Origin of the sequence: Alteromonas sp. 07-89-2 (assembly GCF_013113925.1) — a bacterium.
GTDB lineage: Bacteria > Pseudomonadota > Gammaproteobacteria > Enterobacterales > Alteromonadaceae > Alteromonas > Alteromonas macleodii.
Genome location: NZ_VTYM01000025.1, coordinates 1 through 57,671, shown reverse-complemented (window position 1 = coordinate 57,671; position 57,671 = coordinate 1). Strand labels below are relative to the sequence as shown.

The following is a 57,671-nucleotide window of genomic DNA, read 5'->3' as shown; positions in this document are numbered from 1 at the left end:
TTTCCCCTAGCACGCCGGCAAAAAGCGTGTGGGCAGGGAAGGCCATGGATAAGTCTCAGGCGCATTAAGCCCGTTATACCAGGCCTGCACGTCCTCTTCGTTTATTACTTTACCGGTATCGAAAGGTGCAGTAACCGATAATTCACCAGAAGACAAAGGAAGGCGCAAATGCCATGCATGAAGATATAGTCTGTCTGATGCCTCACCCCCATAAAGTGTATCACCTAGAATAGGTGCGCCAATGCTTTTAAGCGCAACACGAATTTGATGGGTTTTCCCCGTGTGAGGCTTTACGATAAAGCCCCGTGTGCCGGGCTTAGCCGCGTTACTGAAAAACTGAGTAATAGCCGGGTTTTCTGAGGTTTTTAGCAAAATCCGCTGGCCGCCTCGACGATTTTTCATATCGCCCATTATCATGCCTTGTTTCTTTTTAGGCTTGTGATCGCTTAGCGCCAAGTAGTATTTGCTCACACGTCGTGATGAGAAAAGCTCGCCAATTTCTCCGGCTACAGCTGCATTTTTAGCAAGACATAAACAGCCCGACGTGCCCGTATCTAAGCGGTGGCAAAGATGCAGTTCTGTTACGGCTAACTGCTTTTTTAATCGGGTGACAATGCCGTCTATTTTTTCTGGTTCGCCGTTTTCGGCAATATCTTCTCTAACATCTGCCTCATTAGTGGCATCGTGCATAGCAATGCCAATAGGCTTGTTAACAATAATGAGGTCTGTATTTTCAAAGAGAACGGGGATCGGCTGCACTAGCTATTTTCTAACTCTGAAATGGCTTCTTCATAGTCAAGTTCGTCTACCGCATCGATAATAGCCGAGCGCTTTTCTTGTGGTAGGGCAAGGGCATCTAGCCATTCATCCAGTTTGTCCTGGGCGATAAACTCGCTCGCTTTTAGCGCTGTCATTAACTGTTTTCGCGCTTGCTCAGCTGCTGCTCCATTCGCCGGTGCCGGGGCAGAAGCTGTGACTTCTGGCTCTTTGATCAACGCATCAACCGCAGCAATGGTTTCATCGAGTACTGCGATAAAAGCAGGGTATTGTTCTGCAACGCGTTTGTCGTTTCTAAAGCCGCTTTCTACAGGCTTGCTCGCATTGTGCAAAGCAAAAAGCCCTAAGTTTCCTGTCACGCCTTTTAGTGTGTGAACAAGAGAGTAAGCCTCATTAAAATCACCCTTAGCAACATGCGCCTGCAAGTCAGCATCAAGAGAACGGTATTCGTCCGTAAACTTACCAAGTAGGGTGAACAACAGTTTTTTGTTACCACTTAGCTGTGACATTCCAAAATCAATATCGACTACTGTTGTTGACTGATCCATGCAACTATCCTTTTTATTTCGCAACTTCTATTGGGCTATTTCTATTCCAAATGGAAACCGTTTGTCAGTTCATTCGTACCACTTAGCGAATTCAACTGGCTAAAGCCTATTTTACAAAAGACTATGAAGTGTAAGTGTATTTCAGAAATACACAAATTAATACAATCATAGCAAAGTCGAAGCAAGTAAAGCGCTAAAAAGTCTGGTAGTCTTCGAAAATTCGCTTGCGCTATAGAGATAGCAACCTCTGTTTTCACCCAATAAGCCAAGTACCACTCAGTGAATATAGAGTGAAAAGGCAGAGTGAAGAATGTGTAGTAATTTAAAAGGAATCATCATGTCAGGAAAACTGACCCTACGTACCTTCGTTATGACCATAGGCGTCATTGCAGTAACAGCGTGTCAGCACGTACAGGAAGAGAAGACAAATAACCAACTAAACACAGTAGCTGATTCGTCCAACACCGTGTCTATTCCTTACGAAAAGTACACATTAGAAAACGGACTTACCGTCATTCTCCACGAAGACCATTCTGACCCACTGGTTCATGTTGACGTTACCTATCACGTTGGCTCTGCGCGAGAAGAGGTAGGTAAATCGGGTTTTGCTCACTTTTTTGAGCACATGATGTTTCAAGGCTCAAAACACGTTGCCGATGAGCAGCATTTTAAGGTTATTACAGAATCGGGCGGTAACTTAAACGGCACAACCAATACCGATCGCACTAACTATTTTGAAACAGTGCCTGCCAACCAATTAGAAAAAGTCCTTTGGTTAGAGTCTGACAGAATGGGCTATCTGTTAGAAGCCGTAGACCAAACTAAGTTTGAAAACCAAAGAGAAACGGTTAAAAACGAGCGTGCACAACGTGTGGACAATCAGCCCTACGGATTGCGTTTCGAGCTTAATGGTGAAGCGTTATATCCTGAAGGGCATCCATACTCGTGGATGACTATCGGCTATGTAGAAGATTTAGACCGCGTTGACGTCAATGACCTAAAAGCCTTTTTTAAGCGCTGGTATGGCCCGAACAATGCGGTCCTAACTATTGGTGGCGATATCGACGTAGCCAAAACCAAAGCGTGGGTGAATAAGTACTTTGGGGAAATCCCAACAGGACCGAAAGTAGAAGAGCCTGAGCCTCAGCCAGTAACGCTAGACGAAACCCGTTATGTAACGTTAGAAGATAAAGTTCATCTTCCGCTTCTGCAAATAACTTATCCTACAGTGTATGGTCGCCATGAAGACGAAGCGCCACTGGACGTGTTGGCCGATATTTTAGGCGGTGGAAAAACCTCACTGTTTTACAAAAACCTAGTGAAAGAAGGCATGGCGGTGCAAGCCGTGGTGTCTCACCCTTGCCGCGAACTTGCCTGTGAATTCCAGCTACTCGCTTTGGCTAACCCTGCAAAAATTACCTCACTTTCTACTCTCCAGAACGTACTGAATGAAACCCTAAAAGAGTTTGAGACACGTGGTGTAACGGCAGATGATTTAGCGCGTACAAAAGGACAAATTGAAGCGCGTACGGTATTTGGCTTACAAAGTGTATCGGGCAAAGTGTCAGCCCTCGCCGCTAACGAAACCTTTTACCAAACGCCAGATTTGATTGCCGAAGATATTGCGCGCTACAACGCCGTAACTGCTGAAGACGTTATGCGTGTTTACAATAAATACATTAAAGACGCCAACAGCGTTGTGTTAAGTGTGGTGCCAAAAGGGCAGGTTCAGCTCGCTGCGGCTAAGCAGACCTTTGAACGTCCGGTGAGAAATATTGAAATCGATACGGTAGATTTGTCTGATGACGAAGCTGTTACCAGTGCCCTATCTACCAATACCGCCCCTAGCTTTGATAGAAGCGTAATGCCGAAAGCCGGTGAGGCACCGGTTGTGGAAGTTCCTGATTATTGGGAATCTGAACTTGCTAACGGCATTGAAATACTTGGCGTAACCAGCACCGAAACGCCAACAGTAACGCTTACATTAGGTATGGATGGAGGCATGCTGCTAGACCCTGAGGGTAAAGCGGGTACGGCCTACTTAACCGCGTTACTTATGAATGAAACTACAAAGCATTACAGCAACGAAGAATTAGCCAGCGAACTTGCAAAACTGGGTAGCGCTATCCGATTTAGTACTGCAGGTAGATACTCACAGGTTTACGTGTCTACTTTAACCAAGCATTTAGATGAAACCCTAGCGCTGTTAAAAGAAAAGCTGTTCAACCCTGCGTTCACTCAAGAAGATTTCGATCGCATGAAAGAGCGCGTTGTACAAGGCTTGCAGCAACAAGCGAAAACGCCGTCTAGCTTAGCCCGCCGCGCGCGTGACCTCGTTTTGTTTGGTGAAGAGAACCGTGTGAGCCTGCCGGATGAAGGGACGCTGCAAACTGTGCAGAATATCACGTTGGAAGATGTTAAAACGTTTTATGCCAATTACTATTCGCCAGATAAAGCGAGTATCGTCGTTGTTGGTAACTTACCGAAAAAAGACATGGTGAATACACTAGACTTTATTGGTCAGTGGAAGGGGAATACCTATGAATTTGCTGATTACAGCGACTTTCCCAAGTACGAAGAAAACCAAATCTTCCTAGTGGATAGCCCAGAAGCGGTTCAGTCGGTAGTATTTATTGTTGATAGAAGCTTACCTTTTGATGCGACAGGCGATCACTTTAAGTCTCGCCTTATGAACTTCCCATTAGGGGGAGCATTTAATAGCCGCATAAATCTGAACCTTCGAGAAGATAAAGGCTTCACCTATGGAGCAAATAGTGGTTTCGTTGGTGGCAAAACCCTTGGCTGGTTTGAAGCAAGTACCGACCTCACTGCTGCTAACACAGGTGAAGGTATCGCTGAAATTTTAAAAGAGATTAATCGCTACCGCACTGAAGGTGTATCTGAGGAAGAAATTGCGTTCATGCGCAATGCCTTTACGTTAAGCGACGCACTTGAATTTGAAACACCTACCAGTAAAGCGCGCTTTTTAAGGCAATTGCTTAGCTATGGTCTTGATAACGGCTATCGTGAAGAGCAGCTTGCTATTATCAACAATATTGATAAGAAAACGATGGATACCTTGGCAAAGCAATATTTGAATCTTGATAAGATGCAAATTATTGTAGTAGGCGATAAAGCTAAAATTTGGCCTCAGTTAAACGCGCTATCGATGCCAATTATCGAGTTATCAGTAGAGAGTAACACCCGAGAAACGTTAAACTGATAGATTGATTTTTGTTGAATTTACATTATTGCCCCCCATAACAGGGGGCTATATTGACATAACGGACCACCATTTTGACTGTAGACTCATCCCGTTTTGAAGCGCGCATTGCTGCGCTTAAGTCACCCGAATTTCTCGCTGCGCTAAAAGATATTAAGCGCGGCGTTGAGCGCGAAGCCCTTCGTATAAACCCGAACGGTACGTTGGCACAAACACCCCATCCTAAACCGCTGGGATCTGCGCTAACCCATGATTCAATCACCACAGACTTTTCTGAATCGTTGCTTGAATTCATTACGCCGCCAGAAAACAGTGCTGCCAAAACGATTTCTCAGTTAAAAGATATCCATAAATTCGTTATTGATAATATTGGTGAAGAGCAAATATGGCCGCTAAGTATGCCATGCTTTATAGATGATGAAGCGCACATTCCCATCGCCTATTTTGGTGAGTCAAATGTGGGCAAGATGAAGCGTGTATATCGCATTGGTCTGAAAAACCGCTACGGCAGTATGATGCAGGCAATTGCCGGCGTGCATTTCAACTTTTCTCTTCCCGAAACGTTTTGGAAGCTATGGGCTGAACTGAACGGAAAAGAACATTCTCAAGAGCAGACTTCAGCCGATTATTTTGGACTTATCCGCAACTACCGCAGGTTGTGTTGGCTTATTCCTTATTTGTACGGTGCATCCCCTGCATTATGTGGATCGTTTTTAAAAGGAAAGCAGCATGCGTTACCTTTTAAAAAGGTAGGTAAGGGCACGGTATACATGCCATACGCGACATCACTTCGCATGAGTGATTTAGGCTACACAAGTGCAGAGCAATCATCGCTTAAGATTTGTTACAACAAGCTAGACAACTATGTCACCTTGCTGCGCGATGCGATGAATACGCCGTCATCCCGGTTCAGCCAGTTTGCTGCAGGCGAAGAGGGCAATTATCAACAGTTAAGTCGCAACATCATTCAAATTGAAAATGAACTGTACTCGCCTATACGCCCTAAGCAGCCCACTCAGTCAATGGAAAAGCCAACAGACGCTTTGGTTAGACGCGGTATCAGCTACATTGAAGTGCGCGCTCTAGATGTAAATCCATTTTCGGCAATTGGTATTTCACAGACGCAATTCGATTTCTTAGATGTTTTCTTAGTGGCGTGCTTACTAATGCCAAGTGCAGAACTTGACGAAGCGCAGCTTAAAGAAGCTAAAGAGAATATGAATAAAGTGGTGTTAGAAGGGCGAAACCCTGATTTGCTCCTGCAAAATGGCGGAGAAAATATTTCACTACCTAACTGGTGTGCCTCGCTGTTTAAGTCCTTCGAGCAAGCGGCCGAATTACTCGATTTGGCCAATGATACGTCGCGTTATACACAAGCGGTGAACGTCGAGGCTGAAAAAGTGGCGGATGCGGCGCTAACGCCGTCAGGTAAACTGCTTGCTACTTTGCTAGAAAGCGACAAAGATAATGGCGTGTTGGGCTTAGAACTGGCACAAGCTTATCAAGCTGAGATGAAGTCTTTTGAATACACGGATACGGATGCTGCTGGTTTTGCTGCCCAAGCTGATGTGTCGTTTGCTGCTCAAAAAGAAATAGAAGCTGCTGATGTGAAAGACTTTGATACATTTATTCGTGATTATTTCGCTGAAGCCCCAGCAAAAAAAAATGCCTGACATAGGTCAGGCATCGAAGGGTTCCAGGGAAACACACATTTTACTAGAACATTAGTTAAGACAAGCTATGAACCAAAAGTTCAAAAAATTGGTTGTTTTTTTATCAACTCTCATCGTTCTTTTTCCGCTGTTTATCGCTGGGTGTGCAACTACGCCTCCTAAAGACATCAGTAATTTGTGCGAAATATTCTACGAAAAGGACGATTGGTATGATGCAGCTGCTGATGCCCGCGATAAATGGGGTGTGCCTATACATGTTCCAATGGCCATGATGTATCAAGAAAGTTCCTTCCGCCACGATGCGCTTCCACCGCGTGATTACGTTTTCTTCGGGCTTATCCCTTGGGGGCGTGTTAGTTCGGCTTATGGCTATTCACAAGCGAAAACACCTACCTGGTCTGACTATATGAGAGAAACAGATAACAGTGGTGCGGATCGTGATGATTTCGAGGACGCTATCGACTTTATGGGATGGTTTATTTACAAGTCGCAAAAAGTGAACGGTATTTCTAAATGGGACGCCTACGCGCAATACCTTAACTATCACGAAGGATGGGGCGGGTACAAACGCAGAAGCTATGATAGAAAGCCGTGGCTTAAGAAAGTGGCGTCAAAAGTTAAAGCGCGCTCGCTGCGCTATGCTACTCAACTTAAAACCTGCGAGGAAGATCTTCAAAAAGGTTGGTTTATGAAGCTGTTTAGCTAAATTAAAGAAGCGACGTTATAGTCGCTTTTTTTATGCGTCTATGAACGTTGATTAAAATAAGTAGAAAAATATATTGAAGAAAAAAATTGAGGGATAGACGGGCGTCTATCCCTCAGCGACGCTAAGCCAAGACCGTTTTTTACCCAACGTCGAACAGGCATTTACAAGATAGTGTAAATGAGAATTATTTGCAATACCTTTTTGGTAATTAATTTGTTTTCTCAATATGGCTGTTCAATTAACACCGCAAAAATTCCATCTTGTCTTATACTTTTTAAGTGGAGGAGTATATGGATAAAGACAGGTTCAGTGCGCACGGAGAAGTTCACGCACACTATCAACCCGCGCAAAAAATTCTGCATATAGACTTAGTAGGTCCGTTCAATCTTGAGTTTATGCAAGAGTATGAGCGTGTGGTTGGAGCGCAAAGGAAAACAATCGACAGTCCGTGTTGGGGCAGTTTAGTGAATGTGCATGGTCTGGCGCTTGCGCCAATGCAGGCAACTAATGCGGGACAAGAGATTGTTAGCAAAGCGGTGGCCTTGGGGCTCGTTGCCACAGCAGTGGTACTCCACGAGCCAGAAGGTGTGGAAATGCAGAAGAAGTTTTGGTCTCGCGTTTACGAGTCTTCAACACTCGCATTTGAATATTTTGATGACACGACTTTAGCAACACAATGGCTTAGTGAAAGAGTACTGGCTAGTGTGCAAGCCCGCAGCGTTGATCAGCTCAATAATGCCAGACGATAGATATAACGCGTCTAAATAAGCGAGCTTGTTCTTCTATCGATATTGATCTTTGGTGAGCACATTACGCTACCAATTCTATGAAGGCATAACAGGAGGTAGCCATGGTAGGAAGTCAGCACCAATATCGCTTTTTCAACGTAAACAATGTCCTTTTCGACATACCAAGCAATGTTTATGAAGAGAGAACCGTTGAAGAGTGGTTTGAACACATTGTTAAAGAGGGAAGAAAGCTCGACGAATGGGTTATTTTCTCGATACCTGATAAGAGTCTTACTATCACTAACACTGCAGCGGCGCAACTTTGTTCACGTTTACCATTCTTAAAATCATATGGCTGTCTTGGCTTTCTGCTCCTCGCCACTCACACCAACGCCAAAATCTTTCATCACAGCTTGCGAGCAACCAGTCCTAATTTTGAAATTAAGATAAGTGAGTCTATGGAAGAGCTATGCAGAAGCGCCGAGCTGATGTTGGGGCGAGAAGGGAATTTGAATATTTTTAACCGCTACAAGTGACGTCATAATTATCAATAATAGTGAGTGCATCGATAGCAATGGGACTGTTCAAATACATAGCAAAATTGACCTAGATCAATTCACTAAGTGGTCTGTCATAAGCCGGAAACCTAGTTTGATCTGGATCACAACTTCTACTCAACGCCTCTTCTACTATTCACTTAGTTGAAGAGGAGATTACTTATGTTGTGGACTATGATGAAAGACCCCGTGGTATGGGGCTCACTGCTTGGAATAGGCATTATTGTAGCGATGATGATGTATTACACTTATTTGTTTATGCACAACAGTGCAGATGAAGACAAATAAATCATCGTGTATGGCTGCTCATGCGCAAATTAACGCTTGTTGTTTTGAAGCGGTATGTCGATGAGTACCAGTAGCGCTGCTTGTCCACCATATTCGAGTGGCGCTTGATGAAACGCACGTACGTGTGGGTGCTGAACTAAGTAATGGGGCAGGGCGGCTTTTAGCACGCCTTGACCAAAACCATGCATTACGCACACGCAATCTATCAGTTCTTTTCTTGCCGTGTGAATAAGTGCGGCAAGCTCGGCTTTTGCCATCTCTCGGGTAAGGCCATGTAAATCTAACGTCATTTCTGGCGAGTAGTCGCCACGGCGCAGCTGCTTCAAAATATGCGTAGACTCACCTTCTTGGCAAAAGCGCATGGGCCCTTCTTGCGGCAACGCTGCCTGGTACATATCAGAAAAGTCGAAGCTTGCCGCTAATTGCTTGCTGTGTTTTAGATGTTTACCTTTTACCTGCTGTGACTTCTTAAATAACTCAACTTGCTTATCAGGCTCAACTTTATCTTGTGATAAAGGCGTCACCCCCTGCATTGCATCGGCAAATGAAAAAGTCTCTTCCTCGGTATTCGTAGACATATTTCCATTACGGGCGCCTTCCTGTCTCGCCTGACTTTTATGGCGATGAGGTTCAGAAAGTTGCTTCTTTAATGCTTTGAGTTCTTTTTTAAAGGTTTTCATCAACAATAGCTTGGGTAAATACACTCGAGTTTAACGATTCAAAACGCCTAAATTATAACGAATAGAAAGATTCGGTACGTAGTTAATTATGTGAATCGGTATGAAGTTTGGGTATGATACCAGCTTTGAAATTTTTGATGTACCCAAACGCCATGACCGATAAGTTTTACCTCGAAGAAGCCATTGAAGATCTGCATACCCTGTTAGATATGACACGATGGGCAACCAGCCGTTTTAACGATGCGGCTTTGTATTTTGGTCATGGTACTGACAATGCATGGGATGAAGCGACAAGCCTAGTTATGCAAGCCTTACATTTGCCTCATCCTATATTGGAACAAGTTGGGGACAGCGTAATGACGTCTCGCTTAACGAAAAGCGAGCGAGAGAAGATTGCAGAGCTTGTTTTAAAGCGTGTGCAAACTCGCATGCCATTGCCTTATATCACAAACGAAGCCTGGTTCTGCGGTATGCCGTTTTATGTAGACGAGCGAGTGCTCATTCCTCGCTCTCCATTTGCTGAACTTATTCAAAAAGAGTTTGCGCCATTTGTAGAATCTACGCCTAACAGTATTCTTGATATGTGCACGGGCGGTGCGTGTATTGCTATTGCGCTTGCTCATGCATACCCAGAGGCGCAGGTAGATGCCGTTGATATCAGCACAGATGCATTGGAAGTGGCCGATATCAATATTCAGGAGCATGGTCTTAGTCACCGTGTTTATCCCATTCAGTCTGACCTGTTTTCAAGTTTAGAAGGGCAGAAATACGACCTTATCGTGTCTAATCCGCCTTATGTTGACGCAGAGGACATGGCTGACTTGCCAGAAGAGTATCACCACGAGCCTGAGCTTGCCCTTGCCGCAGGTGAAGACGGTCTGGAACTGGTTGATATCATGCTTAAAGAGGCGCCAACTTACCTTAATGACGGTGGCTGGTTATTCGTTGAAGTTGGAAATAGCGAAGTGCACATGAGCGAAAGGTTCCCCGGGTTAGAAGTGATTTGGCTTGAATTCGATAACGGTGGTTCAGGTATTTTCGCCGTGCGCAAAGACACACTAGTACAGTATTTTAGTAGTAAGGATTAATAGTTAATTATGTCAGGTAACAGCTTCGGAAAACTTTTCACTGTAACCACGTTTGGTGAAAGCCACGGCATTGCAATTGGCGGTGTAGTAGACGGTTGCCCTCCAGGACTTGAGATCACTGAAGAAGATCTTCAGGTTGATTTAGACAGACGTAAGCCCGGCACCTCTCGTTATACTACGGCGCGAAGAGAAGACGATGAAGTACAAATTTTATCTGGCGTATTTGAAGGTAAAACTACTGGCACCAGTATTGGTTTATTGATTAAAAATAAAGATCAGCGAAGCCAAGATTACGGCAATATCAAGGACCGCTTTCGTCCAGGCCACGCTGACTATACCTACGATCAAAAGTACGGAAGCCGTGACTACCGCGGTGGTGGTCGTTCGTCTGCACGTGAAACGGCTATTCGCGTAGCCGCAGGTGGTATTGCGAAAAAGTACCTTAAAGAAGTGCACGGTATTGAGGTATTAGGCTATTTGTCTCAGCTTGGGCCGGTAACAGTAGATAAGGTTGATCACAGCGTAACCAACACTAACCCGTTTTTCTGTCCTGATGAGTCTAAGCTAGACGCGCTGGACGAGTACATGCGAGACCTTAAAAAGTCAGGCGACAGCATTGGCGCAAAAGTATCGGTTGTTGCGAAGAATGTGCCTGTAGGCCTAGGCGAGCCTGTTTTCGATCGACTAGATGCTGAAATCGCCCACGCCATGATGGGAATTAACGCCGTGAAAGGCGTGGAAATTGGTGATGGTTTTGATGTTATAAATCAAAAAGGCAGTGAACACCGCGATACGCTTACTCCTGAAGGATTTACATCTAATCATGCAGGTGGCGTGCTAGGCGGCATCTCTACCGGTCAGGATATTGAAGTACACATGGCGCTTAAGCCTACCTCAAGTATTTCGGTTCCCGGTAAAACTATCAATAAAGACAATGAGGAAATCGATATCGTCACAAAAGGTCGTCACGACCCGTGTGTGGGTATCCGTGCTGTACCTATTGCCGAAGCCATGCTGGCACTGGTATTGATGGATCATCTGCTGCGCCACCGCGCGCAAAATGCCGGTGTGCAGTCGACCACGAAACCAATTGCGGGTCAGGCATAGCAGTTTTTTAAATCGCAAGACCGCAATGCCAAGACTGCGACGTTAACGCGGATTAAAAATACACGCTGCATGAGCGCATGTTGCGCTAATTAATTTTATCATTCGCCACTGCCGGTTCTGCGCTAGTGGCGTTTTTGCATATGGAGATGTGAATTGTCACCAAATGGCCTAAACGATGCCAACAACACTGCGGCGAGCCCAGCAAGCAGCAAAACCGGCCTCTTTATTCTTGCTATCACCTACTGGCTTTACTTCGGTCAGCTTGGCGTGCTTGTGCCTTATTTAGGTATCTTCCTTGATGGGCGGGGATTTTCCTCTGCCGAAATCGGTGAACTTTTTGCGGTTATAACGCTAGCGCGTATTTTAGGGCCAGGCCTGTGGGCTGGCGTGGCCGATAAAACGGGTAATGCCATTGGCGTAATGCGTTTAGGCTGCTTGCTCACCGTACTGACTTTCAGTTCGGTGTTTTACTTCACCAGTTTTTGGGGGCTTACGTTGGCGTTCGGATTAATGATGATGTTCTGGACAGCGGTGTTGCCTCAGCTTGAAGTTATCACGATGAACACGGTGGCGAAAACCAATGCCACGTATGGGCAGGTAAGGCTATGGGGGAGCGTTGGCTTTATTTGTTTGACGGTAGGTGTGGGTAAAGCCCTAGATATTTTTTCTACCGATACGCCAGTGCACGCCAGTATTGGCGTACTCGCGTTATTGTTCATCAGTACCTTGTTCATACGTGCGCCCAAAGAAGCTGTACCTGAAACGTCTACGGCGGGAAGTATTTGGAAATACGCCAAACAAAAACCTTTCGCCATCTTTATATTCGCTTCAGCGTGCTTGCAAATTAGCTTTGGTGCGTATTACGGATTTTTCGCACTTTACATGCGCGACCTTGATTACAGCGGCCAACAAACTGGCATCTTTATCGCGCTTGGGGTACTTGCCGAGGTGGGGATATTTCTTATTGCCCGCCGTCTGATTAGCCAGTTTGGCGTGTGGAATTTATTGTTTGTGAGTATCGCACTGACAGGGCTTCGCTGGTATGTCATGGCGGCATTCGCTGATACCTTTATGGTGATTGTGTTGAGCCAGCTTATTCATGCGTTAAGCTTTGGTTTAACGCATGCGGTATCGGTGCATTTTATCCACCAGTTCCTGCCGAAGGCGTATCAAAGCCGAGGGCAAGCGGTATACATCAGTATAGCGTTTGGATTAGGTGGCGCATTTGGAAACTACATGGCAGGGCAGCAGTGGCAGCAAGGCACTAACGCCTATGAGACGTTCGTTACCGCAGCCGTTTTTGCAGCAATAGGCGCACTGTCATTGTTACTGTGTTCCAGAAAAGAAATGGAAAGTGCAAAGGCGGCTTAAAATCTTGTTCTGAGGGCTGACCGCAGGCTTACGCCTGCGGTGCACGTTTACACTCTGATATCACGTCAATACCATCATCACCATTGTCTTGCTCTAAACGTACATCAAATTTCCACAGCCTGTGCAGGTGGCGCATGACTTCATCTTTTGAATCGCCTAGCGGAATTCCTCGCTGAGGAATATAGCGAAGAGTAAGCGAACGATCGCCCCTCACATCAACGTTATGTACCTGAATGTTGGGTTCTAAATTACTTAAATTGTATTGAGCAGACAGCTTCTCTTTAATAATTTGATAACCCATTTCGTCATGAATAGCGCTCACCGCAATAAAGGGCTTGGTGGTGTCATCTTCAAGGGCGAATAACTTAAAGTCGCGAATAACTTTAGGCGATAAAAACTGACTGATAAAACTTTCGTCTTTAAAGTTTTCCATGGCGAAATGCACGGTCTCAAGCCATTCTTTTCCTGCGATACTTGGAAGATATTTATAGTCTTCTTCAGTGGGGGACTGACACACCCGTTTAATATCCATGAACATGGAAAAGCCTAACGCATACGGATTGATGCCAGAGTAATAAGGGCTGTTGTACTCTGGCTGCATAACGACGCTTGAATGACTGTGCAAAAACTCCATCATGAAGCGGTCGCTGACCAAACCCTCGTCATACATCTCATTTAGAATGTGGTAGTGCCAAAAACAGGCCCATCCTTCATTCATTACTTGAGTCTGCTTCTGCGGATAAAAATACTGTGAAACTTTCCGTACAATACGCACAATTTCACGTTGCCAAGGTTCAAGTAAAGGTGCGTTTTTTTCAATAAAATAAAGCAGGTTTTCTTGCGGTTCTTGTGGAAAACGAATTTTTTCTTTGTGTTTGCTATGCGGGCTATTTGGCAGGGTGCGCCAAAGCTCGTTCACTTGCGATTGCAGGTAGGCCTCGCGCTCTTCTTGTCTGTTTTTCTCTTCTTGTAACGAAATTGTCTGCGGACGTTTGTATCGGTCAACGCCGTAATTCATTAGCGCGTGGCACGAGTCGAGCATATTTTCGACTTCATCAAATCCATATTTTTGTTCGCATTTAGCAATGTAGTTCTTAGCAAATACTAGGTAGTCGATGATAGAGCTGGCATCGGTCCAGGTTTTAAATAAGTAGTTGCCTTTGAAGAATGAGTTGTGACCGTAGCACGCATGAGCCATAACGAGCGCTTGCATGGTAATGGTGTTCTCTTCCATTAAATACGCAATGCAGGGGTCAGAGTTAATGACGATTTCGTAAGCCAGCCCCATTTGTCCACGACGGTATTGTTGCTCAGTTTGAATAAACTTTTTGCCAAAGCTCCAGTGCGTGTAGTTAAGCGGCATGCCGATGCTGGCGTAAGCATCCATCATCTGCTCTGCGGTGATCACCTCAATTTGATTGGGATAGGTGTCTAACTTAAATTTTTTGGCGATGCGATCGATATGTTGCTCATACTCTTCGATAAGTGGAAACGTCCAGTCGGGCCCATCGCTTAATAAGTGGCGTTTTGATGTTTCAGGCTTGCTGTTTTCTTTTGCCATAGCGTCGGTTGTCATATTAGGCTCCTTGCTGCGCATCTTGTTCAGAGCGTTTGAATAGCTCTCTGAACACAGGATAGATGTCGGCCTGTGTTTGTATGTGCTTACATACAAAGTTGTCGTGAGTGGCGGCCACTTTCTCGTATTCTCGCCACAAACTTTGGTGCTGCCTCTCGGTTATCTCGATATAGGCATAGTAACGGGTTGCGGGTAGCAGTTTAGCGGTAAGCAAGTCACGACACTGTGGCGAGTCATCAGCCCAGTTATCGCCATCTGACGCTTGTGCTGCATAGATATTCCAGTTCCCATCGCTGTAGCGCTCGCGAACGACTTCATCCATTAGCTTCAATGCACTTGAAACAATAGTGCCGCCGGTTTCTTGAGAGTAGAAAAACTCGTGCTCGTCTACTTCTTTCGCTTGCGTGTGATGACGAATGTACACCACGTCTACGTTTTCGTAAGTTCGCGTCAAAAAGAGATACAGCAAGATGTAAAACCGTTTAGCCATGTCTTTGGTGGCTTGGTCCATAGAACCAGATACATCCATTAAACAAAACATTACGGCTTTGCTTGAGGGAAGCGGACGCTTGTCATAGTTCTTAAAGCGCAAATCGAAAGTATCAATAAAAGGCACTCGGGCTATTTTGGCTTTAAGTGCTTCAATTTCTTCTTTTAATGCATTTATGGCTAACGTATTGTCGTGCTTGTCTTCTATAAGCAGTGCAAGTTTTTCTTCAAGCTCTCTCAGTTTCTTTCTATCACTTCCGCTTAAGGCAATACGCCTTGCCACAGAGCCTTTGAGTGAGCGAACAATATCTAAATTACTTGGCACGCCATCGGTCTGATAACCTGCGCGATAGGTTTCGTATTGGGTGACTTTATCAAATTGATTTTTCTTTAAGTTGGGAAGCGCTAAATCTTCAAAAAGTAGGTCTAAATATTCGTCTTTGGATATAGAAAATACGAACTCATCTTGGCCTTCGCCTTCATTGCTAGCGTCGCCTTCTCCTGCGCCCTTGCCACCGCCTCCTGGCGGTCTATCAATTTTATCACCCGCTGTGAATTGGTCGTTGCCAGGGTGGACAATATCTCTACTGCCGCCGCGGCCGGTATGAAAAATTGGCTCAGAGATATCTCTGGCTGGAATGCTAATTTGCTCGCCAGAATCTAAATCGGTAACAGAACGTTTACCCACTGCATCAGAAACAGCGCGCTTTATCTGCTGTTTGTAACGCTTAATAAAGCGCTGGCGGTTTACCGTACTCTTACCTTTGCTGTTTAACCTTCGGTCAATAAAATGCGCCATACACACCTGCTTGTCTTGTTGTGAACTACAAATACCCGTGCTGAAGCACGCATTACACGCGCTTCAGCACCACATGCGTTTAGCGCTAAGACGCTTTACGTACGCGCAGGTACCATTCACACAGCAACCGAACTTGTTTTTGCGTATATCCCTTCTCGGTCATACGATTTACAAAGTCGTCGTGTTTTTTCTGCTCCTCTGCAGAGCCTTTGGTGTTGAAAGAAATAACCGGCAGTAAGTCTTCCGTGTTAGAGAACATTTTCTTCTCAATCACGGTACGAAGTTTCTCGTAACTGGTCCATGCTGGATTTTTGCCGCCGTTATTTGCACGGGCTCTCAAAACAAAGTTAACGATTTCGTTACGGAAGTCTTTCGGATTACTTATTCCCGCAGGCTTCTCTGTTTTTTCTAACTCAGCATTCAGTGACGCTCTGTCGAACAGCTGTCCGGTTTCTGGGTCGCGATACTCTTGGTCTTGGATCCAGAAATCAGCATAGGTTACATAGCGGTCAAACAGGTTTTGCCCATATTCAGAATACGATTCTAAGTAAGCCGTTTGAATCTCTTTACCAATGAATTCCACGTAGCGAGGAATGAGGTAGCCTTTCAAAAACTCCAAATACTTATCAGCGGTTTCTTGAGGGAACTGCTCCCGTTCAATTTGACGCTCCAGTACATAAAACAAATGGACTGGGTTTGCCGCCACTTCTTGGTGATCGAAGTTGAACACCCTGGAGAGAATCTTAAATGCAAAGCGGGTGGATAACCCCTCCATGCCTTCATCGACACCGGCGTAGTCGCGGTACTCTTGATAAGACTTGGCTTTCGGATCGGTGTCTTTCAGGCTCTCGCCATCATACACGCGCATTTTAGAAAATAGACTGGAGTTCTCTGGCTCTTTCAAGCGCGATAACACAGTAAACTGCGCTAAACACTCTAGCGTGTCTGGCGCACACGGCGCGCCGTTAAGCTCGCTGCTGTCTAGTAACTTTTTGTAGATCTTAATTTCTTCACGTACTCGCAAACAGTACGGAACTTTTACAATATAGACACGGTCTAGGAAGGCTTCGTTATTCTTATTGTTTCTAAACGATTGCCACTCAGACTCATTTGAGTGCGCAAGTATAAGCCCATCGAAGGGAAGGGCAGAGAAGCCCTCTGTTGGGTTGTAGTTACCCTCTTGTGTAGCGGTTAATAGTGGATGCAGCACCTTAATCGGTGCTTTGAACATCTCCACGAATTCCATTAAGCCCTGATTGGCCTTACATAGTGAACCTGAATAACTGTAAGCATCAGGGTCGTTTTGTGCATATTGTTCTAAGCGGCGAATATCAACCTTACCTACCAAAGATGAAATATCTTGGTTGTTTTCGTCACCGGGTTCGGTTTTAGCGATACCCACCTGGTCGAGCACTGACGGATAAACGCGAACCACCTTAAACTGGGTAATATCGCCATTGAATTCATGCAGGCGTTTGCGTGCCCACGGAGACATGATGGTTTTTAAGTAGCGCTTAGGAATGCCGTACTCTTTTTGTAAAATGTCGCCATCTTCTTTGACATCAAACAGACAGAATGGATGGTCGTTAACAGGCGAGCCTTTCAGCATGTAAATAGGTACGTGTTGCATCAGTTCTTTAAGTCTCTCTGCCAGAGACGATTTACCGCCACCCACTGGGCCGAGCAAATAGAGAATTTGTTTCTTCTCTTCAAGACCTTGTGCGGCGTGTTTAAGGTAAGAAACGATTTGTTCTATGGCCTCTTCCATGCCATAGAATTCTGAAAAAGCTGGATAACGAGAAATAACGCGGTTTGAGAAAATGCGGCTAAGTGCCGGGTCGTTGGCAGTGTCGATTAATTCAGGCTCACCAATAGCTTGCAGCAAACGTTCTGCTGCATTTGCATAAGCGGTTTGATCCTCTTTACAAATTTCAAGGAACTCCCCAATGGTGAACTCTTCCTGTTTTCGCTCTTCATAGCGACTTTGATAGTGTTCAAAAATACCCATGAATACCCCTTAAATACGGAACCCCGTAATTTCAGCTTAGTAGGTATTTGGGAAAACGATAGTAATTATTATGTATAGTTTTTAATCTTTTCGTCTAATGAAAAATGCAACTTTAATAAGAATTTAGTGTCACTTAATGAACAACAGTGCATAAAAAAAGCCCCGCTTGGAGGCGGGGCTTTTTATAACTGATACTGTACGCTGTTAAGAGCGCAAGGCGCTTAACGCCTCAGTCTTTGGCTTATGCAAAGTTACTGCTTGCGAATTCCCAGTTAACCAGCGCCCAGAAATTTTCTAGGTACTTAGGACGCGCATTGCGGTAGTCGATGTAGTAAGCGTGTTCCCAAAGGTCAACAGTAAGCACTGGCGTAAGGTCGTCGCCAGAAATAGGCGTTTGCGCGTTGCTTGTGTTAACGATATCTAGGCTGCCGTCCGCAGTTTTAACTAACCACGTCCAGCTTGAACCGAAGTTGTTAACCGCTTTATCGTTAAATGCTGCTTGGAAGTCTGCAAATGAGCCCCACTTCGCGTTGATAGCTTCTGCTAGCGCGCCTGTTGGCTCACCGCCGCCATTCGGGCTTAGACAGTGCCAGTAGAACGTGTGGTTCCATACCTGCGCTGCGTTATTGAAAACTCCGCCGTCAGAAGATTTGATGATTTCTTCTAGGCTTTTGTTTTCCATGTCAGTACCTTCAACTAGGCCGTTAAGCTTAGTTACATAAGTAGCGTGGTGCTTGCCATAGTGGTACTCAAGCGTTTCAGCAGAAATATGCGGTTCTAGTGCATTTTGTTCGTATGGTAATGCTGGTAATTCAAAAGCCATGACGGTCTCCATGTTGGTTTAGTATTGTAGTCTAAAGCCCACTTATCTTCGCCTGTTCAATAAGTGCATATCAATTCTATGCTCAATATACTGCTTTAGACGCTAAAGCATATCCCAAATGTGGGGATAAAGTCCTATAACTCAATGACAAAAATGTGAATTTTTTTTCAAAAGTTAAAATGTGACACTAATTTATATTGCAATGTATGGGTAGATAACGATTCAGAGGTTGAAAAGATCAATTCAGCTATGGGTAATTAAACATAAAATTATGATACCCTTTCCCTTGATAAATCATTCATGCATTCCCATCTAACTGGGAATACACTTTTGTGCTCAGAGGAATCAAATGGATAATACTGAAAATCAATCAACGCTAGATAGAATCAAGCAGCAAATCGAAGAAAACCCAATTTTGTTGTATATGAAGGGTTCTCCTAAACTACCTAGCTGTGGCTTTTCTTCACAAGCATCGCAAGCGTTGATGTCATGTGGCGAACCATTTGCTTATGTAGATATTCTTCAAAACCCAGATATCCGCGCAGAACTACCAAAATATGCAAACTGGCCGACATTCCCGCAACTATGGGTTGAAGGTGAGCTTGTAGGCGGTTGCGATATCATTATTGAAATGTTCCAACAAAACGAGCTTCAACCGCTTATTAAAGAAACGGCTGCAAAGTACAAAGAAGCAGAGTAAATCTTGTTTCCATGTACAAATCTTTAGGTTTGTAAAAAACGATTTAAAAGCCGGCTTATAGTCGGCTTTTTTTATTAAAACCCGCCAAAAATCCCGCACTTTTATTCCCGTAAAAGTTATATAGACAGGTCAGAAATTAAAATCCTCTACGGAGTGAAAAAATATTTTTATTTTGTCGAAAAAGGTTTGTTTTTTAATATCTTGCGTTCTATAAAAAACACCATCTGACCGCAAATGAGTCAGTGTTGAAGGTAAAAAATAACAACTACTCTGAGCATTTTTTTAATGTGTTTAAAACGCTGAAGGTGTCTTAGAGAAACTCCGGGAAACCACCATGAATACAACCTTGTCTTTATTGACCAAAAACGTGCGTGGCGTATTAGCCGCATCAGCTGCGTTTTCAGTAATGGCCGCTGCACCTGTTTATGCGCAAGAAGCTGAAGAGAGTGCTAAGGCCGAAGATTTTGAACAAATTGCGGTAGTTGGTTCACGTGCAGCGCCTCGCTCGGTCGCTGACTCAGCGGTGCCAATTGATATTATTTCTGACGAAGAGTTTAAGCAGCAGGGTGCCACTGATATGGTATCTATGATGCAGACTGTTGTTCCGTCTTTTAACGTAAACGACCAGCCGATCAACGATGCTTCAACGCTTGTTCGTCCTGCTAACCTTCGCGGTATGGCATCAGACCACACGCTTGTGCTTGTAAATGGTAAACGTCGTCACCGTTCTGCGGTTATCACTTTCCTTGGTGGTGGTCTTTCTGACGGTGCACAAGGTCCTGATATTTCTGTTATCCCAGCAGCGGCATTAAAGCAAGTGGAAGTACTTCGTGATGGTGCAGCAGCACAATACGGTTCTGATGCGATTGCGGGTGTAATTAACTTCGTACTTAACGATGCATCAGAAGGCGGTTCGTTTGAAGCCCGTTACGGCTCTTTCTACGAAGGCGACGGCGACATGATTCAGATGTCGGGTAACGTAGGTCTTCCTCTTTCTGACAAAGGCTTTATTAACCTTTCAGCTGAATACCGTACTGCAGACGACACATCTCGAAGTGTACAGCGTGCCGACGCTGCTGCATTGATAGCGGCTGGGAACACGTTTGTAGCAGATCCTGCGCAAATTTGGGGCTCACCTGAAATCAAACACGACATCAAACTTTTCGCTAATGCAGGTATAGAGCTTTCTGCTACCTCAGAAGCTTACATGTTTGGTAACTACGCCGAGCGTGAGGTTGAAGGTGGTTTCTACTTCCGTAACCCACACAATCGTGGTGGTGTGAACGATGGTGGTACAAATGACGATGGCGAGCAACTACTGCTTGTTGGTGATTTAACCGGTGATATGTCAGGTAACTGTCCAACCGACATCGTAGTTGGTGATAACGTACTAGAGAACCCGCGTTATATTAACGAAGTTCAGAACAACCCTGACTGTTGGGCGTTCAACGAAATGTTGCCGGGTGGTTTCACGCCTCGTTTCGGTGGTACGGTTACAGATATGTCACTTGTCTTTGGTACGAAAGGCGAACTTGACCACGATATTACTTATGACGTGAGCTTGAACCTAGGCCAAAACGAAGTTGACTTTGCTATTAGCAACACCATCAACCCGTCTTTAGGTCCAGAAACACCTACAGAATTTAGCCCAGGTCGCTATACGCAGTCTGAGCAAACCCTTGATATTGATTTCACTAAGCCGTTCGATGTTGGTTTATATGAACCACTATTCGTGGCAACTGGTTTCCAATATCGCAACGAAAGTTATGAGAGCTTTGCAGGTGATACTGCCTCTTATGAAATAGGTCCGCTGGCGACACAAGGCTTTGGCATTGGCTCAAATGGTTTCCCTGGCTTGGCGGCCAATAGCCAAGGTCGTGTGTCCCGCAACAACATCGCACTGTACATTGACGCAGAAGCGTATATCACTGAAAACTTCATGTTAGCCGGTGCGCTACGTTATGAAGACTTCTCTGATTTCGGTGACACAACGAAAGGTAAGATTGCTTTCCGTTGGCAAGCACTTGAGAACATCGCTTTCCGTGGTGCGTTCTCAACAGGCTTTAAAGCACCTACCCTTGGTCAAAGCAACGTGCGTAACGTAACTACCGCGTTTGGTACAGGTGGTGAACTTATTGACCGCGCAACACTGCCTCCGACAGATCCAGTGTCTCAACTTAAAGGTGGTGAGCAGTTAACGCCTGAAGAGTCAGAAAGTATCACGTTTGGTGTGGTAGCCGATTTCGATAATGGTCTATTCATTACCGCAGACTACTACAACATCGAACTGACTGACCGTATCAGTACTGCCTCTGGTATTGCGCTGACTGAAGAAGACATTGCCACGCTGCTTGAGCAAGGTATCAACGATGCGTCTAGCTTCTCTGAAATCAGCTTCTTTACTAATGACTTCGACACCACCACCGAAGGTGTAGACGTAGTAGCGAACTATTCGATGGATATGATGGGCGGTGAAACTAAGTTCTCACTTGCATATAACTGGACGTCTACAGAAGTTGACCGCGCGTCGGACAATATCTCTGATTTCCGTATTCGCATGCTAGAAGATAACCTTCCAGCGGTACGTTACAGTGCAACAGCTAACCACACTAATGGCGACTGGCGCTTCCTTGCGAGAATGAACTACTACGGTAGCATTTTCGAAGATCACCTAGACTCTGCATTGCCGATTGACAAAGTAGGTTCTGAAATTACGTTCGACTTTGAAGTGGCATATAACTTCACTGAAGATTTCACAGTAACTGTTGGTGCTAAGAACGCGTTTGATGAATACCCTGACGAAAACAATACTGATGCAGGTGGTATCACCTATGCACAGATTGCCGGTTCAGCGTATCCGACAACATCACCAATTGGTATTAACGGTGGCTTCTACTACCTAAGAGGTGTTTACACTTTTTAAGAGGTAAGCAATTACCTATAAACCGAACTTTCACTTAATGTTTCAAAGTTAAGGGGGCATTAGCCCCCTTTTATTTTATTAGGTGAAAAAGAACGAAAAAGCAGGCATTATTGATGCCAATGTAAGCAAATCGAAACACACAATATTTAATATTATGACGAGAAAGTCGACAGTAGCTGAAACCTTCTTAAAATACCGCTCAAAGCTAATGCGTGCGGTAGGTTCTATTGTTGGCGCCGACGACATTGAAGACATCGTGCAAGAAGCTTTTATTAAAAGCTACGAAGCAGAGTTAAAACAAGAAATACAGTATGAGCGTACCTATATGCTCAAGACAGCGCGTAATCTAGCGCTGAACCATGTTGCGAAAGCCGAAAACAAAAATAAGCAGCAGCTCGATGACATGGATATTTTGCCTTATGAACTTGTAGGGCACAGTTTAGAAAAAAATGTAGAAAGCAAAGAGCGTTTTATTCATTTTTGCCGAGCGACAGATACATTGTCTGCTGATGTAAAACGCGTATTTTTGCTGAAAAAAGTATATGGCATGCGACAAAAAGAGATTGCAGAGCTTGTGGGGCTAAGTGAAAGCACCGTTGAGAAGCATGTCGCCAAAGGTTTAATGATGTGCTCTAGGTACTTAGCCGAGCTGTCAAAGGACAGTGCATCCCCCCGTGCCACTGCTAACGCGACTCAGGACATAAGCCGTAGTTAACATGAATAATATTCGCCAGTTTTCAAGCAAAGAAGATATCCAAGAGCTAGCATGCTTATGGATAAGCCGTCTCGATCGCGGCTTAAACAGTGACGAAAAGACGGAGCTAGATGCTTGGTTGTCGGAAAGTAATGCGCATCGTCAAGCTTTGCTCGACGCAGCTAGCTTGTGGGACGACATGTCGGTATTAAATGAATTGAGCGGTTTATTCCCGCAGCCTACCTCACGTCAGTCGTCGAAAAAACGCAATATGCCTAAAACAGCGGTTTGGGGCATTGCGGCCACATTTTTAGTGATGGCAATTGCTGTTGGGGTAGTGGTTCAGCGCACGTGGCTAAATAGCACCCCTGAATTCGCAGCGGTAACACAAAAGGTACAAACCGGTGTTGGCGAACAGAAAAACGTGACGCTAGCCGATGGCTCTAAACTTCATCTAAATACAAACTCTGTAGTTACCGTAGACTTCTCATCAACGGCGCGCAATATCGTTTTATTGAAAGGGGAGGCACACTTTGAAGTGGCTCACGACACGTCTCGTCCGTTCTCTGTGACTGCAGGCAACAACACCGTTACCGCTGTTGGTACTGCTTTTAATATGCAATATGTGGATGATAATGCGTTTGAGTTAGTGGTTACCGACGGAAAGGTATTGGTGAAAGATCGCTTTAAGGCTTCATCCTCAAATGAATCGCTCTTCACTAAACGTCCTGTTGCTGAAGAAGGGCTTCTCATGTTCGCGGGTGAAAAAGCCACTGTACAAGGTAAAGTGGAAGCCCGTGAAAGCATGTCTCAAAATGACATTGATGACGACTTAGCGTGGCAACAAGGTATGATTGTATTTAAAGGTGAACCGCTAGAGGCCGTATTAGCTGAGATTGGGCGCTATACACCCGTTCGCTTTAACATTTCGGATGAAAGTCTGCGCAAGCGACGTGTAGCGGGCTACTTTAAGGTAGGGGATATAGACGGTTTGTTGTCAGCACTTAAGAGCAGCTTTAATATCAATTACGAGAAAGTCACAGAAACAAGTATTGAGCTTAAGCTAGCGAAAAGTTAAATATTTCTGAAAGATAGGTGCTTTCTACTATTCGTAGTTGGCATCAATTTCTTTAATGTGACAATATAATTAAAATAATAAGCACATCGATTTTATATCTTGCAATACAGCAATTTTGCGATAAGCAGGCAAACCAAAAAGGCAATAGAAAAGCTGCATGCCCTCGCGTGTTCGGCCCAATGCCTTTCGCAAAAAAGAATGTGCAAATTCTCCCGTATTTTGTCCCTCTCGGCACTACACATAGCGTCCGGCTTTTTTCTTTTCATAGCACCAGCGCCAACGCTTCATGCACAAACAGACAGCTCTTCGCAATCACTCGACCAAACCGAACCAAAATTGGGTGCTTACAGCTTTTCAATACCCGCACAAAATGCTAATGAAGCGCTAACCGAACTAGCTAAACAGGCAAATACCACATTGCTTTTTCCTTTTGATTTAGCAAAAAAAGTGAAAACAAATGCATTGGAAGGTACGTTCACACTGAATGAAGCGCTGGCACAGCTTCTTGAAGGAACAGAATTGGCGGTAGTGACTGATGAAAGCGGTGCGGTAAGTATTCGTTCTCGTTCATCGTTAGTGGCGAAGGAAACACAGCCACAAAATGCCGAAAAGAAAACAGACGAGGGAGGCAATGGACTTGAAAAAATTGCGGTCGTCGGTACTCGTAACTCGCCTCGAAGTGCTGTTGACTCACCAGTTCCTTTGGATGTGATTGGTTCTGAAACCCTCAACTCACAGGGAAATTCAGACGTGCTTTCTATGTTAAGCGTGATGGTTCCTTCGTTAAACGTAAACGATCAGCCCATCAATGATGCCAGTAGCCTGGTAAGGCCGGCGAACCTTAGAGGCATGTCCTCGGATCACACGCTTTTGCTGCTTAATGGAAAGCGACGCCATCGCTCTGCGGTAATCACGTTTTTAGGCGGCGGTTTATCTGACGGTGCACAAGGGCCTGATATATCGGTTATTCCTGCCTATGCGTTAAAGCAAGTCGAAGTATTGCGAGATGGTGCAGCAGCCCAGTATGGCTCAGACGCCATTGCAGGCGTGATTAACTTCGTACTTAAGGATGCTCGTGAAGGAGGCCATGTTGCGCTGAAAGTTGGCGGATACAGTGAAGGCGACGGCGAACTGTTTCAAGTGCAGTTGAATAAGGGCTTTGCTATTGGAGAAAACGGCTTTTTAAACGCAACGGCAGAGTATCGTCAGCAAAATGGCACGTCGCGCTCTGTACAGCGGGTTGATGCGCAGAACTTGATTGACCAAGGGAATGTGTTCATCGCGTCACCGTCCCAAGTATGGGGAGCGCTTGATGTTAACGAAGATATTAAACTTGCGCTAAACGCAGGCGCAGACATTTCGTCTAAATCACAATTTTACAGCTTTGCCACTGCAGCAAGAAGAGAAATAAACGGTGGTTTTTACTTTCGAAATCCGCAAACCCGAGAAGGGGTGTTCAGCCGAACCGACCCAAATACAGGGGAAAGTCGTCTGATTGTAGCCGATCTCGACGGGCTGGAAAGTGGAATTGCTTGCCCTTCTATAACCTTGTCTAGTAATAGCGTATTGCTGGACCCCACGTATCAACTTATTGCAGATAACACAACGGCGCTTGGTGCCAACTGTTTTGCTTTCAACGAGTGGTTCCCTGGCGGTTTCACACCAAAATTTGGGGGCACGATAACGGATGCTTCTGTTGCGATGGGCGTTAAACATGAGTTACCTAATGGCTGGGCGATGGATGCCAGTGCGACATTGGGCTACAGTGACATTGAGTACACCATCTCAAATACGGTTAATCCATCGTTAGGGCCACAAACGCCAACGTCGTTTTCGCCCGGTGGTGTGTCGCAGGTAGAGCGAACGCTTAACTTAGATTTTAACAAACTGATTCAGACTATTTTTGATGACCCGGTTAGCATTGCCGTGGGCTTGGAATGGCGCAAAGAAACCTATTTTCAAAAGTCCGGCGATGAAGCGTCATATATTGCAGGGCCTTTCGCTCTAGAGCCGCCACTTGGGTTAAACCAAGGCTTTTCCATCGGTTCCAACGGTTTTCCGGGGTATCAGCCTCAAAGTGCCGGGCACTGGAGCAGAAGTAATTGGGCCGTGTACGCTGATTTGGAGTTTTATGTTACTGAAGCATGGCAGTTTGGCGTGGCCACACGTGTAGAGCATTTCAGTGATTTCGGTTCGACATTCGATGGCAAATTAAGCACTCGCTATAAATTAAATGATATTTTTGCATTACGCGGATCTGCAAATACCGGTTTTAAGGCGCCAACAGTAGGGCAGAGTAATGTTATCAACGTAACTACCGCCTACGGTGTTAACGGTTTGGAAGACCAAGCAACGCTGCCTCCAACTGATCTTATCTCGCTGCAGCTGGGCGCAACGCCACTTACGCCTGAAGAATCGGTGAACTTTAGCCTTGGGCTTGTTATGCAGGCAAGCGAGAACTTTTTTGCAACGCTCGACTATTTCAATATTCGCCTCTCTGATCGCATTAGTACGACATCTGCAATCCCGTTAACCGACGACGACATTAGTGCGCTTATTGCCCAAGGTCGTCCAGATGCGGCGAAATATAATGCTGCAAAGTATTTTACTAATGACTTTGACACAAAAACTCAGGGTGTCGATTTAGTTGTTAACTACAATTTTGCGCTAGCTGATTGGTCAAATTCTTTACTTCTTGCCTTCAACTGGACAGACACACAAGTAGAGCGGGTTACACTTTATCCTGCGCAAGTGGGGGACGAAATACGGCTTCTACCTAATCTAACACGAGCAAGAATTCGTATGCTGGAAGATAACTTGCCTGCTCATCGAGGCAGTATCACGCTGGAGCAATCGAAAGGAAATTGGGCATTTACTTGGCGGCTTAACTATTACGGTGAGTTTTATGAAGACCATCTTGATGCGTCCGCAGGGATGGACATATACGGCAATGCGTTAACCACATTCGATGCCCAAGTCGCATGGAAAGTACTGCCTCAAACACAAGTTACTCTCGGCGCCCAAAATCTGTTTGATTCGCTGCCAAATGAAAACCCTTTTCAAGGTGAAGTTGGCGCACTCTTTGGTCTAAATGGAAGCCTTTTAATCGCGAAACAGTCCTGCAAGCCTAGCGGGCTAAGTTAAAGGACTGTGACAAAGAGTAAAAGGCTTCCATAACGACCCCTTAGGGCAGCGCCTTTGTGCCATCTATACTGCGTTGAATGTTCTCGATTTAGAACCACTAAACCGTCAAACATTCGCCTTGTCTAGATGGCACACAGGCCGCTGCAAAAATGTACAACAAAGGTCAACAGGCCCTAGGGCATGCTTCAGCAAAGCTACGTAGTTAAATGGCACGCTGCACTCAGTGAAAGTAAGAAAATGAGCCTAACTTTGAGTTTGAAAGGACAACAACCTATCGTTTTAGGTGACGATGTGAATATTACTTAGGTATTTAAACTAGTATATGACTTAGGCCACTAAAATTAGTAATCGTGATAATAAATACGGTGTTTTAAGTCTAGGAAAGGATACGTAGAGCGGTGATGTTGCGTGTTAAGAATACGCGGGTTGGCTAATTATCTAGCCAACGTCTTTAAATAACGACTCATCGACGATAGTTTGGTCAATGATTTGTTGAGCCATGTTGATGCACTTACCGCATTGTGAGCCAAGCTCTAAATGTTGACGTAACTCTCGCATATTTCCCACACCGTTTTCTTCAACCGCTGCGCGAATGCTTTTATCAGTTACCCCATAGCACATGCAAACAAACATTAAACATACTCCAAATGAATCTGTAAATGATAATAATTGTTATTCTTTGCTTTAGCAAGTGGATAATGACAAATTTAATACAAGGTAATTGAAGAAAGACTGAACAGTGTGGGTTGATGTTAAGCGGTTATTGGTATGATCAGTAAAAAAACTCGTTGTTTAATATTGTTATTTCCATATTCGTACCTATTTTCTTTGAAGGAAATTTCTTATCAAAGTGGTTACGCAACGTAATCACTTCTATTATTACAATCCAAATATAAATGGAGAGACTCATGAGTGTATTAGTTGGCCGTCCAGCACCTGACTTTACTGCAGCAGCGGTACTTGGTAGTGGTGAAATTGTTGACACTTTCACACTAAGTGAAGCAATCAAGGGCAAGAAAGCTGTTGTATTCTTTTACCCACTAGATTTTACGTTTGTATGCCCGTCAGAGCTTATCGCCTTTGACAAGCGTTTCGACGAGTTCAAAAAGCGTGGTGTTGAAGTGATCGGTGTTTCAATCGACTCTCAGTTCTCACACAATGCGTGGAGAAACACTCCGGTAAATCAAGGTGGTATTGGTCCGGTTAAGTACACCCTTGTTGCTGACGTTAAGCACGACATCTGCCAGGCATACGATGTTGAGCACCCAGAAGATGGCGTTGCGTTCCGTGGTTCATTCCTAATCGACGAAGAAGGTATGGTACGTCATCAGGTAATCAATGACCTTCCACTTGGCCGTAACGTTGATGAAATGCTACGCATGGTTGATGCACTAGCATTCCACCAAGAGCATGGTGAAGTTTGCCCAGCGGGTTGGACTGAAGGTAAAGCTGGTATGGATGCGTCGCCTGAAGGTGTTGCTAAGTACCTATCTGAAGAAGCAGACAAGCTATAAGCTAAACTGTTTAAAGGTTATAAAAAAACAGCGCCTTTTGGCGCTGTTTTTGTTTATATCAGTTTGAATAAAACTACTCTTTATTTTCTACAGGCCATCCGCCTAGCGCTTTATAGCGATTTACCATATAGCAAAATAGCTCGGTGGTCTTTTGGGCGTCATACAGCGCACTGTGCGCTTCACTTTGGTCAAATGCGATCCCCGCTGCACGGCATGCTTTTACCAAAACCGTTTGGCCTAAGGCCAATCCAGCAAGGCTGGTGGTGTCAAATGAAACAAACGGATGGAACGGCGTGCGTTTTATATTGCAGCGTTCTATCGCGGCATTGACGAAACTCTGATCGAACGTTGCATTGTGAGCAACAATAACTGAACGTTGGCAGTCTGCATTTTTTTGCGCCTTGCGGATGCCTTTACATAAGTCCTTCATGGCTTCGCTTTCTTCAATAGCCCCTCGCAATGCACAATTAGGGTCGATGCCATTAAATTCTAAGGCTGCTGGCTCTAGATTAGCGCCCTCAAAGGGGTCAATGTGATAATGAAAAGTTTGATCAGGATGAAGTATACCGTTTTCATCCATTTTCACCGTTACCGCGGCTAATTCTAACAGGGCGTCAGTGCCTGCATTAAATCCGGCTGTTTCAACGTCGATAACAACGGGAAAGTAACCTCGAAAGCGCTGGGAGAGAAGGGGCGGGTTGGCAGACATAAACACTCTTGTAAGACTCGATTGCGTTAATTGGTTGGTGACTAAAATGCGTACCAACCTGCGAAGCATATTGCGTAAAAGAATTATCGCAAGGATACTCTCGAGTTGCCAGTTGCAATTTATAAACTGTTAAATCAGGGGGCTAACAAAAGTACAAAACGCGAATGGTATTAAACGCTAAACTTTTCTACAATTTGGACGATAATCAAATTAAGCGTGAAAAAATCATTAGGCACATTTCTTCTTTTTGTGTGAGCTAATTTGATTCATTATGTTCGGTAATTTGTGCACGTAGTGTTGTCTTTTACCTGTGTTAGTCTGATTTTCGTTATGGTGTCGAAATGGTGTCGAAATTAAAATACATCGCTTTATTGGGGATGCTGGGGTCATTGTCTTCCCACGCTGCCATGCGGCAATATTCTGCAACCATAGAAAGCTCCAACTGGCGAATAGACAAAGACACGCGACTTCAGTGTACCTTGAACCACGAACTACCCGGTTATGGCGAAGCCATGTTCACGAGCTCAGCGTCGAAGCAGCTTAATATGGAATTCGAACTGGACATGTATTTGCTGCCAAGCAAATTTGATATGGCTGCTGTTTATTCTGTACCACCTAAATGGATGCCCGGCGTTGCGCCTAAAACCATTGCCGACATGTCTATTCGTAAACAGTACAATGGCGACCTTCCGCAGGATGCGGCTTGGACTATGTTGTCTGAATTAGAAAAAGGCTTTTGGCCCACAATCTATTACCAAGACTGGTATAACAAATATGACCAAGTGAGTGTGGCATTAAACGCTAGCAACTTCTCTGGTGTGTATCGTGAATTTGTGAAGTGTGTATCGAACTTATTGCCCTTCGGTTTTGATGACATTGCCTACACGGTATTGTCGTATCAAAACAACAGTACAGAGCTAACCAAATATTCGCAGAAGCGCTTAACCATGATAGGTGAATACTTAAAAGAAGACAGCGAGCTTGAGCTTGTGCTTCTTGATGGTTACACCGATAGCTATGGCGGTCGCTATAATAATGAACAGTTGTCTATTCGACGTGCTAACGAAGTAAAAAGCTATTTGACTACGCTAGGTGTACCTGAAGATCGAATTCAGTTAACAGGCCACGGTGAGAAACGCCACATTGCGCCAAACGATACGCGAGAAAGCCGCGCCCAAAACAGACGCGTGGTGGTGCGACTTTCAAAATCCTAGGCGCTAATTATCGCGCCTACACTCGCTTTAAAATGCGTTAGTTTAATTTTTCTCGCCACTTTAATACCGGTACTAAATGATCGGTGAAAACACCGTCAGCACCTACCACCTCGTCTAAAACTTCCAAGACTTGTTCTGAACTCATACCTGCTGGTAGTGAATCATGTCGGTAGGTGTAAGGGTGGATTGTCAGGTTATTTTCGTGGGCGTAGGCAATCCATGTCGCGGCTTCTATTTCTCCTTGAGCCTTCGCTTTATTATCGAGTAAATGGCCTAACCAAGGGCCTATGCCATCGGCATACAACGCAACCTGCTTCATGCCTTCCTGAGTGCGCAGCCAGTTATAATCTGTGTCACTTTCGCCCCAGTCGTTTTCGCCAATCAGCATCACAACTTTGCCTTTATAGCCCAGAGTTTCACGAATGCGCTTAACTTCGTTAAAATCGAAGCATTGCAGGTAGCTATTACCGCTCTCCCCACCAAACCCGTAAGCATTTAAGGCATCTACAACGATTTTACTGGCATCAACGCCTTCTTTAATGTGAAAGGCAGGGGACTTTACTTCAGGATAAACCCCTACAGACGTTTCAAATTGGCGATTTAGCTCGCTGATTAGCTCAAAGTGTTCATTTAACGTGGCCACTTTAAAATTAGCATGCGTTCCGCGGTACCTATCTTTAAAAACTTGCTTCCCGTCACTGTTAGCGCGCTCGTGTACCAGCAGTTGTCGCAGTTCTTCAAGAGTAAAATCACGCGCGTAATAGCGTCCGTCATCGCGGTGGCGTGCAGGAAACACATCTTCTACATTGGTGACCGTTTCTAAGTAGATGTCGTGTAGCACAACGGGTATGTCGTCTTTGGTGATAACAACATCTTGTTCAATAAAATCAGGGCCCAGAGAAAAGGCGAGGGTAGCAGCTTCAAGGGTATGCTCAGGTAAATAGCCCGACGCGCCGCGATGGGCTATCACGGTAAAGTGCGTTTCAACATTTTCTTTTGTGTCAGCGTGTGTTTGCTCACTCTCGTTATTTGCAGCCATGGCCGATAACGCACTACCAGCAGCAACTACACCGGTAAAAGCGACAAACAACGCTGGCAGAATAGTGGCTGCTTTTGCTTTTGGCTTTCTGCGCAAGCTTATATTGTGCGCCGATCGAGGCTTCCGACTTATCGCTGTTCTAGCTTGGCTTTTGTTTTTATCATTTTGCGAAAATAATAAGCGGTTACGTAGCATGTAGTATCACTCCATGTGGTTTTTATCGTTTTTTCCAGAGCCGCACGTTTTTAAGTTGATAGTTTGGCGACTTAAGCGTTCAAATCGCTTTGATTACGCTGGCTGCATCTTCAGTTCTTGTTTTTGAGCCATTTCATAGCGAAATGGATTTATTTTGTATGAGTTCTATTGCATACCCATCGGGGTCGCGAACAAAAGCAATCACTGTGGAGCCGCCTTTTACTGGCCCCGGTTTACGATATACATCAGCGCCGCTTGTTTCTAAGTTTTCACAAAACTGATAGATATCATCGACCTCAATCGCAATATGACCATACGCGTTACCTTTATCGTAGGTGTTGTCGCCCCAGTTATAGGTAAGTTCTAAGACGGTACTCTCGGTTTCATCGCCATATCCCACGAAAGCTAGCGTGTATTCATACTCTTTGTTTTCAGACTGGCGAAGAAGGCGCATGCCCATCAGTGAGGTATAAAAGTGAAGAGAGGCCTCTAAGTTTTCAACTCGAAGCATGGTGTGAAGCATTCGCATAACAAATTCCCATTCGAGCCACCGGAATAATGCGGTGGCACACTGCACTGTGATTGCGTGTTGGCCGTTACTTTTTGTACACATATACGGTGAGTACTTTATTTGAGTAAACGCAAACAACACGCTTTTATGATAATTAGGAAATGTTAACGCTTTAAGACAGTTTTACAATTCTCGTTAAACGTACTATGCGGACTGGTATTAATAGCCCCATAGGCCGATATTATCAATTTTAAGACGGCGAGGTTGGCTCAACAGGTACACCACCATGTTGCCTAAGTCTTCATTTTGAATCAGGCCATCGTCCACTTTCTCTGTTTCTGCTTTCTGCGACTGTATCAGTGCAGGGTTTAGGGAATGAACGTGAATACCGTAGGGGCGAACCTCTTCTTGCAACGCTTTTCCAAGCCCCACCATCGCAAATTTTGATGCACAGTAAACGCCTGCATTGGCATAGCCGTTCAATGCCGCCTGAGAAGCGATATTGATAATGTAGCCCTCCTTGTTGTTAATCATGTGAGGCACGACCTCTTTACACATGAGAAAGGTCCCTTTTACGTTAGTATCCATTACTTCGTCCCATGCTTTCTCTGAGGTTTCCCAAATAAGGGTCTCTTTACCAAAGCCACTGTTATTAATTAGGACGTGTAGCTCGCCAAATGTATCTATGACCTTTCTAACAAAACTGGCAACATCAGCGCTTTTCGATACATCACAAACTTGGCCAATGACATTACCTGGGAATAGGGCGTCTAACTGCTCTACAGTCTGCTTGACCGCAGTTTCAGTGCGCCCACAAATGGCCACGTTCATTTCTGCTTCTAGTAGAAAGCGAGCGAGAGTTTTACCTAGCCCTTTTCCGCCTCCAGTAACAATGGCTGTTTTACCTGCTAACGCATACGTGTCTGTCATAATCTGAACCTAAAACAAAAAAGTAAGGTTAGCGCAGCTTTTAAGCACCTTGAATAAACATACGTATTCAAAATACAAACAAAGAATGTGTGAAAAAGGTGTGGCTAAAAAATAATCTAAAAATAATTGGACATCTTCGCGAATAACCTGTACATTCCCGCTCGCTCTAGATATGTTTTATGCTTTACCTAATACTGCGCTGTACCTTTCTTTACACCTTCTAATTGAAGTGCTAGATAGATATACAACTGCTTTACTAGCTTAGTTATGTCTACGGCTATTCGGTGGTTTCCACCATTACATCAATTTTTTAAAAGGTTATTATTATGTCTAATTCTGTAAACGGTACAGTTAAGTGGTTTAACGAAGAAAAAGGTTTCGGTTTTATTACTCCAGAAGCTGGCGGTAAAGACGTATTCGTACACTTCCGTTCAATCACTTCAGACGGCTTTAAAACGCTTGCTGAAGGCCAAGCAGTTAGCTTCGAAGTTGAACAAGGCCAAAAAGGCCCTCAAGCTGCTAACGTAGTGGTTCGATAAGATCTCTAAGCTTATCAAAGGTCATTTCTCCTATCTGAAGTGACCTCGTAAAATATGGGCTCTTTCTGAAACTTAGTGTTCACGCAAGAGCCTAATTATCGTTTTTCGATTTCTTTACCCAACCTGCGAGGAATTCAAAACAAATAACTTAAAAAAAGAAGTATTTACTATGCAATTTCAAAATTCTATCTCTAGCTTTAATTGCGCCATGTCTGGTGCGTTAGTTTCAAATATCTCCATAAATAAAACAACCGTTGCCTTTAAACATGCGAATACTTATCGGCATGTAGAATTGCCATCAAGGCAAGAAGCAAAGCGATTTGTTGCCCAGCTTATTCAAGCGCAATAAAACGTAAGTATTTCGGACTAGCAGAGGCGAGGGCAAGCAGAGTACTGGTAAGCACTGGCCAGCACGAGATGCACTGACCAATGTTTGATGATTACTAGCGTGTAACTACTGTTTAGCTTTTAAGTCAACGTCCGAATCGGCTAACAAATATATACTTGCTGCGTAGGCTGCAATGTTTTGCGCAAGCTCATCGGGGTCAATTTTGTCTAAGGTATCATCTGGCGTATGGTGAAGATCAAAGTAATCTCTACCGTTTTGATTTAACCTAATCGTTGGTACGCCTTTCGCTACTAGCGGAATAATGTCAGGGCCGCCGCCAGCAATGTCTGACCCGCCACGCACTATACCTAGCGGTGATAAAATCTTCGCGATTTCATCGACTAGCACAGTCGCTTCGGGATTCACATTTGACACTACTTGCCAGATAGTTTGCGCACCAAAGTCAGACTCTGTGGCCAGAACGTGATTTTCAAGGTTCTTTTCATGCTGTTTAGCGTAAGCAAAGGCGCCTAATAGGCCCACTTCTTCAGCGCCAAACATGACCACACGAATGGTGCGTTTTGGGCGCTCTGGTAAAGAAGCAATTAACGCAGCAGCTGCCGTGGTAATAGCAATGCCCGCGCCGTCATCAACTGCACCCGTTCCTAAATCCCAGCTGTCTAGGTGGCCGCCAACAAGGATAATCTCTTCGGGCTTCTCACTGCCCACTAAATCCAGTATTACGTTGCCGCTGTTTACTTCGCCTTTCCATTTCGATTCAGAGTGAAGCGACAATGACAGCGGTTTACCTAAGTTATGTAGACGTCGTAAATGGTCTGCGTCAGGGTTTGAGATAGCGACTACGGGGATATCTGCCCAATTATCGCCGTCTGAGCTCATCATGCCTGAGTGAGGGAAACGATGAGAGTCTGAACCTACTGAGCGCACGACCAGCGCTTCAGCGCCGCCGCGTTGAGCATGTTGCCAACCAATTCGGCGACGTTGGTTCGCTTGACCATAGCCTGCACCTGTTTGGCTTTTAACCATGGCGTCGCCGTCTACAAATGCAATTTTGCCCTTAAGGGCACCATCTTTAACTGCGGTTAGCGCGTGAATGTCTCTGAAATAAACGATGTCTGCATTGATCTCGCTTTCAGAAGGCGCTGCGCCGCCAAGGGCTGTGCCGTAAAGCGGTTGGGCATAAGGCGCCGTGAGTGAAATGTGTAGGTGGCCTCTATCCCAAAATGGCATAGTAAATTCTTCTATGCTGACTTTATCAAAACCTAGACGCTCTCCTACCACCACGCCCCAATCTCTAGCTCGTTTTTCTGCTTCAGAGCCGCCCAGGCGAGGGCCAATCTCAGTGGTTAGTGATTCAACAATGCTATAGCCTAAATCACTTTTCAGGGCTTTTTGAATTAATGCTTCCGCATTTTTCTTTTGCTCGTCAGTAATGGGGGAAGTTTCTGCAAAAACACCAAAACTGCATGCACTTACTAATGCTCCAAACGCTAGCCTTCTAGCTATAGTATTCAATCGAGACATATGTTCTCCATGGATTTATTTTTATATTTCTTTTTTTATTTGCGCGAGCAAAACTCTAACCCATCCATCATAGCCAATTTGATTGTCCCTTTCGAGGCAAACCACAAGCGTAAGTCGTGTGTTAGTCGCAAAATCTCTCTACTAGCGTGTCGGGATTAATGTTACCTTTTAAAAAAGGAATTAAGACTACAAGGAAAGTAAATATGAACATATCTCCTTATTCTCATTGCAAGAGTAAAACGTCAACACTGTTAGAATTTATCAAAAACAGTTCTGGCGTCAGTGCAATCGCATGTGCGGTTCTACTTGCGGGGTGCGGTGGTAGTAGCTCAAATGATAACGACAGTATTGTAAGACCGGATTCAGTGCTAGGTATATGGTTTGGGCAAGCGACAACGGTTGAAGGCGGGCAAGAAATGGTCTTAATCGCAGTCTCACCTGAAGGTAAGGCCACAATGTTTTCTGAGGCGTCTCGCGACACGCTAATTGCTCATGGCTCTGTAAGCGAGAATGTCTTTTCGTCAGAAGATACGATGTTGTATCCAGGAGCGAATATGACAAGGCATGGATCAATGCAGGCTACTGCAACAGAAGATTCACTAGAAGGCTCTGCAACAGTATCTGGTCGTATTTTAGGTTTTTCTGCTGACAAGGTCGGCTCTAGCGAGGATGTTTCTCTTACTGATATAGCGGGCAATTATTCTACCTCTCGGGCAGAGGGTTCTTACACTCGCTCATTCGCTATTGATGCAGACGGTATAATCAGTGGTTCAGATTCTAATGGGTGTTCATACTCAGGCGCCGTCGAACCTATCAGTGGAATGAGCGCACTTTTCAATATAACGGTCAAAGCAGATGTTTGCTTTGATGACTTCGAGTATGAGGGACTTCTTGCCTATGGCGCGTTTCCTTTTGAGTTCCAAAACTCAATTAATGAGAGAAAGGGAATTGTCATAGCAGCAGAAGACTCTTCAAAAGCTTTCGCTTTTCGCCAGTTTAGCCCTCAGGATTAGCTTTATTTGATTTGAAAAAAGGAGTCCAAAGACTCCTTTTCAATAGAAGTTGCGTATATTATGTTTCTTACTGAAGCTCTATTTACGCTTCTTCTTAAGCGCCAACTTTTGCTTTTTCTCTTGTTCTTTCAGTACTTCGTTAATAAAACTCTTTCTGCCGAACTCGCGTGTGATAACACACTTGTTTAAGTCGAAACCGCGGGCAGGGCAGTATTCTCTGCCATAAAGGATGATTTGCAGATGCAAATCGTTCCACCTTTCTTTTGGGAACAAGCGTTTTGCGTCACGCTCTGTCTGCTCAACACTCTTTCCGTTCGACAAACCCCAGCGATACATTAATCGGTGGATATGAGTATCTACGGGAAAAGCAGGAATGCCAAAGCCTTGAGACATAACCACAGCGGCAGTCTTGTGACCCACTGCGGGCATGGCTTCCAGCGCTTCAAAGTTTGCAGGCACTTCACCGTTGTGCTGCTTGATGATCATATCAGACAAATGCCAAATGCCTTTGGACTTCATGGGAGATAAACCACAAGGACGGATAATGTCTTGAATTTCTTCAATACTCATCAATACCATGTCGTACGGATTATCTGCCCGAGCAAAGAGCTTCGGCGTAATTTGGTTAACGCGCTCGTCTGTACATTGTGCCGATAGGAGAACCGCAATGAGTAACGTATATGGGTCTTTATGATCTAAAAAGATAGGAATTTCTGGATAAAGGTCATCCAGTATTCGCATGATTTCTTTTACTTTTTCCTGCTTAGAAAGTGGCTTGGCCGGCTTAACTACATCATTCATTTCTAAATACTTTTTTGTTTTTGATTTTTAGCGTTTAGCTTTCAGCTGTAACGCGTACCCGTTCAGCCTTCACTGTAGGCGATGTTTGCTTAGCGGCTAACTTTGCATCAATACTGTTTTTGATAGCAATAAGAAGACCCATGCCTAAAAAGGCACCAGGCGGCAGTATCGCAAGCAAAAACGGATTTTCAGTGTTGAAAAGCGTTATGGTCCAGTTCTCAGCAATTGGGCCAAACAGTCTGTCTGCCCCTGCTAGCAATGTACCTGCACCCAATATCTCGCGCATACCACCTAAAATGACCAGCACCGCGGTAAAACCCAGTCCCATCATGAGTCCGTCGTAGGCAGAGGCGAGCGGCCCATTTTTCGACGCAAAGGCTTCTGCGCGGCCTATGATGGCGCAGTTAGTTACAATCAGCGGAATGAAAATACCTAGCGCTAAGTAAAGGTCATAGGTGTATGCATTCATTAATAGCTGAACAATGGTAACGAACGCAGCAATGATCATCACAAAAACGGGAATGCGGATTTCGTTTCTTACCACATTACGAACGAGTGAAACGGTAACGTTACTGCCAATGAGTACCAACATGGTAGCAAGGCCTAACCCGAGACCATTGATAAACGTCGCGGTAACGGCCAATAGCGGGCACAAACCTAACAGTTGTACCAGCGCAGGATTGTTCTTCCAAAGCCCTTGTAAAGACAGGTCGCGAAAATCAGTCACGTTATAGCTCCTCTACACTATGAGGTTGAGCCTCATTCACGTTAATCGCATCAATTGTTTCAACGGAATCTGTAATTGCGCAGGTGTTAGGAGCGTTGAAAAGTGCAGATTGGTTGGCCTGTGCATAAAGCAAGGCTTCGCGTACTGCCCTTACTACTGCTCTCGGCGTGATGGTAGCGCCAGTGAACTGATCGAACTCACCACCGTCCTTTTTGACCTGCCAAGGCGCCAAATTGTCGGGTGAAAAAGGCTTGTCACTGAACGTCGTTATCCAGTTGCTAACGGCAAGCTCTATTTTATCGCCAAGCCCAGGGGTTTCTTTGTGTTCGATAACGCGCACGCCAAGCACCCTCATACTTATTCTATTGGTGTTGGGCGCATAAATATCGTACGCATTCTCGTCTTGCTCTGATGGGCTCTGAGGTGTTGAGTCAAGCTCGGCCAACTCCGAGAGCGCTAACGCGGTGATATTGAGGTTTTCGCTCTCACCGTCGAGCGAGTCAGTACTCGAGCTGCTTTGTGTGTTTCTACTAACTGGTGCATCCACTTTTACACCAACAACGATATCGATATCGCCGCTGTATCCATCTGGGGCCGTAGCTTCTAACACTAATGCGCTAGGTTGGCCGTTTAATGTCGCACGATATATTTTGTGGGCTTTTTTGTTGCCAAGTTCAGGTGCATTGACCTCTGTGCAGTTGGCGTAAAGGGCATTGTCGTGGAATTCGCTAGGCACGACTTCATTAAGTACGCTTAGCAGCTTTTGCTGCTTTTGTTGCTCAATTTTATCTTGGGTACCAAAAAAAGTGAGTGCTATTAATGCTGTGGTAACAACGGCAAACGCACCTAACATAAGGCCGTTTTTGGCCAAGCTTTCTTTCATCATTAGTGTTTACCTCGACCTTTAACGTTTTTGCCGTACACGCGAGGACGGGTATAGTAATCAATCAAAGGCACCGCCATATTCATAATAATAACCGCAAACGCTACCGCATCAGGGTAACCACCAAAGGTACGGATTATTACCACCCAAAAGCCAATCGCTGCACCAAATATAATGCGGCCTCTTGGTGTTGTTGACGCTGAAACCGGGTCGGTGGCGATAAAGAAGGCGCCTACCATTACTGCACCGTTAAACAGGTGAAATAGCGGTGAAGCGTAGTAATCGGCGTTTGCTAAATGAAGCAGTGATGCACAAACAAACACGCTTAGCAGCATACCTCCCGGGATATGCCAGCTGATAACGCGGGTCTTCCAAAGGTAGAGGCCACCAAGTAGGTATGCAAGACTCACCATTCCCCATCCAGCACCAGCAGCTTCGAATATGCCGCCATCGAAGATTGGCTTCGCTAATGACTCTGAGTATGTTACGCCTTGCGTTAGGTCGGTTTTCAATGTGTCTAACGGTGTAGCCATGGTTACACCATCGGCAATGGTTTTGAGTTGAGTGACATCGTATCCGCTAGTAGTAAAACCAGTAAATATGAGTGATACCGAATCAAAGAAACTTGGCGTAATGCCAGCGTGAGTCGCAGGAGGCAGCCATAGGCTCATAGCCGCAGGGAATGAAATAAGCAGCACCACATACGCTATCATGGCAGGGTTGAAAATATTAAAGCCAAGCCCGCCGTAAACCTGTTTAGCCACCGCAATAGCGAAGAAAACACCCGTTACCGTCATCCACCAAGGTAGGGTAGGAGGAATACTAATTGCGATGAGTAAGCCGGTTAATACTGCGCTGTAATCTGTTAATGTGCGCTCGATGGGGCGATTTCTTAAAAATAAAATCACGCCTTCAATGACCAGTGCACTCACTACTGCAATAATGGCTTGAATGAGCATTCCCCAGCCAAAAAAGAAGGATTGTGCAATCATGCCAGGGAGCATGGCATAAATAACCATACGCATGACTTGGCCAGTATCGCGTTTAACCCGTTGGTGTGGTGAACTCGATAAACTTAACTTCATTATGATTCTTTCTCTTGTTCAGCTGATGCTTTTTTTGCTTTAGCCTTTGCTACTGCAGCTGCAATGCGCGCTTTCTTTTCATCTTGTGCCGTTGGTTGAGAAGGAGCTTGCGTACTTGTTGCTTGACCTACACGGCTAGACGATTCGCTCTGCTCATTTGTTTTACTATTTTCCTGTTCAGCAGTATTTGATGAGGTCGCTAAATTGCCATTACTGTCTTGAGCAAGTTTCTTTGCTTTAGCCTTTGCCACTGCGGCAGCAATGCGCGCCTTTTTCTCGTCAGCTTCATTTGTCGAGGCAGCGTCGTTAGCATCAGTTTGCTCGCTTCCTTGATGTTCTTCCTGCTTAGCCGCTTTTTTGGCTTTCGCTTTCGCCACCGCAGCAGCAATGCGCGCTTTTTTTTCATCCGCTTCGCTCAAGTTGTTAGCTGAATCTGATGCGCTATCACCCTGAGCATTATTGTTTTGTTCGCTGACGCTTTGAAAACTGGCTTCTTCTGGCGAGTTAACGTCTTGATTCTCAATACCAGCCTCGCCATCAGGGCTAGATGCTTGCGTTTTTTGCGAAGCGGCCTTTTTAGCTTTCGCTTTCGCTACCGCCGCTGCGATCCTAGCCTGCTTTTCATCTAGCTGTTCTTTGGAGTGACTGTCTGGTTGCTCATCTAATTGAGTTGGCGCACCTTGCCCTGAAACTGACTTTTCAGGCTGCCCGTCTTCGCTATTTTTAGCAGCTTTTTGCGCTTTAGCTTTAGCGATTGCCGCGGCAATACGCGCTTTTTTCTGCGCTTCAGCGTTTAGCTCTGAATTAGCTTCAGTATCGGAAAGTTCGGTATGCTTTTCGTCTTGAGAGCCCGCAGGTTTTTCTGCTGAAGATGCTTCAGACTGGCTGGCTTGCGCGGCCTTTTTTGCTTTTGCTCTAGCGATAGCGGCAGCAACTTTAGCTTTTTTCTCATCTTCTGGTGATGATAACTGGTTACTTGGCTGTTCTGTGGTTGAGGGTTCGACAGCGCTTTCATCTTGCGTTTCGTTTTGAGCTTGCGCGGCTTTTTTCGCTTTTGCTCTGGCGATTGCTGCAGCAACCTTTGCCTTTTTATCATCTTCTGGCGATGACGCTTGCTCAACTTGCTTATCCGCGCTTTCAACTTGAGCTTCGTTCTGGGCTTGTGCGGCTTTTTTCGCCTTTGCTCTGGCAATAGCTGCCGCTACTTGTGCTTTTTTATCGTCTGCCGCAGCGCTTGGTTTGTTGGTATTTGTTGTATTACTTTCATCCTTCGCGTTGGCCTGCATAGCCGCTTTCTTTGCTTTCGCACGCGCAAGCGCCGCCGCTACTTTGTCCTTGGCCTCAGTTGCGCCAGCATCAACAACGCTATTCGCATTATCGGCTACAGCATTTTCTTCTTTGGCTTTGTTGGCAGCTAATCGTGCTTCTTTTGCTTTTCTATGTTTTTCTTCGCGCTCAAGTTTTTCGCGCTCTAAACGTTCTTTACGTGCTTCAAAACGCTGTTTAGCCTTCTCTGCCTTGTTTTTTTCATCACGCTGAATGCGTATTTCGGACTTAGCCTGGCGGTAGTAATGCACCAAGGGGATTTCACTGGGGCAAACGTAAGCACATGCGCCGCACTCTATACAGTCGAAAAGGTCGTATTCTTCGGCTTTATCGTATTCTTTTGCTTTAGCGTGCCAAAACATTTGTTGGGGAAGCAATGACGCAGGGCATGCGTCGGCGCATGCGCTACAGCGAATACAGGGGCGCTCTGCATTGTCGTCTACCAGCTCTTTTTTTGCAGGAACCAGCAAACAGTTTGTGGTTTTAACCACGGGGATCGTAGCGTCTGATAAGGTAAAGCCCATCATAGGCCCGCCCATAATCACTTTAGGTGTTTTCTGTTTTTTCGGGTTGTAGTTTGCTTCATCCAATAGATGAGAGACGGGCGTACCCAACAACGCTCTAAAATTGCTTGGTGATTCAACGGCTTCACCAGTTACGGTAACAACCCGTTCAATTAGTGGCTTGCCGTGTAAAATAGCATCTGCAATGGCATAGCAGGTACCCACATTGAACATCATCACGCCTACGTCGGCAGGCAATCCATTTCTTGGGACTTCTCGCCCAGTCAGTACCTGAATCAGCTGTTTTTCGCCGCCGGCAGGGTATTTAGTCTCAACGCTAACAACGCGATAGTCTTTCTTGTCCTGACAGGCAATATTAAGTGCTTCGAAAGCCTCTGGCTTGTTGTCTTCAACCGCAACTACAATGGCCTTCGGCCCAATAAGGTGAGTTAGAATGTCTAGACCCTGGCGTATTTGCCAGGCGTGCTCACGCATCAATCGATCATCAGAAGTAATGTAAGGCTCGCACTCAATCCCATTTAAAATAAGAAACTCAACAGGTTTAGACGTTGAGGTTTTTATATGGGTAGGGAAGCCGGCACCACCCATTCCTGAAATGCCTGCTTGGCAAATAGCTTCTATAAGCTTGTTCTTATCTATGTCGCTATAGTTTGCTATTGGAGATAGGTCGCACCATGTGTCTTTACCGTCAGGACGTATCGAAATACACATTTCTGTTAGGCCGCTAGGGTGCGCTACAACATGCGGAGCAATCGCAACAACCTCGCCCGAGGTTGGCGCATGAACTGGCACAGAAAAAGGCAATGAGCTTTGCGAAAGAATTTGGCCTTTCAATACGGTATCGCCAACTTCTACGCAGCAGATACCGTCCGAGCCAATGTGCTGCCTTAAAGGAACAATCAATAATTCGGGTAGCGACGGTTTCTTTATTACTGATGTATTAGATAGAGATTTCTTATCGTCGGGATGTACGCCACCTGGAAATGAGTACATCTTTCCCGCTTCAAGGGTTTCTATAATTGAATCAAAACTTGGATACATCACAATTACGACACCATTTTGATGGGGATATCACCTTTAGGCGATGATTCAAAATCCCACTTCCATGTAGAGGTTGTTTGAGCAATTGGCACCATGTCGATACAGTCGACAGGGCAGGGATCTACACATAGGTCGCACCCTGTACATTCATCAGTAATAACCGTGTGCATGTGTTTGGCGGCACCTAAAATGGCATCGACAGGGCAGGCCTGAATACATTTGGTACAGCCGATACATTCGTCTTCGCGAATAAAGGCAACTTTTTTTACGTCTTCGTCACCATGAGCTGCATCAAGGGGTTTAGGTTCAACTCCCATCAAGTCTGCAAGTTTTTTAATCGTTGCCTCGCCACCAGGTGGGCACTTATTAATATCATCACCTTCAGCAATTGCCTCAGCATAAGGCTTGCAGCCTGGATATCCGCATTGGCCACACTGAGTTTGTGGTAGTACGGCATCTATTTGCTCAACAAGCGGGTCGCCCTCAACTTTAAAGCGAATACTCGCGTAGCCCAGAACCAAGCCAAAAATAAGCGCAAGGACGCCAATGGCAACAACGGCGAATATAATTGCGGTAGATATCGTCATTACACTTTCACCAGTCCACTAAAGCCCATAAATGCCAGGGACATGAGACCAGCAGTTATCATAGCGATTGAGGCACCTTTAAAAGATACAGGTACATCAGCAGCAGCTAAACGCTCACGCATGGCCGCAAATAACACCAGTACAAGAGAGAACCCCACAGCAGCGCCGAAACCATAAATAAGACTCTGCATGAAATTATGCTGTTCAGTAAGGTTTAATAGCGCTACACCAAGCACTGCACAGTTGGTTGTGATAAGAGGAAGGAAAATACCTAACAATCTATATAAGGTAGGGCTGGTTTTGTGCACGACCATTTCTGTGAACTGAACCACCACAGCGATAACAAGAATAAAGGCAAGCGTTCTAAGGTAACCGATGCCCAGTGGAGCAAGTAAATAGGTTTCCACTAGGTAGCTCGATGCAGAGGCAAGGGTGAGTACAAATGTGGTGGCCATAGACATGCCCATGGCAGTTTCAAGTTTGCCAGACACACCCATAAACGGGCATAAGCCGAGAAACTTAACCAACACAAAATTGTTAACCAGTACTGTACCAATCAATAGCAGTAAAAATTCAGTCATGAATAACGCAATTCCTTCGAGGAATTTTGACGGACAATGCCCGTGAATTAAAAAGAAAAACAGATTAGGTCTATTATCCCTTTTTAGAACGGGTTTAACAACTTGATTGAATTAGGGTTATTTAATGTCTAAACGCGTTGTTTTAGGAATTAAAATAGAATGAAGTGGGTGAGGCGATTAAGAGCCAACTAAGTGGCTCCCCCTCCCCGACTCGAACGGGGGACCTGCGGATTAACAGTCCGTCGCTCTAACCAACTGAGCTAAGGGGGAATCGACACCTGAGTTGTTTGCTGAAGTTGGCTCCCCCTCCCCGACTCGAACGGGGGACCTGCGGATTAACAGTCCGTCGCTCTAACCAACTGAGCTAAGGGGGACCTGTGCTTCAACGGAGGCGAATATTAAAGACGTACTTAGGAACTGTCAACAACATAAATGAAATATTTGTGCTGACTGCGCAAAAAATAGCTTTTTACGGCTTTTGTGTTCATTTTGTCGTCAATGCTGAGAAAGTGATGGTTAATAACTGCACATTATTCCCTCATTGCTTATGAACAAGAGGTTGTTTTAGTAATTGATAGTTTTACCCATCTCGTTTTCTTATATATCTCACTAAAGTTAAAGTATATAACTAAATAGAATAAAAAAGCGCTTCCATACTGGTATTATGTACAGGCTTTCATAAATCTGTAACCTGTACCTGAGGATTAAAAGGTTAGTCACCACTTACGTGCTGAGAAATTAATCGAGCACGAAATCCCGCCGAATATGGTCTGGCGTTAGTTATCCACTAAATCTGTGGATAACTATGTTGATAGCTTAGAATCGCTGTAGTTATTTACGAGATCGCGTACGTATTGATCTACTCAAGTTATGGCGTTATTGAGTGGATAAGCTTTTTAATACAGAGGGTTAGGGTGTTTTTTTTGATCTTGTTTCTCGATCGAAATAGATCGGTTGAACAAAAAGTAGCTTGTGTGTTAATTCAACGAATGCCTAAATGCTATTCAATGAAATCCATCTTAATTCTCAATGCCTTACATTTTGTTAACATTTTTGTGTGTCTTTTAAACGCTCTATTTAGATAGCTAGATGCGCCCGAGACGTTTTGCCTGCATATCAAAAGTGAAACAGGATAGAAATTAAACTGTAATGAACACATACGCACGTGTTTTGATTTATTTTTACAAAAAACTCGTAGTTTTGTGGCGTAGCCAGCGAAATGGTTCATCGCACGTACTTTTGTCAAAAACATCGCTTTTCATACAACCCTCTTATGCTTTGTTTTGTTTGTCGAATACGCATAGCTAAATAGTGTTCACTCTTTTACACTAACGCGCAATTGATGAGGGGATTTTAGTTTGCCGGAGCTCAAGTGATAAAAAGTAACGCTAAACAACGTACTTCCGACTTATTGGAAGGAAATATAGGTACTACGTTAAAGCGTATGACTATTCCCATGATACTGGGAATGGTAATGATGATGAGCTTTGGACTTATCGATACCTTTTTTGTGAGCTTGTTGGGCACCGACCCTTTAGCCGCTATTAGTTTTACCTTTCCCGTTACTTTTACCGTAATAAGCCTAAACATAGGCTTAGGTATTGGTACCTCTGCAATTATAGGCAAGTTACAGGGCAGTAAAGAAATAACCAAGTCTCAACATTATGCGACGGGTTCATTAATGCTTTCCGTTTTGCTTGTGGGTGCACTAGCTGCAATTGGCTTTTTCACCATAGAGCCTGTGTTTAAGTTGCTTAATGCAACAGACAATCTAATGCCGTACATATCTGACTATATGGGGCTATGGTACTTGTCGAGCATCTTTCTTGCCATGCCGATGGTTGGCAATAGTGTGCTGCGAGCGTGTGGCGATACCCGCACACCCAGTATTGTAATGGCGGCAGGCGGCGGATTAAACGCGTTGCTTGATCCTATTTTCATTTTCGGACTTGGGCCCATTCCGGCAATGGGAATAAAAGGTGCGGCACTCGCTACCTTTATAGCGTGGATAGTTGGTGCATTATGGATTCTTTATATTTTAGCCGTTCGTCGAAAGTTGATGTTGCCTCGACTGCTGACACTTGCCGAGCTGCGTGATAGCAGCCGTGAAATTCTCAAAATAGGACTACCTGCGGCGGGTGCAAATATGCTTACCCCTGTTGCCGGTGGCGTGATGACAGCTGTAGTTGCTGGTTACGGCGCCGAAGCGGTTGCAGCGTGGGGAGTGGGAAATAGAATGGAGTCTATTGCAAGTATTGTTGTGCTAGCACTTTCCATGACACTGCCTCCATTTATCAGTCAAAACGTTGGAGCAGGCCAAGTAGAACGGGTAAAAACGGCATATTCGCTTACATTGAAATTTGTTCTGGTTTGGCAGTTCGCCATTTTTCTTGTCATGTGGGGACTATCTAGCTGGATAGCCGTCGCCTTTGCTAATGAAGCAGAGGTAAGCGTGCTAATACAGCTGTTTCTTATGATTGTGCCGCTGGGTTATGGCATGCAAGGCATTATCATTCTGACTAACTCATCGTTGAATGCCATGCATCGCCCAATGACGGCATTAACGTTAAGTGTCATCCGCTTATTTGTTTTCTTCGTACCTATCAGCGTTGCGGGTAGTTTTCTATTTGAACTGAAAGGGTTATTTGCTGGAACGGTCATTGCCAATATTGCAATGGCGTGTGTTTCATTTGTTGTTTTCAAACGTGCGATTACTCAGTTTGAATTAGATAAAGAAACGTCTGAGCACAGCTAATACCAGAGCGGTTATTTAGGGCTGTGCGTTTTTAATGTTGAGTAGTTTGACCGCAAGCAAGATGTTAAGCAGTAAGCTAAAGAAAAGGTTAAGTAAATGAGTAGAGGGTTTGAGCTTCATTCTAAATACAAGCCAGCAGGCGACCAGCCAAAAGCAATAGAAGCTTTGGTGGATGGTCTAGAAAGTGGCTTGGCCGGCCAAACACTGCTTGGTGTTACGGGGTCGGGTAAAACCTTTACCATGGCTAATGTCATTAAAGAAGTGCAGAGACCAACGCTTATTCTTGCACACAACAAAACCTTAGCGGCTCAGCTTTACGGTGAGATGAAAGAATTCTTCCCCAATAACGCCGTAGAGTACTTCGTTTCATATTACGATTATTATCAGCCAGAAGCCTACGTTCCAAGTACAGATACCTTTATTGAGAAAGACGCGTCAATCAATGATCATATTGAACAAATGCGACTGTCCGCCACTAAAGCGTTGATGGAGCGCAGAGACGTGGTCATTGTAGCGAGTGTGTCGGCTATTTATGGTTTGGGGGACCCTGAATCTTACATGAAGATGCTATTGCATCTTCGCCAGGGCGACACCATGGACCAACGTGACATTTTACGTCGCCTTGCAGAACTGCAGTACAAGCGTAACGATTTAGCGTTTGAAAGGGGTACGTTTCGTGTGCGAGGCGATGTTATAGATATCTTCCCTGCGGACTCTGAAAAGCAAGCCGTAAGGGTCGAGCTTTTTGACGATGAGATAGATAAAATTAGTCTGTTCGACCCGCTAACCGGGGCTGTCGATAAGTCAGTTATTCGAGCAACGGTTTTTCCTAAAACGCACTATGTAACCCCTCGAGAGAAAATCCTCAATGCTATTGAGCATATCAAGGAAGAACTTGGCGATCGTAAAAAGCAACTTCAAGAGGCGAATAAGCTGATAGAAGAGCAGCGTATTTCACAGCGCACCCAGTTCGATATCGAAATGATGATGGAGCTTGGCTATTGTTCCGGAATCGAGAATTACTCTCGCTATCTTTCAGGAAGAGCTCCGGGCGAACCACCTCCAACCTTATTGGACTATTTTCCAGCAGATGGCCTAATGTTTATCGATGAGTCTCACGTAACGGTCTCTCAAGTAGGGGCAATGTATCGCGGGGATCGCTCTAGAAAAGAGACCTTGGTGGAGTTTGGTTTCAGGCTGCCGTCGGCGTTGGACAATCGTCCGCTTAAGTTTGAAGAGTTTGAACAGATTTGCCCCCAAACCATCTATGTTTCTGCGACGCCAGGCGATTATGAATTAAAGAAAACTGACGGTGAGATAGTAGAGCAGGTTGTGCGTCCAACGGGCCTGCTAGACCCTGTTATTGAAGTACGTCCTGTAGCCACTCAGGTTGATGATGTCCTGTCTGAAATACAAAAACGGGTCGAGCTTGACGAACGTGTGCTTATTACTACCTTAACCAAGCGTATGGCTGAAGATTTAAGCGAGTATTTAAATGAGCACGGCGTTAAAGTTCGTTATCTGCATTCGGATATCGATACAGTAGAGCGAATTGAAATAATCCGAGACTTGCGACTGGGTAAATTCGACGTGTTGGTTGGTATTAACCTGTTACGTGAAGGTCTAGATATGCCGGAAGTGTCGCTGGTGGCGATTTTAGATGCCGACAAAGAAGGCTTTTTGCGCGCTGAACGTTCGTTAATCCAGACTATTGGTAGAGCCGCGCGTCACGTGAATGGTAAAGCTATTTTGTACGCTGACAGTATTACCAAGTCGATGAAAAAAGCGATGGACGAGACTGAACGCCGTCGTGAGAAGCAAATGGCGCATAATGAGGCAAATGGTATAACGCCGATGCGACTTAACAAGCCTATTACCGATATTATGGACTTAGGCGACAGCGCGCACCCTGCGTCTGGAAAAGTCAGACTGCGCAAAGTTGAAGAGAAGAAGAAGCAACAGAAAACAGCAAGTGCTACTGAATTAATGGACCAAATCACGGAGCTTGAAAAGCAGATGTTTGAATATGCGCGTGAGCTTGAGTTTGAAAAAGCAGCATCATTGCGTGACGATATTGAAGCACTTCGAAAGCAGGTTGTTACACTCTCTTAAAAATGGCGATGTGTCCCGCTAGCAAAGGCTGTATGTGGGTTCTTTCCGTATAAAACCGGATAACTCACTACAGCACTTTTCCTTTTGGTGTAAGAAAATCCCCCTTTTTTCCTGTGGACAATACGACTTGACGTCAGTTTTTTGGTAGCACAAAACTCAAATTTTTAATAAAAAATGAGATGAAAAGCCGCAAAATGTCGTTGTAATAGCACAATTAGTTGAATATAGTTCTAAGTTGAGTATCGATAACTATACCTATAAACAGGTGCTAATATGCTTAATCGTCTTCAGGAGTCAGATATAAAGCTACTGCGTGTGTTTTACGCTGTAGCGAGCTGCAACGGATTTACTGCGGCAGAACCCGTGTTGCGTATGCAACGACCCAACATCAGTGCAGCCATCAAAAAACTGGAAGAACGTTTAGATTTGGTGTTATGTCATCGCGGTCGTGGTGGCTTTCAAATGACAAAAGAGGGTGAGGTGGTTTTCCAAGAAACCAAACGCATCTTTAATGCCTTCGACAACTTTGTCTTCAATCTGAAATCGCTACATGATGACTATTCTGGTCATATCACTTTGGTCTTAATGGCTGGTCTTCCACTTTCTATGCACTTGGCCGTAAGTAAAGCGGTTAAAAGCACAATGAAGAAGTTTGACGATATTCACGTTAATATCCAAACTCGTTTATACAATGAAGTTGAGCATGTCGCTCTATCTGGTGAGTGCCACCTCGTTGTTTCAACCTATGACATGGTCAAACCGGAATCAGTAACTTTTCATCCTGTCGGCATCAAAACTGAAGGGCGATTGTACTGTGCGCCTACACACCCTCTGGCAAAGTATCGTGATACTGATTTACCAGAAGGCGTAAAAATTGGTGATTATCCTGCCATTGGTATTTCCGGATTGTCGTCGGCAAACTACATTGAAGATGAAACCAGATTATCGATTCAAACTTTCTCAGACTCATTTGATGCAGCGATGTCTGCGATTATGACCGGCGAGTATGTTGGTTTGCTGCCAGACTATATGGCGAAAGAGCAGGGCGCCGCACTTGGGCTTGTACCTATTGCAAAAGGGAGCTTATTTAAATTTAGTCACGAACTGTTTGTGATGAATGGAAAAAATACGCGATTAAACCCAGTATTACGCCACTGTATTAAAGAATTGAGCTACTTCATTTCAGAGAGTCAAAAGTAGTAGCAGCAAGCACCTGCGATCACACCTCTTATTGTTTAAAAATGCTTGGATTAAAGCGCTTTTAAACAATAAGAGGTGTTTTTATTTCAGCTTACGCTATTCGTATTCTAGAGGATCGACGGCGTTATTTTCCTTGAACGCCTCTAAGCGCTCTTCGCACGCACCGCATTTTCCGCATGCTTTTTCTCTGCCGTTATAACAGGTCCACGTTTGGCCGTAATCCAGTCCCATTGACAGACCATCGGTCAAGATAGCGGTTTTGCTGTCGTCGATATAAGGCGTCATTATCGTAACCGGTGTATAATTCGCAATGCCGCACACATCATTCATTTTATGAACAAACTCAGGGCGGCAGTCTGGGTAAATGGCATGATCGCCAGAGTGAGCGCCATAGTATACTTCGTTAGCGTCTAAACTGACCGCGTAGCCAACTGCCAGCGATAACAAAATCATGTTGCGATTGGGCACCACGGTTTGTTTCATGCTTGGCTCTTCATAGTGGCCTTCTGGAACTTCGATATCTGAGGTTAACGCTGAACCCCCTATGAGCGTATTTATGGCGCTAATATCTACAATTTTGTGGGGAACGTTAAGCGAGTTACACACGTTGGCAGCATAATCGAGTTCTTTCTTGTGGCGTTGTCCGTAGTTAAAGCTCAGTGCATGAACTTTTTTGCCTGCTTTTAGCGCTTTATGCAGCACTGTGAAGGAGTCCATGCCTCCTGAATAGATAACAACAACGTTTTCTGACATAGTTTTTCGAAGATTTAAGAAATTATGCCCGAATTTTATGTGATCCTTGGTAAAATCCCAACATACAATCGTTAAAGGGTGTCAAATTGTCTGCAATGTCCACATTAAACATCAATGAGATGTTTGAAACTATCCAGGGTGAAGGTGCTCATACTGGTATTCCCTCTATCTTTGTTCGTTTACAAGGCTGTCCTGTGGGCTGTCCATGGTGTGATACGAAACATACATGGGAAATTAAGCCTGACTTGAGTGTGTCGCCACAAACTGTGATCACAAAAGGCGAAGAGTCTGAAACCTATTTCATCTCCAGTGAGGAGGCTTTGCTGGCTGAGTTTGGGAAACAAGGCTATGTGGCAAAGCATGTGGTTATTACCGGCGGTGAGCCATGTATGTACGACCTACGTCCTCTGACGAGCCTACTTCACAACAACGGATACACAACACAAATAGAGACCAGCGGTACTTTTGAGGTACTTTGTGACACGCGTACGTATGTGACGGTTTCTCCTAAAATAAACATGAAAGGCGGATATGACGTCTTAGTAAGTGCGCTTGAAAGAGCGAATGAAATCAAGCACCCCATTGCAATGCAAAAACATATAGACGAGCTTGATGCGCTGCTTGCTAGTGTATCTTCATTAGACGGAAAACAGGTTTGTTTACAACCAATTAGCCAGCAAAAGAGAGCCACAGAACTTGCAGTGCGTACTTGTATTGAACGTAACTGGCGGCTATCTTTACAAACACATAAATACATTGGTATTGAATAAGTGTTTGAAACGCGCCGGCTTTATGGCAAACATGTCTTGCGCTTAAGTAATCAAATTAACAAAGGACAGAAAGAAGATGCATAGCTTTAATCTGCTAAAAAAAGCCGTAATAGCGGCCGTCGCTTTATGTTCTTTTACTGCTGCACCAATGGTTGAGGCCGCTACTTGGACAATCACTTATCCGCGTCCGATTGACGACTCAGATGCCCGTGCTCAATATCCGATAGCACTGCTTAAACTTGCGCTCGATAAAACCGGCGTAAATTATGAGCTACGCCCTTCTGATCGTATATTACTGACGGGCAAAGCGATGCGTCAGCTACGCGAAAACCGAGAAGTCAACGTAGTATGGAGTATGACGGACAGCCAGCGCGAGAAGGAACTGACCCCCATTCGTATTCCAATCGCAAAAGGGCTTATAGGTCTTCGTGTTTTCGTTATTAACGAAAATAAAAAGACGAAGTTTGACGATGTATTATCGCTGACCGACATGCGTAAACTTATACCCATTCAGGGTGAAGAATGGCCGGACACCAAAATTCTTCAAGCCAACGGGTTTAACGTGTTTACTGTGCCTGAGTTTCGCGAAGCGTATGACATGATTAAACAAGGTAAAGGGGACTTCTTTCCTCGTTCTGTTATGGAAGTGGACGCAGAGCTGGAGGAGGAAGGTCGTCGTAACAACCTTTACCTTGAGCCTTCAATGGCGCTGTATTACCCCACCGCTATGTATTACTTTGTAAGTTCAAGTAACAAGACGTTAGCGAATCTTATTGAAACAGGCCTTAACAGAGCCATTGAAGATGGGTCTTTTGATGCGTTATTTGAATCTACGTACGCCCCAATCTTAGCGTCTTTAGGGGTTAATGAGCGTAAGATTTTCACTCTCGAAAATCCATTATTACCCATTGAGACCCCTCTTACTAATTCTGCTTTATGGTATAAACCAAAAACAGAAGCTTTAAAAGAATAAATAGACAATAAAAAACGCGGCTTAGACCGCGTTTTTTTAAATGTTAGATCTACTTGTACGATTGTCTATTAAGACTCGCCTGCGTGGACGCCTTTCATCGAACGTCCAGAAGGATCTGCGTTGTTTTTAAAGCTCTCATCCCACTCAAGTGCTTCTGCTGTACTACACGCAATAGATTTACCGCCTGGCACACAGCGCGCCGCACTTTCTTGAGGAAAGTAGCTCTCGAAAATAGTGCGGTAGTAGTAGCCTTCTTTGGTGTCTGGTGTGTTAACTGGGAAGCGGAATTCCGCTGTTGCAAGTTGCTGATCAGTCACTTCGTTTTCAACGAAATCGCGAATTGAATCAATCCACGAATAACCTACACCATCACCAAACTGCTCTTTTTGACGCCACAGCACTTCTGCTGGAAGGGTTTCGCCGTTATCAAACGCTTTACGAAGGATCCATTTCTCCATTTTTCCATCTAGACACATTTTGTCTTGTGGGTTTAAACGCATAGCTACGTCAATGAAGTTCTTGTCTAAGAATGGCACACGAGCTTCTACACCCCATGCTGATGTGGCTTTGTTAGCACGCGCACAGTCAAACATATGTAGACGATCAAGTTTACGTACCGTTTCTTCGTGGAATTCTTTGGCGTTTGGCGCTTTATGGAAATACAGGTAACCACCAAAAATTTCATCAGAACCTTCACCCGATAGCACCATTTTAATGCCCATCGCTTTAATCTTGCGTGTCATTAAGTACATTGGAGTAGCGGCGCGGATCGTTGTTGTATCGTAGGTTTCCAAGTGATAGATAACATCACGGATGGCATCTAAACCTTCTTGAATAGTAAAGTGAATTTCATGGTGTACGGTGCCAATCATGTCGGCCACTTTCTTCGCTGCCTTGAGATCCGGTGCTCCTTCAAGACCTACAGCAAAACTGTGCAGGCGAGGCCACCATGCATCTGTCTTGTCTTCGTCTTCAACGCGCTTTGCAACGTACTGCGCAGCGACAGCTGAAACCAGTGAAGAGTCAAGACCACCCGATAGAAGTACAGCGTATGGAACGTCAGACATCATGTGTGACTTCACAGCTTTCTCGAATGCTACACGTAGCTCTTCTAGGTTGCTGGTGTTGTCTTTTACGTTGTCGTATTCCATCCAGTCGCGTTTGTAGTACTTGGTGATTTTACCTTCTTTGCTCCACAGATAGTGGCCAGGAGGGAACTCACTGATTGTCTTACATACGCCTGCTAACGCTTTCATTTCAGATGAAACATAGAAGTTACCGTGTTCATCGTAACCGGTATAAAGCGGAATAATACCAATATGGTCGCGGGCAATAAGGTAAGCGTCTTGTTCTTCATCGTATAGAATGAACGCAAACATACCCTCTAGTTCATCGATAAAGTCGATGCCTTTCTGCTGAAAAAGCGGAAGAATAACTTCGCAATCAGAACGGGTTTTAAATGGGTACGGCTCATCTAGATTAGCAGCAAGTTGCTTGTGGTTGTAAATCTCGCCGTTAACGGCAAGAATTTGTTTATCGTTTTGGCTGATAAGAGGCTGCGCCCCTGTATCAACATCGACAATCGCCAATCTTTCGTGACAAAGAATGGTATTGTCATTATTCCAGATACCCGACCAGTCAGGGCCACGGTGGCGCAAAAGTTTTGATAAATCGAGGGCTTGGGTTCTGAGTTCAGACACATCGGTTTTGATATCAAGGATACCGAAAATACCACACATATAACGGATTCTCTCTGTTCACTTGTTGAAAAAAATAATAGAAGTTTTTTCTGTCGGTACTCGCGTACGAGTGGGCGATGGTTTGTTGTTATTCTTATTCGCGTGCTCCTGAATGTGCCAGTCTGACAGGAAATTGCAAGTACATTATGATGAGAAAATGGAAATTCTTATTCCATTTATCCCAAAATAGCCGTTTATTAACATTTTTATCCTAATTCCATGCAAAGGTAAGCTTGTACCAATCCGCAAAGATAAGTGCCCACTCAGAAGGCGCTGGCAAGTTTCCTAGCAAAGCGTGGAAATGCAGGAATGGTTGTTCCCTTTCAAATTCCCAGAATGAAGCTAGGAAGCTTGCCAGACCTTCCCGAAGGGCGAGTTTTAAATGTCCGTACTCTTTGTTGTGTCACCTTGATGTATAAATCAGTGCTTAATATAGAGGGAAGTGACTTCAAATGTAGAGGGTAGTAAATTAATGTGGCTCAATAAAAAAGGGTTTCACGAAGAAACCCTTTATTAACGATAAAGAAGACGCGGCCTTCTTTGCGTTTTTACGTCAAAGTGTTTTAGTTTTGGCGCTGGAACTCGCTTGCTTCATTCCACTTCGGCCAAGCCTCTGCATTTGCAACACCTACACCCACATCAAACAGCATTTGCGTGTCTTGTACGATACCGCTTAAATCCCAATCCTCACGATACTGATCGCACACTTGGTGATAGCAGCCCGTAACAATGACATTCATACGTTTTCTGTATTTGGCTGTCTCTTCATCTGCTGGTTCATTTCCGCCTTCAGCGTACAGTGCTGGAACACCTTGCTTGGCAAAGCTGAAGTGATCTGAGCGGTAGTAATACCCAGCTTCTGGTCTGTCTTCTTGAGTCAGTGTACGGCCTTGCTTAGCTGCAGCGGCTTCAAGATAGTCTTCCATTTCTGACTTACCCATGCCTACAACGGCAACGTTTTTGGTCTTACCTAATACGTTCATTGCGTCCATGTTGATATTAGCAACCGTATTTTCAATCGGAATAACAGGATTGCTTGCATAATATTTACTGCCTAACAGCCCTTGCTCTTCAGCAGTTACTACTAAAAATGATACCGAGCGTTTTGGTGCAGGCGTCAACTCTGAGTATGCTTTGGCCATGGCTAGAATAGCCGCAGTGCCCGTGGCATTATCATGAGCGCCATTATAGATTTGGTCGCCTTCTTTGCTCTCATCTTTACCTAAATGATCCCAATGTGCCGTGTAGATAATATGCTCATCAGGAAACTCTGCGCCCGGCAGAGTCGCGATAATGTTGTTGCTCTCCGACTTTTTGAAGGTGTTGTTAACCGTAACCGATGCTTTGATATCCATTGCTTTGCTGTAAGGACCTTGCATGGCGTTTGCTTTCTCTTGGTCAAAGTCGAGCCCTGCATCAGCAAACACTTTTTTCGCTGCATCTAACGTTAACCAACCTTCAACAGCCACACGACTTGCTCCTTTGTCGGCACTTACTAGGCCGTACTGCGGACCACTCCAGCTGTTAGCTACAACTGACCAGCCGTAAGAGGCAGGGGCAGTTTCGTGAACAATAATGGCGCCAGCAGCGCCCTGACGGCTCGCTTCTTCATATTTGTAACTCCAACGACCGTAGTAGGTCATCGTTGTGCCTTGAAACTTACCACTTTCTGGATTTTCAAATCCTGGGTCATTAATTAGCATGACGACTGTTTTGCCTTCAACATCTAACCCTTCGTAGTCGTTCCAGTCGTACTCTGGTGCATTCACACCATAGCCAACGAAGACTAATTCTGAATTTTCGAGCGACACTGAGTTCTGTTCACGCTTGGAAGAGGCAACCATTTGCTCTTTATATGTGAAGTTGTTGTCGCCAATAGTCATGGTCATATCTGGGTCAGCCGTAATTTCCATAAGGGCTACTTTTTGTAAAAAGCTATCGCCATTTCCCGGTTTAAGCCCCGCTTTGGTAAATTCACTAACCAAGTATTCAATGGTTTTCTTTTCGCCTTCAGTCGTCGGTAAACGGCCCTCAAACTCATCTGAAGACAGTACCTTTAATGGCTCGCGAATATCGGCGTCTGAAATATTGTTGTAAACACTGTCAAAGTTAGACGCCACAGGCATCTCTTTTTTCGCAGACTGATCTTGTGACGCGCTGTCGTTGTTAGGTGTGCAAGCACTTACGCCCAGAAGGGTAGGTACAAGCAATGGCAAAAACATTTTTTTCATTGTTAGTCTCTGTTTGCTCTACAATACTTGCTCAGTATAGAGAAAACCCCAGAGCGAACCAATAGTTGATATGCAATCAGACTCAATCCCTTTCTGTAAAGACTACTTAAAAAAACACGCAAGTTATCCTGTAACCATTCTTTTAGATGAACTCGGTTTAATGAGTCATAGTAAGTTTCCATCTCCTGATGTGCTTAATGAACTTACATCTAGATATCACAAGCAATGGACGGGGCCTGTATTTAAAGGACAGAGTCAGTTTTCAGAAGATGAACAGCGTTACTATGAAACGATTATTAGTGAAGATGGGGTTGTCCCTACCAGAGAGCAAAGCTGGCACGATTTGTTTAATGCACTAATTTGGCTGCAATTTCCCAAAACAAAATCCTTATTAAATGAACTGCATATAAGCGATATCGAGGCGTACGGCGTAAACCCTCGCACCGCACGTCGCAATCGGATTACCCACTTTGATGAGTGTGGCGTGGTGCTGGCGATAGAAGAGCCCAGACCAAGTGGCGTTGAATCGCTAGAAGCTTTCTTACAGCAACTGGCCACCCATGAATGGGAACAGGTATTTCTAGCAAATCGAGAGCGTTGGCATGCTGAAGTAACGCCCTATGTATTTGGGCATGCGAATTTAGAAATGATGCTGAACCCGTTTATTGGGCTTACTGGAAAGTGGCTCGCGGTTTCAGTGCCTCAAGGATTTAGTGAGCTCGATAAATGGCAACAACGCGCCGTACTCGACGATGCAGTGTCAGCCCGAATTTCAGCACTCGATGCTTTTCAGATCACACCGCTCTTAAAGCCCCTTCCTTTGTTAGGCGTGCCTTTATGGCATTCACCGCAGGATGCGAAGTTTTATCAAAATAAAGATTATTTCAGGCCGTTACGACAAGGGGCTAAGCCAACTAAACAGCTGCCGCTGTGGATGTAATACCAATCCGCATAGATCATTACCCACTCAGAAGGCGCTGGCAAGTTTCCTAGCAAAGCGTGGGAATGCAGGAATGGCTGTTCCCTTTCAAATTCCCAGAATGAAGCTAGGAAGCTTGCCAGACCT

The 57,671-nt window shown here is 44.8% G+C and carries 48 protein-coding genes and 2 tRNA genes; 25 read left to right on the top strand and 25 right to left on the bottom strand.

What is annotated here, in order from left to right:
• Positions 1-6 precede the first annotated feature (6 nt).
• The gene (locus tag F0261_RS15920) at positions 7-759 is read right to left on the bottom strand and encodes a pseudouridine synthase (RefSeq protein ID WP_014978679.1); all 753 of its coding nucleotides are present in this window, start codon (positions 757-759) and stop codon (positions 7-9) included.
• Positions 759-1,325, bottom strand: coding sequence for an Hpt domain-containing protein (locus F0261_RS15915; RefSeq protein WP_014948751.1), 567 nt, complete (start codon positions 1,323-1,325; stop codon positions 759-761). The genes F0261_RS15920 and F0261_RS15915 overlap by 1 nt, the downstream gene beginning before the upstream one ends.
• 337 nt (positions 1,326-1,662) lie before the next feature.
• On the opposite strand from F0261_RS15915, the gene F0261_RS15910 reads away from it, so the two are divergent.
• From F0261_RS15910 to F0261_RS20145, 6 genes are all read left to right on the top strand, one after another.
• Entirely contained in the window at positions 1,663-4,548 is a 2,886-nt protein-coding gene (locus F0261_RS15910) for a pitrilysin family protein (protein WP_171338422.1), read from the top strand.
• Between the two features lie 74 nt (positions 4,549-4,622).
• Entirely contained in the window at positions 4,623-6,221 is a 1,599-nt protein-coding gene (gene gshA, locus F0261_RS15905; RefSeq protein ID WP_014978681.1) for a glutamate--cysteine ligase, read from the top strand.
• Positions 6,222-6,288: 67 nt separating this feature from the next.
• On the top strand, positions 6,289-6,927 hold the full coding sequence (locus tag F0261_RS15900; RefSeq protein WP_014948754.1) for a hypothetical protein: 639 nt from the start codon (positions 6,289-6,291) through the stop codon (positions 6,925-6,927).
• A 290-nt stretch (positions 6,928-7,217) separates the two neighbouring features.
• Positions 7,218-7,676, top strand: a complete 459-nt coding sequence (locus F0261_RS15895) for a hypothetical protein (protein ID WP_171338421.1) — start codon at positions 7,218-7,220, stop codon at positions 7,674-7,676.
• A gap of 101 nt (positions 7,677-7,777) precedes the next feature.
• Positions 7,778-8,191 (top strand): hypothetical protein, encoded by a 414-nt coding sequence (locus F0261_RS15890; RefSeq protein ID WP_014978684.1) that lies wholly within the window; start codon positions 7,778-7,780, stop codon positions 8,189-8,191.
• A gap of 183 nt (positions 8,192-8,374) precedes the next feature.
• Positions 8,375-8,500 (top strand): hypothetical protein, encoded by a 126-nt coding sequence (locus F0261_RS20145; RefSeq protein WP_012517787.1) that lies wholly within the window; start codon positions 8,375-8,377, stop codon positions 8,498-8,500.
• A gap of 29 nt (positions 8,501-8,529) precedes the next feature.
• Here the strand turns inward: F0261_RS20145 and smrB are convergent, their stop codons facing one another.
• Entirely contained in the window at positions 8,530-9,180 is a 651-nt protein-coding gene (gene smrB / locus F0261_RS15885; protein WP_014948757.1) for an endonuclease SmrB, read from the bottom strand.
• 152 nt (positions 9,181-9,332) lie between these two features.
• Here smrB and prmB point away from each other — a divergent pair, with 152 nt between their 5' ends.
• The 3 genes from prmB to F0261_RS15870 all read left to right on the top strand — a co-directional run bounded on the left by prmB (position 9,333) and on the right by F0261_RS15870 (position 12,746).
• On the top strand, positions 9,333-10,268 hold the full coding sequence (gene prmB, locus F0261_RS15880) for a 50S ribosomal protein L3 N(5)-glutamine methyltransferase (RefSeq protein WP_039226525.1): 936 nt from the start codon (positions 9,333-9,335) through the stop codon (positions 10,266-10,268).
• A 9-nt stretch (positions 10,269-10,277) separates the two neighbouring features.
• Positions 10,278-11,375, top strand: coding sequence for a chorismate synthase (aroC, locus tag F0261_RS15875; protein WP_014948759.1), 1,098 nt, complete (start codon positions 10,278-10,280; stop codon positions 11,373-11,375).
• Positions 11,376-11,528: 153 nt separating this feature from the next.
• Positions 11,529-12,746 carry an MFS transporter gene (locus F0261_RS15870; protein ID WP_014978685.1) on the top strand — a complete coding sequence of 406 codons (1,218 nt, stop codon included), beginning with the start codon at positions 11,529-11,531 and terminating at the stop codon, positions 12,744-12,746.
• 28 nt (positions 12,747-12,774) lie between these two features.
• On the opposite strand, the gene F0261_RS15865 is transcribed toward F0261_RS15870, so the two are convergent.
• The 4 genes from F0261_RS15865 to sodB all read right to left on the bottom strand — a co-directional run bounded on the left by F0261_RS15865 (position 12,775) and on the right by sodB (position 18,441).
• Positions 12,775-14,322 (bottom strand): SpoVR family protein, encoded by a 1,548-nt coding sequence (locus F0261_RS15865; protein ID WP_171338420.1) that lies wholly within the window; start codon positions 14,320-14,322, stop codon positions 12,775-12,777.
• A 1-nt stretch (position 14,323) separates the two neighbouring features.
• A complete protein-coding gene (locus tag F0261_RS15860) occupies positions 14,324-15,610 on the bottom strand; it encodes a YeaH/YhbH family protein (protein ID WP_014948762.1) in 1,287 nt (428 codons plus the stop codon).
• A gap of 85 nt (positions 15,611-15,695) precedes the next feature.
• A complete protein-coding gene (locus tag F0261_RS15855) occupies positions 15,696-17,618 on the bottom strand; it encodes a PrkA family serine protein kinase (protein WP_014975982.1) in 1,923 nt (640 codons plus the stop codon).
• Positions 17,619-17,859: 241 nt separating this feature from the next.
• Positions 17,860-18,441 carry a superoxide dismutase [Fe] gene (gene sodB, locus F0261_RS15850; RefSeq protein ID WP_014948764.1) on the bottom strand — a complete coding sequence of 194 codons (582 nt, stop codon included), beginning with the start codon at positions 18,439-18,441 and terminating at the stop codon, positions 17,860-17,862.
• A 349-nt stretch (positions 18,442-18,790) separates the two neighbouring features.
• Here sodB and F0261_RS15845 point away from each other — a divergent pair, with 349 nt between their 5' ends.
• The 5 genes from F0261_RS15845 to F0261_RS15825 all read left to right on the top strand — a co-directional run bounded on the left by F0261_RS15845 (position 18,791) and on the right by F0261_RS15825 (position 26,980).
• Positions 18,791-19,141 carry a Grx4 family monothiol glutaredoxin gene (locus F0261_RS15845; protein WP_014948765.1) on the top strand — a complete coding sequence of 117 codons (351 nt, stop codon included), beginning with the start codon at positions 18,791-18,793 and terminating at the stop codon, positions 19,139-19,141.
• Between the two features lie 334 nt (positions 19,142-19,475).
• Complete coding sequence (locus tag F0261_RS15840) at positions 19,476-22,064, top strand: TonB-dependent siderophore receptor (RefSeq protein ID WP_014975983.1); 2,589 nt, start codon at positions 19,476-19,478, stop codon at positions 22,062-22,064.
• 82 nt (positions 22,065-22,146) lie between these two features.
• On the top strand, positions 22,147-22,779 hold the full coding sequence (locus tag F0261_RS15835; protein WP_014978687.1) for an RNA polymerase sigma factor: 633 nt from the start codon (positions 22,147-22,149) through the stop codon (positions 22,777-22,779).
• Position 22,780: 1 nt separating this feature from the next.
• On the top strand, positions 22,781-23,836 hold the full coding sequence (locus tag F0261_RS15830) for a FecR family protein (RefSeq protein WP_014978688.1): 1,056 nt from the start codon (positions 22,781-22,783) through the stop codon (positions 23,834-23,836).
• 219 nt (positions 23,837-24,055) lie between these two features.
• Positions 24,056-26,980 carry a TonB-dependent receptor gene (locus F0261_RS15825; RefSeq protein ID WP_171338435.1) on the top strand — a complete coding sequence of 975 codons (2,925 nt, stop codon included), beginning with the start codon at positions 24,056-24,058 and terminating at the stop codon, positions 26,978-26,980.
• A gap of 438 nt (positions 26,981-27,418) precedes the next feature.
• On the opposite strand, the gene F0261_RS15820 is transcribed toward F0261_RS15825, so the two are convergent.
• Positions 27,419-27,613 (bottom strand): bacterioferritin-associated ferredoxin, encoded by a 195-nt coding sequence (locus F0261_RS15820; protein WP_014948769.1) that lies wholly within the window; start codon positions 27,611-27,613, stop codon positions 27,419-27,421.
• A gap of 275 nt (positions 27,614-27,888) precedes the next feature.
• Here F0261_RS15820 and F0261_RS15815 point away from each other — a divergent pair, with 275 nt between their 5' ends.
• Complete coding sequence (locus tag F0261_RS15815) at positions 27,889-28,494, top strand: peroxiredoxin (protein ID WP_014948770.1); 606 nt, start codon at positions 27,889-27,891, stop codon at positions 28,492-28,494.
• A gap of 73 nt (positions 28,495-28,567) precedes the next feature.
• Here the strand turns inward: F0261_RS15815 and rnt are convergent, their stop codons facing one another.
• Positions 28,568-29,203 (bottom strand): ribonuclease T, encoded by a 636-nt coding sequence (gene rnt / locus F0261_RS15810; RefSeq protein ID WP_014948771.1) that lies wholly within the window; start codon positions 29,201-29,203, stop codon positions 28,568-28,570.
• Between the two features lie 341 nt (positions 29,204-29,544).
• Between rnt and F0261_RS15805 the strand changes: the two genes are divergently transcribed.
• Positions 29,545-30,417 (top strand): OmpA family protein, encoded by an 873-nt coding sequence (locus F0261_RS15805; protein WP_014975986.1) that lies wholly within the window; start codon positions 29,545-29,547, stop codon positions 30,415-30,417.
• Between the two features lie 37 nt (positions 30,418-30,454).
• On the opposite strand, the gene glpQ is transcribed toward F0261_RS15805, so the two are convergent.
• The 3 genes from glpQ to F0261_RS15790 form a co-directional block, all read right to left on the bottom strand.
• Complete coding sequence (gene glpQ / locus F0261_RS15800) at positions 30,455-31,651, bottom strand: glycerophosphodiester phosphodiesterase (RefSeq protein ID WP_171338419.1); 1,197 nt, start codon at positions 31,649-31,651, stop codon at positions 30,455-30,457.
• A gap of 133 nt (positions 31,652-31,784) precedes the next feature.
• Positions 31,785-32,180: a lactoylglutathione lyase gene (gloA, locus tag F0261_RS15795; RefSeq protein ID WP_014978691.1), complete on the bottom strand. Its 396-nt coding sequence runs from the start codon at positions 32,178-32,180 to the stop codon at positions 31,785-31,787.
• Between the two features lie 201 nt (positions 32,181-32,381).
• Complete coding sequence (locus tag F0261_RS15790; RefSeq protein ID WP_014978692.1) at positions 32,382-33,092, bottom strand: SDR family oxidoreductase; 711 nt, start codon at positions 33,090-33,092, stop codon at positions 32,382-32,384.
• 326 nt (positions 33,093-33,418) lie between these two features.
• Here F0261_RS15790 and F0261_RS15785 point away from each other — a divergent pair, with 326 nt between their 5' ends.
• Both F0261_RS15785 and F0261_RS15780 read left to right on the top strand, forming a co-directional pair.
• Positions 33,419-33,631: a cold-shock protein gene (locus F0261_RS15785; RefSeq protein ID WP_014978693.1), complete on the top strand. Its 213-nt coding sequence runs from the start codon at positions 33,419-33,421 to the stop codon at positions 33,629-33,631.
• Between the two features lie 169 nt (positions 33,632-33,800).
• Entirely contained in the window at positions 33,801-33,980 is a 180-nt protein-coding gene (locus tag F0261_RS15780; protein ID WP_014978694.1) for a hypothetical protein, read from the top strand.
• A gap of 105 nt (positions 33,981-34,085) precedes the next feature.
• Here the strand turns inward: F0261_RS15780 and F0261_RS15775 are convergent, their stop codons facing one another.
• The gene (locus F0261_RS15775; RefSeq protein WP_171338418.1) at positions 34,086-35,504 is read right to left on the bottom strand and encodes a M20/M25/M40 family metallo-hydrolase; all 1,419 of its coding nucleotides are present in this window, start codon (positions 35,502-35,504) and stop codon (positions 34,086-34,088) included.
• Positions 35,505-35,707: 203 nt separating this feature from the next.
• On the opposite strand from F0261_RS15775, the gene F0261_RS15770 reads away from it, so the two are divergent.
• The gene (locus F0261_RS15770) at positions 35,708-36,517 is read left to right on the top strand and encodes a hypothetical protein (RefSeq protein ID WP_014978696.1); all 810 of its coding nucleotides are present in this window, start codon (positions 35,708-35,710) and stop codon (positions 36,515-36,517) included.
• 78 nt (positions 36,518-36,595) lie between these two features.
• On the opposite strand, the gene nth is transcribed toward F0261_RS15770, so the two are convergent.
• From nth to F0261_RS15725, 9 genes are all read right to left on the bottom strand, one after another.
• Positions 36,596-37,318, bottom strand: coding sequence for an endonuclease III (nth, locus tag F0261_RS15765; protein ID WP_014975990.1), 723 nt, complete (start codon positions 37,316-37,318; stop codon positions 36,596-36,598).
• 34 nt (positions 37,319-37,352) lie between these two features.
• Entirely contained in the window at positions 37,353-38,045 is a 693-nt protein-coding gene (locus F0261_RS15760) for an electron transport complex subunit E (protein ID WP_014978697.1), read from the bottom strand.
• Position 38,046: 1 nt separating this feature from the next.
• The gene (locus tag F0261_RS15755; RefSeq protein WP_014978698.1) at positions 38,047-38,931 is read right to left on the bottom strand and encodes an RnfABCDGE type electron transport complex subunit G; all 885 of its coding nucleotides are present in this window, start codon (positions 38,929-38,931) and stop codon (positions 38,047-38,049) included.
• A complete protein-coding gene (gene rsxD / locus F0261_RS15750; RefSeq protein WP_014948782.1) occupies positions 38,931-40,013 on the bottom strand; it encodes an electron transport complex subunit RsxD in 1,083 nt (360 codons plus the stop codon). The genes F0261_RS15755 and rsxD overlap by 1 nt, the downstream gene beginning before the upstream one ends.
• The gene (gene rsxC / locus F0261_RS15745; RefSeq protein ID WP_171338434.1) at positions 40,013-42,904 is read right to left on the bottom strand and encodes an electron transport complex subunit RsxC; all 2,892 of its coding nucleotides are present in this window, start codon (positions 42,902-42,904) and stop codon (positions 40,013-40,015) included. The genes rsxD and rsxC overlap by 1 nt, the downstream gene beginning before the upstream one ends.
• Positions 42,905-42,909: 5 nt before the next feature.
• The gene (gene rsxB / locus F0261_RS15740; protein WP_171338417.1) at positions 42,910-43,491 is read right to left on the bottom strand and encodes an electron transport complex subunit RsxB; all 582 of its coding nucleotides are present in this window, start codon (positions 43,489-43,491) and stop codon (positions 42,910-42,912) included.
• Positions 43,491-44,072, bottom strand: a complete 582-nt coding sequence (rsxA, locus tag F0261_RS15735; RefSeq protein ID WP_014975993.1) for an electron transport complex subunit RsxA — start codon at positions 44,070-44,072, stop codon at positions 43,491-43,493. The genes rsxB and rsxA overlap by 1 nt, the downstream gene beginning before the upstream one ends.
• Before the next feature lie 193 nt (positions 44,073-44,265).
• A tRNA-Asn gene (locus F0261_RS15730) sits at positions 44,266-44,342 on the bottom strand.
• A 27-nt stretch (positions 44,343-44,369) separates the two neighbouring features.
• Positions 44,370-44,446: transfer RNA gene (locus tag F0261_RS15725), tRNA-Asn, on the bottom strand.
• Between the two features lie 1,082 nt (positions 44,447-45,528).
• Between F0261_RS15725 and F0261_RS15720 the strand changes: the two genes are divergently transcribed.
• From F0261_RS15720 to F0261_RS15710, 3 genes are all read left to right on the top strand, one after another.
• A complete protein-coding gene (locus tag F0261_RS15720) occupies positions 45,529-46,827 on the top strand; it encodes an MATE family efflux transporter (RefSeq protein WP_207198421.1) in 1,299 nt (432 codons plus the stop codon).
• A 96-nt stretch (positions 46,828-46,923) separates the two neighbouring features.
• Positions 46,924-48,939, top strand: a complete 2,016-nt coding sequence (gene uvrB / locus F0261_RS15715) for an excinuclease ABC subunit UvrB (protein ID WP_014948785.1) — start codon at positions 46,924-46,926, stop codon at positions 48,937-48,939.
• A 273-nt stretch (positions 48,940-49,212) separates the two neighbouring features.
• Positions 49,213-50,139, top strand: a complete 927-nt coding sequence (locus F0261_RS15710) for a LysR family transcriptional regulator (protein WP_014948786.1) — start codon at positions 49,213-49,215, stop codon at positions 50,137-50,139.
• 96 nt (positions 50,140-50,235) lie between these two features.
• Here the strand turns inward: F0261_RS15710 and queC are convergent, their stop codons facing one another.
• Entirely contained in the window at positions 50,236-50,892 is a 657-nt protein-coding gene (gene queC / locus F0261_RS15705) for a 7-cyano-7-deazaguanine synthase QueC (RefSeq protein ID WP_014975995.1), read from the bottom strand.
• Positions 50,893-50,987: 95 nt separating this feature from the next.
• Here queC and queE point away from each other — a divergent pair, with 95 nt between their 5' ends.
• Together queE and F0261_RS15695 are read left to right on the top strand one after the other, a co-directional pair.
• Positions 50,988-51,662: a 7-carboxy-7-deazaguanine synthase QueE gene (queE, locus tag F0261_RS15700; RefSeq protein ID WP_171338433.1), complete on the top strand. Its 675-nt coding sequence runs from the start codon at positions 50,988-50,990 to the stop codon at positions 51,660-51,662.
• Between the two features lie 76 nt (positions 51,663-51,738).
• The gene (locus F0261_RS15695; protein ID WP_171338416.1) at positions 51,739-52,635 is read left to right on the top strand and encodes an amino acid ABC transporter substrate-binding protein; all 897 of its coding nucleotides are present in this window, start codon (positions 51,739-51,741) and stop codon (positions 52,633-52,635) included.
• 68 nt (positions 52,636-52,703) lie between these two features.
• On the opposite strand, the gene asnB is transcribed toward F0261_RS15695, so the two are convergent.
• Both asnB and F0261_RS15685 read right to left on the bottom strand, forming a co-directional pair.
• The gene (asnB, locus tag F0261_RS15690) at positions 52,704-54,374 is read right to left on the bottom strand and encodes an asparagine synthase B (protein ID WP_014948790.1); all 1,671 of its coding nucleotides are present in this window, start codon (positions 54,372-54,374) and stop codon (positions 52,704-52,706) included.
• 563 nt (positions 54,375-54,937) lie between these two features.
• The gene (locus tag F0261_RS15685; protein WP_171338415.1) at positions 54,938-56,605 is read right to left on the bottom strand and encodes a M28 family metallopeptidase; all 1,668 of its coding nucleotides are present in this window, start codon (positions 56,603-56,605) and stop codon (positions 54,938-54,940) included.
• Between the two features lie 70 nt (positions 56,606-56,675).
• Here F0261_RS15685 and F0261_RS15680 point away from each other — a divergent pair, with 70 nt between their 5' ends.
• On the top strand, positions 56,676-57,545 hold the full coding sequence (locus F0261_RS15680) for a DUF3025 domain-containing protein (protein ID WP_014978704.1): 870 nt from the start codon (positions 56,676-56,678) through the stop codon (positions 57,543-57,545).
• Positions 57,546-57,671 lie beyond the last annotated feature (126 nt).

Coding starts and splice junctions, on each gene's coding strand:
- F0261_RS15915 (WP_014948751.1), bottom strand. CDS start 1,325: ATGGATCAGTCAACAACAGTAGTCGATATTGATTTTGGAATGTCACAG.
- F0261_RS15910 (WP_171338422.1), top strand. CDS start 1,663: ATGTCAGGAAAACTGACCCTACGTACCTTCGTTATGACCATAGGCGTC.
- F0261_RS15900 (WP_014948754.1), top strand. CDS start 6,289: ATGAACCAAAAGTTCAAAAAATTGGTTGTTTTTTTATCAACTCTCATC.
- F0261_RS15895 (WP_171338421.1), top strand. CDS start 7,218: ATGGATAAAGACAGGTTCAGTGCGCACGGAGAAGTTCACGCACACTAT.
- F0261_RS15890 (WP_014978684.1), top strand. CDS start 7,778: ATGGTAGGAAGTCAGCACCAATATCGCTTTTTCAACGTAAACAATGTC.
- F0261_RS20145 (WP_012517787.1), top strand. CDS start 8,375: ATGTTGTGGACTATGATGAAAGACCCCGTGGTATGGGGCTCACTGCTT.
- smrB (WP_014948757.1), bottom strand. CDS start 9,180: ATGAAAACCTTTAAAAAAGAACTCAAAGCATTAAAGAAGCAACTTTCT.
- prmB (WP_039226525.1), top strand. CDS start 9,333: ATGACCGATAAGTTTTACCTCGAAGAAGCCATTGAAGATCTGCATACC.
- aroC (WP_014948759.1), top strand. CDS start 10,278: ATGTCAGGTAACAGCTTCGGAAAACTTTTCACTGTAACCACGTTTGGT.
- F0261_RS15865 (WP_171338420.1), bottom strand. CDS start 14,322: ATGACAACCGACGCTATGGCAAAAGAAAACAGCAAGCCTGAAACATCA.
- F0261_RS15860 (WP_014948762.1), bottom strand. CDS start 15,610: ATGGCGCATTTTATTGACCGAAGGTTAAACAGCAAAGGTAAGAGTACG.
- F0261_RS15855 (WP_014975982.1), bottom strand. CDS start 17,618: ATGGGTATTTTTGAACACTATCAAAGTCGCTATGAAGAGCGAAAACAG.
- sodB (WP_014948764.1), bottom strand. CDS start 18,441: ATGGCTTTTGAATTACCAGCATTACCATACGAACAAAATGCACTAGAA.
- F0261_RS15845 (WP_014948765.1), top strand. CDS start 18,791: ATGGATAATACTGAAAATCAATCAACGCTAGATAGAATCAAGCAGCAA.
- F0261_RS15840 (WP_014975983.1), top strand. CDS start 19,476: ATGAATACAACCTTGTCTTTATTGACCAAAAACGTGCGTGGCGTATTA.
- F0261_RS15830 (WP_014978688.1), top strand. CDS start 22,781: ATGAATAATATTCGCCAGTTTTCAAGCAAAGAAGATATCCAAGAGCTA.
- F0261_RS15820 (WP_014948769.1), bottom strand. CDS start 27,613: ATGTTTGTTTGCATGTGCTATGGGGTAACTGATAAAAGCATTCGCGCA.
- F0261_RS15815 (WP_014948770.1), top strand. CDS start 27,889: ATGAGTGTATTAGTTGGCCGTCCAGCACCTGACTTTACTGCAGCAGCG.
- rnt (WP_014948771.1), bottom strand. CDS start 29,203: ATGTCTGCCAACCCGCCCCTTCTCTCCCAGCGCTTTCGAGGTTACTTT.
- F0261_RS15805 (WP_014975986.1), top strand. CDS start 29,545: ATGGTGTCGAAATTAAAATACATCGCTTTATTGGGGATGCTGGGGTCA.
- glpQ (WP_171338419.1), bottom strand. CDS start 31,651: ATGCTACGTAACCGCTTATTATTTTCGCAAAATGATAAAAACAAAAGC.
- gloA (WP_014978691.1), bottom strand. CDS start 32,180: ATGCGAATGCTTCACACCATGCTTCGAGTTGAAAACTTAGAGGCCTCT.
- F0261_RS15790 (WP_014978692.1), bottom strand. CDS start 33,092: ATGACAGACACGTATGCGTTAGCAGGTAAAACAGCCATTGTTACTGGA.
- F0261_RS15785 (WP_014978693.1), top strand. CDS start 33,419: ATGTCTAATTCTGTAAACGGTACAGTTAAGTGGTTTAACGAAGAAAAA.
- F0261_RS15780 (WP_014978694.1), top strand. CDS start 33,801: ATGCAATTTCAAAATTCTATCTCTAGCTTTAATTGCGCCATGTCTGGT.
- F0261_RS15775 (WP_171338418.1), bottom strand. CDS start 35,504: ATGTCTCGATTGAATACTATAGCTAGAAGGCTAGCGTTTGGAGCATTA.
- F0261_RS15770 (WP_014978696.1), top strand. CDS start 35,708: ATGAACATATCTCCTTATTCTCATTGCAAGAGTAAAACGTCAACACTG.
- nth (WP_014975990.1), bottom strand. CDS start 37,318: ATGAATGATGTAGTTAAGCCGGCCAAGCCACTTTCTAAGCAGGAAAAA.
- F0261_RS15755 (WP_014978698.1), bottom strand. CDS start 38,931: ATGATGAAAGAAAGCTTGGCCAAAAACGGCCTTATGTTAGGTGCGTTT.
- rsxD (WP_014948782.1), bottom strand. CDS start 40,013: ATGAAGTTAAGTTTATCGAGTTCACCACACCAACGGGTTAAACGCGAT.
- rsxC (WP_171338434.1), bottom strand. CDS start 42,904: ATGTATCCAAGTTTTGATTCAATTATAGAAACCCTTGAAGCGGGAAAG.
- rsxB (WP_171338417.1), bottom strand. CDS start 43,491: ATGACGATATCTACCGCAATTATATTCGCCGTTGTTGCCATTGGCGTC.
- rsxA (WP_014975993.1), bottom strand. CDS start 44,072: ATGACTGAATTTTTACTGCTATTGATTGGTACAGTACTGGTTAACAAT.
- F0261_RS15720 (WP_207198421.1), top strand. CDS start 45,529: ATGATACTGGGAATGGTAATGATGATGAGCTTTGGACTTATCGATACC.
- uvrB (WP_014948785.1), top strand. CDS start 46,924: ATGAGTAGAGGGTTTGAGCTTCATTCTAAATACAAGCCAGCAGGCGAC.
- F0261_RS15710 (WP_014948786.1), top strand. CDS start 49,213: ATGCTTAATCGTCTTCAGGAGTCAGATATAAAGCTACTGCGTGTGTTT.
- queC (WP_014975995.1), bottom strand. CDS start 50,892: ATGTCAGAAAACGTTGTTGTTATCTATTCAGGAGGCATGGACTCCTTC.
- queE (WP_171338433.1), top strand. CDS start 50,988: ATGTCCACATTAAACATCAATGAGATGTTTGAAACTATCCAGGGTGAA.
- F0261_RS15695 (WP_171338416.1), top strand. CDS start 51,739: ATGCATAGCTTTAATCTGCTAAAAAAAGCCGTAATAGCGGCCGTCGCT.
- asnB (WP_014948790.1), bottom strand. CDS start 54,374: ATGTGTGGTATTTTCGGTATCCTTGATATCAAAACCGATGTGTCTGAA.
- F0261_RS15685 (WP_171338415.1), bottom strand. CDS start 56,605: ATGAAAAAAATGTTTTTGCCATTGCTTGTACCTACCCTTCTGGGCGTA.
- F0261_RS15680 (WP_014978704.1), top strand. CDS start 56,676: ATGCAATCAGACTCAATCCCTTTCTGTAAAGACTACTTAAAAAAACAC.